This is a genomic window from Candidatus Nanopelagicales bacterium (assembly GCA_028687755.1).
Taxonomy (GTDB): Bacteria; Actinomycetota; Actinomycetes; order S36-B12; family S36-B12; genus UBA11398.
The window spans coordinates 1-57671 of record JAQTZL010000006.1 but is presented as its reverse complement, the minus strand read 5'-3'; the positions used below and the strand labels follow the sequence as shown (position 1 = coordinate 57671).

Here is a 57671-nt window from a genome sequence, read left to right as displayed (position 1 = left end):
CCTCATGGATTCGTACCGCTGCAACTCAACACTCCCGAAGTGAAACGGTATGTCGCCGGCATGGTTTCTGCGGGAGCAAATCCGTATGCATCATTTGCGCCCCTGGGCTATATCGCCGCGGATGTGATGATTGCGGGGCTCAGCGCTGCAGGGCAGTGCCCAACTCGAGAAGACTTCATTCGGATTGAACGAGGAGTCACTGACTACACCGCCGGCAATATGTTGCCCGGAAAGATTTCATTTGCTCCGGGAGTCACACCTGACGGCGACCCTGCCAAGTGCAGCTGGTTTATCACCGTGCGTGGTGATTCTTTATTACCTGACACCGGTCCAACCTGTGGTCAACTCCTGAAAACCTAAGTGAACATTTGTTCAATTTTAGGTATGTCCATCTAAAACACATTCCGTGAACAAATAGATGTAACCAATTCGGCTGTTTCCCTTGACGGACCCTTGCTCCCTCCATAGGCTCGCGACCTCACCATCTGTAATGAATTAGGACAAAAAGCGCCCGCACCCAGGCGCTTAGCGAACTAATGTCTAGGGGGACAAGGCGTTATCCGCCGAAAACCTCGAAAACGGCTTCGATCAGCCCACCATCGCTGAATGCCACCTCGTACGTTCCGAATCTGGCCCTCGCCAGAAGCGGATTCGATCGGCCCTGACCAGGAGGACCCCAGGTGCTCAGTTTTGTTATTGCTGGCCTTGCCGTTGGCGCGCTTTATGCGATGTCAGCTATGGCATTGGTCATCACCTATAACGCTTCACGCGTCTTCAACTTCGCTCAAGGTGGCATGGCCTTCTTCTTGGCCTATTGCTTCTTCTTCTTGAGCAACCCAGATACCGGACTCGGCTGGAACTCATGGCTTGCTGCGGCAGTTGTCGTGTTGATCGCCGGTCCATTGCTGGGCCTATTCCTTTGGTGGATCTTGTTGGGCAAGCTGGGCAACCTCGCTCCGCTCACCAAGGTTGCTGTGATGATCGGCCTTCAGGTCGCACTCGTCGCTGTAACCACCTTGATCTTCGGCCACGATCCGGTGTACCTCGTGTACGGCCCAGTCGGCGAACCGTCGGTCATCTTCTCAATTTTTGATGTGAACGTTTCTAACGAACAGTTCATCATCATCGTCACCGCTGCGATTGTCGCTCTTGGTGGCTACTGGGTTCTCAATAAGACAATGGCGGGTCTGGTCACCCGTGGTTCTGTGGACTCAGAACTCATGACAGTGCTTACAGGCACGAACCCAAAGTTCGTTGTTGCTTCAACATGGGCAATCGGAACCGCAGTCGCTGGCCTTGCTGGTCTGATGGTTCTCCCAAAGGTGGGCCTGAGCCCAGGCGGCTTCGCCAACCTCATCGCAGCTTCGATGGCTGGTGCAGTTATCGGCAAGTTCACCAACCTGTGGCGCGCATTCTTTGGAGCTTTGTTCCTTGGTCTCGTTCAGGAAGTTCTCGTTCTGTACTTGCCATCTGATGGTCTTCTTGGCACCGCACTTCGCCCCAGCCTTCCGTTCCTGTTCATGGTGGGCGCAGTCCTCATTTACAGCCGAAACAAGGACGTTCGCGCTGACACGCAAAAGGTCGAAGTTGCTTCGGTCAACAATGCGTACGAAGTTTCGCTTTCGCATTACTTGTCGATCATGCGTAATCCAAAGGGCCACTGGGATAAGTGGGTTGGCTACGCAGTTCTCATCGTCGTGATGGTCGGCATTCCGCTGGTCTTTAACGATTATTGGACCGGCCTGTTCGCCGTTGGCTTTGCATACACCGTGGTGTTCTTGTCATACCGACTTGTCACAGGTGAAGCAGGCATCATCAGCCTTTCCCAAATCAGCTTCGCCGGTTTGGGTGTGATTGCCGCGGCATACGTGGTGAACAACGACACGCCATTTGGCGCAAAGGGCACAGTGCCGATTCTGTTGGCGATGCTGATTGGCGGCGTAGTCGCAGGCATCATCGGTGCCATCGTGGGCATGGTGTGTTTGCCACTTGGCCCTCTCTACGCAGCAATCGTGACCTTCGGTTTCGCACTGCTCGTTGACCAAGCGGTCTACACCCGCGATGAGTTCTCAAACTACGGATCTGGTTTGCCATTTGGTCGACCAACCTTGTTCGGCATGGATTTTGATACGCCGAAGAAGTACTACTGGTTTGCTGCAGTCATCATGTTCATCATCATGTTCATCCTGTGGTCACTTCGCCGTTCGACTACTGGTTTGGTCTTTGCAACGATTCGCGCCAGCCGCGTTCGCGCAGCAACCCTTGGCTTTGACATCTTCATCGCTCGTCTGGGTGTATTCGCACTTGGCGCAGCAGTTGCAGGTATCGGTGGCACGATGGTTGCGAGCTTCCAGCTCGTCGCGTTCCCTAATGGTTACGTCATGGTGATCGGTCTGGTCTGGTTCGCACTTGCGGTTGCCCAGGGCACGAGCTCTATGGGTGGCCTTGCTGCCGGTGGCATGGGGATGTTGTTGATGCCAGCAATCTTCGCGGAATTCTTGCCAGAGCGTTTGGTCGATCTTCCAGTGCTGTTGTTCGGTCTGGTCGCCATCAACATGGTGAAGGATCCAATTGGTATCCAGCCAGGTGTGCGTGCTCAATTCCGTCGTCTTGCCATCAAGATAAGTGGTGGATCACTTCATGATCCAGCACCTATTGACGATGACCAAGTTAAGTCCAACGTTCCAGCAGGAGTGTGAACTAATGTCAAACGTAACTAGCACCACACTTCGCGCAGAAGGTGTCAGCATCCGCTTCGGCGGTGTGCAGGCATTGAACAAGGTCAGTCTTGACGCGCAACCAGGTCAAATCACCGGATTGATCGGCCCTAACGGTGCCGGCAAGTCCACGATGCTTGGTTGCATTTCAGGAACCTTGGAACAAAACGAAGGCACGATCTTCGTTGGTGAAACAAGTGTCGGAAAGACCTCGCCTCAAAAGCGTGCGTCGATGGGCATGGCTCGCACCTTCCAGGGTCCACAGTTGGTTACCGAACTGACGGTTCGCGAGCATGTCGTGCTCGCGTCTCGTGCCGGCAAGCAGGTTCGTGCCGGCAAGTTCATCACCAGCTTGAACTTCATCATTGCGTTGATTCCGTTTTTCTCCCGCGGCATTTCCAAGGCTGAAATTGAAAGTGCAGATGCACTTATCAATGAACTTGGTCTTGGCAAAGACAAGGACAAGGGTCCATCAGACCTCACCCTTGGTCAGCGCCGTCTTCTTGAGGTTGCAATTTGTCTGGCAACCAATGCGAAGATCATGTTGCTCGATGAGCCATCAGCTGGTCTTGACCGTTCAGAAACCGAGAACCTCGGTGAAATGATCAAGAAGCTCGCACGTGAGCGCAACATCACCATCATCTTGGTTGAGCATGACCTCGAATTGGTGTTTGGCATTTGCGATCGAGTCTTCGTTCTCGACTTCGGTCAATTGATCGACAGTGGAACCCCAGCAGAAATGCGCGCCAGCAAGGCTGTACAGGCCGCTTACCTTGGAACAGTGGAGGACTAAATGTCGAACGCGAAACTTGAGGTTCAAAACCTCACGCTCAAGTACGGCGATGCACTTGCCGTTGACAACGTGTCGTTCTCACTTGCGCATGGTGAATGCCTCACCATCCTTGGTGCTAACGGTGCAGGTAAGAGTTCAATCGGTAAGTCACTTGCCGGCTTGCTTCCACCTGCATCAGGCAACATCATTCTTGATGGCGACGATGTCACCAATCTTGAGCCATATTTGATCGCACAGCGCAAGCTGTCGTACCTTCCAGAAGGTCGCGCAATCTTCCCGACACTCACCATTGAAGAAAACCTGATGCTGGGTGCTCGTAAGTTGGCGGCTGATCCAAAGGCAGCTGTTCAAAGCGCATACGACCTTTTCGGAAAGCTCGGCGATCGTCGTAAGCAGCAGGCCCGCACACTTTCAGGTGGCGAGCAGCAGATGTTGGCTGTAGCAAAGGCATTGATCACAAACCCAGAAGTCATCGTTGTTGACGAACTTTCACTGGGCTTGGCTCCATTGATCATTGACGACATCTACACCGCCCTCGGTAAGGCGCGTGAAGCTAACAATGTGACGATCGTGCTCATTGAGCAGTACATCGACCGCGCATTGAGCTTCGCAGATCGTGCTCTGCTCATGGTGCATGGTCATGAAGTATGGAGCGGACCTGCTGACAGTAATGCTGACAGCATTGTGCGCGGCTTCCTCAGTGGTGAGGGCGCAGCCTAAGTTCGAAATGTTTTCAAGTACGGCCCGGGTGTTCATCACCTGGGCCGTACTTTTTTGCGAAATTCCTGATTGATTTTCTAAATCGGTTGCAGAGCCAGCGGTGAGTCCGTAGGTTGCAAAAACATGAGCTAGAGACAAGTGAGGTCAGCAATGAAAATGCTCGACGGTATTCGTGTTCTTGATCTAACAATGTGGGCCTTTTGCCCGTCAGCTGGAGCAGTGCTCGCTGAATGGGGTGCAGACGTCATTCACATTGAAAACCCTCGAAATCCAGATCCAATGCGCCTATTCGGCGGTGGCAGCCTCGAACCAAATGGTGCACACTGGTTCTTTAAGCACTACAACCGAGGCAAGCGCGCGATCACGTTGGATCTCGCAACTCCAGAAGGTAAAGAAGCGCTATATGCATTAGTGAAGGAATCAGATGTATTCCTGACGAGCTTCCTTCCCAACACACGCCAAAAGCTTGGCTTTGATGTTGATCAACTTCGTGCCATCAATCCGAACATCATTTACGCAAAGGGCACCGGTGGTGGACCACTTGGCCCAGAGAATCATCGTGGCGGATACGACGGAGCCACCTGGTGGCATCGCGGGTCGCTGGCTCAGTCAGTCATGAACGTGACACGCACTGAAGTCCCATCAGGCATGGTGGGCCATGGCGACGGCATGTCTGGTTTGGTTCTTGCCGGCGGCATTTCTGCTGCGTTGTTCCATCGATTGAAGACCGGCGAAGCAACAGTTGTTGACTCATCGCTGCTGGGCACCGCAACTTGGTTCAACGCACCAGCGATTATTGGCTCTGTCGTTGATGGCGCGAATGCTCAGATGGGTAAGTACATCCCTCGCGAAATGGGTCAGTGGTCAGGCGCTACTTATAAGACCAAGGATGGCCGCTTCATCGGACTTCTTCACTTAGGCGATCATCAAAACGAATTCGAAGATCTTTGCCGCCACATGAATCGAGAAGATCTGATTGCAGATCCCCGTTTTGGATCACCAGCTGATCGCATGGCTAATTCCGGCGACCTCATGTCGATCATGGATGACGTTTTCGCAACGAAGGATTTTGCCGAGTGGAAAACCATTCTTGTCACCAGCAAGGGCGTGTGGGCACCAATTCAATCTGTTGAAGAAATGCCCGATGATGTTCAGGTCCAGGCCAATCGCATGATCCGCACGGTTCAGTACGGCGATACTTCGCAGCCAGTTGTCATGCCCCCTGTGATGTTCAATGAAGATTCCGGGCCATGCGACCGTGCGCCTGACTTCAATGAGCACACAGATGAAGTACTTCGTGATGTCGGTGGATTCGATGATGCAGCTATTGCACGATTCCGAGCAGCAGGAGCGGTGGCGTAGTTCTTCCATGCCAACTGAAATAAAGGAGCGGATCCTCACCGGCCGCTACCTGATTGTTTTTGCCGGTTCCTTTGGAGTGTTCTTCGCTAACGGTGTGATTACACCGGTGTTGCCTTTGTTCGTGAAAGGGCCGCTCGGTGGTGGCGACGTTGCTGTTGGTTTGACCTTTGCCATTACTGCGGTTTCTGCAATTGCCATTCGACCGTGGGTTACCCCCAAGTTCAATACTTGGGGGTACAAACCCATCCTGATGGGCGCCTTTGCAGCTGCGGGGTTTTCGATTGGCCTTTCAGGGTTCATGCCAAATGTGGTCTCGTTGATCATTCTTCGATTGCTGTTCGGTGCGGCAATGGCGTGCATCTTCATTGGATCGCTCACTGCCATCACCTCGTGGGTTCCGCCGTCACGAGCAGGTGAAGCAGTCAGTCTTTTCTCTGCTGCGCCGTACATCAGCATGGGACTAGGGCCATTTTTAGGCCAGTGGATCTTTCACAATTTTGATTACATGGCCACGTTTATCGTGGCCGGTGTTATTGCAGGAATCGGCATTATTCCGATGGTCTTCCTGCATGCACCAAAACCTGCACCACCAACGGATGGCCTTCCAGCCAAACGCTTCTACCCAGGCGCAGTAATGCCCGGAGTTGTCATTGCATTCGGAATTGTTGGCATGATCGCCTTCGGTGCGTTTATTCCACTCTTTGCTCCAACGATTCCTGGCATGCAAGTGCAGTTTGCCTTTCTCACACTCTCTGTTGTTGTGTTGGCTTTTCGCATCCTTGGCGCCAAACTGCCAGACAGATGGGGTCCAAAACGAACAGGCATCGTGGCAACTACAGGGCTTATCGTTGGGTTGGCGGCATTGTCAGTTACTCCGTGGGCTTGGTGGGCCTACATGTCGATCGTTCCCTTTGCGATGGGTATGGCATTGCAATACCCAGGTCTGTTGACGTTAACCCTTGAACATGTGGAAGATCGTGATCGTCCGGTTGCAATTTCTACCTTCACGATGTTGTTTGATATTTCTAATGGTTTAAGTGGCCTATTTGTGGGAGTTGTGGCAGCAGCCGCTGGATATCGTGCCGTATTTGGTGCGTCTGCGTTCATGGCTTTTGTAGGACTTCTCATATTGCTGATCGTTGTTATTCCTCGCTATGAAGCAATGAAACGATCTGTCAGTACTCGAGTGCTGTGATGACCAAAGAAAGCGTGAATTGTGTCGACTGAAAACACCACTGGATCAGCTGCGCAAGCTGATCGACTTGTCACTCGACCGTTCTTCTTGATTTTGCTCTTTGCCTTTATGTTCTTTGTTGGCGTCGGAATGACGTTACCATTGCTTCCTGTGTTTGTTCGCGATGAACTGCACGGATCAGATTTGGCCATCGGCATCGTTGTGGCGATTCAAGCAGTTGCTGCAATTTTGGTGCGGCCGTGGATAAATCCGCGCATGGCTCGTTACGGCGCAGTGAAGGTCATTATGTGGGGCGCGCTCCTTGGCGCTTTAAGCATGGGATTGATGTCATTCTCGCCAAACGTCATCACGCTCGTGTTTCTGCGCTTGGTGCTTGGCGGAGCACAGGCAGCCATGTTCATTGCCATGTTGTCCACAATCATGTCGTGGGTCAGTGAATGGCGCCGAGCCGAAGCTGCGAGTGTGTTTTCCGTTGCTCCATACATCGGTTTGGCAATCGGACCAGTGATTGGTCAGCTGACCTACAAGTCATTCGGCTTCACGTCCGCCTTTGTTTTGTCGGGAGTGATTGCCTTTGTAGGTGCTTTACCAATTTTGACTCTGCGCAATATGAAGATTGATTTGGGCACGGCAACATCTGACGATCCAACTGCTGTGCCGCCACCAAAGTTTTATCTTCCGGCGTTGCTGCCTGGCACCGTCTTGGCACTTGGCATCGTCGGGATGGTTGGCATGAATGCCTTCCTTCCGCTTTACGCTCCTGAGCTTGGCACTTCACAGGTCCAGTGGATGTTCTTCTTTTATGCCGCAGTGGTGCTGTCGATTCGACTCTTTGGGCGACGCATTCCCGATCGGGTTGGTCCACGTAAAACAGGGATTTGGTCTACCAGCTTCATCGTCATCGGTCTGGTGATCATGGCGCTCACCCCAAGTTGGCCCGGGATCTACCTGGCACTCATCCCACTCGCAACAGGCATCGCGCTTCAATACCCAGGATTAATGGCCTTGGTGTTGAGCGATGTTGATGACCGGGTCCGCCCTTCCGCGATTTCAACTTTCACTATGTTCTTCGATATTGCACAGGGCCTTGGTGGTCTGGTGGTGGGTATCGCAGCCGCGCTCGGTGGATACCGAGCGGTCTTCGGCTTCGGGGCCTTGTGCTCGGTGATTGGGTTGGTTCTTCTCGTTGTTCTTGTACTTCCCAGGTACGCCAAAAGCGTGATCCCAGTTACCAAATAACCCCTTCAGACCCCTGCATTTCACTGATACCGTGAGGGCATCGATTGCCGACAATTCACGGCAAATCAGACCTGATGGGAGTAGGCAATGTCATCTTCCACGGTCGGCGTTCCGCTTACTCGTGGCATCGATGATCCAATACCGGCATTGTGGCCACTTCGGGCCAATTCGGTGCGTCGCACCGTGACTCTGCACGGCACTCCCGAGCCCGATTGGGCCTCAGGAATCATCTTGAGCGGCATTGCCCGAGATATCGCCATTGGTCCAGACGGCGCCATCACATGGGAACACTCTGCAGGGTTGTCTGCTCGCACCGATGGCATGGGCAATCTGGTGATGATCGATGTCAGTGATGACTCGCACCATCGTTCGTTGACGCAAGAACTGAAGGGCCGAAATATTGGTCCCGGTTTTCGCGGGGCTGTGGCAACACTTGGTGATGCCTATTCCGAAAGTTCATTGATCGGTTGTTTGTTGGATGAACTTTCCGGGATGCGTCACGTCGCTGGCTACGGCCGCATCGTTTCTGCACCACAGACTCCAGGATTTCTTTCCAATTCCCCTCAAGTTGGAACATGCGCAGGATGGCGAGCGGGTGGAGTTGCCGCTACAGCAAGTGGCGAAAGCATCCTCGGTGACTTGCCAACTGCACCAACGATTCACCAACTCATCGATAGCGATGATGCCTGGCATTACGAAGAAGAAGTTTCCTTTGGCACCATGCAGCGTCGGCGCCTCCTTGATATTTACCGAGGCGAAAACGGTGCAATCGAAATAGAAATGTGGTTCAGAGATTCACTGCATCGAGCAATTGATGAAGATGGCGCGCTCCATGAGTATGTCGTAACTGGCGAGCTTGATGCTGATGGCGTATTGGTTGCAGCGCACGCAACTCCACGCACATTGCCGATGGGCGATTGCCCGCTTGCAGCAGAGCATGTAACCCTGCTACTCGGACGCACACCGAACCAACTCGACGAAGGTGTGCGAACTCACCTTCGTGGCGAGCTTGGTTGCACGCACTTAAATGATGCAATGAGATTTATCCGCTCCACCGACGTGATGCTTACCCAGCTGAACTGAAAGAGAGAACAACCATGGATGCACTGCTTGCTGACCTGCGCGAATTTCTCGCGAATGCTCTTCCCGCCTGGCGCGCGAAGTGGCCTGACCAAGACACGTGGGAAGCCAAGTTGGATTGGCAGCGCACGATGGCTGAAGGTCGCTGGACAACGGCAACCTGGCCAGAAGAGTTTGGTGGTCGCGGTCTTGGCACCATGGAAATGCTGGCTATTGAAGATGTGGTTGCTCAATATGGCGCCCCACAGATCCCGGGCATGATCGGCGTAAAGAACGTTGCACCAACCTTGATGCGCTTTGGTAATGATGAACAACGCAAGAGCGTGGCAAAGATCGCTAACACTGATGAGTTCTGGTGCCAAGGTTTCAGCGAGCCAGGCGCAGGGTCAGACCTTGCCTCATTGCGCACGCGTGCGGTCATTGATGGCGATGAGTTCGTGATTAATGGTCAGAAAGTTTGGACTTCTAACGGCATGTACGCAACACACATGCAGTTACTTGCACGTACGGACCCTGATGCACCAAAGCACAAGGGCATTTCAGCGATTATCGTGCCAATTGATACGCCAGGGCTTGAAGTTCGCCCAATCAAGCAGATCAACGGTGGTGCTGAATTCGCCGAGGTCTTCTTCACTGATGTTCGCGTGCCTGTAGCAAATCTCATCGGACCTTTGAACGAAGGCTGGAACGTCACCATGACCACTCTTGGCCATGAGCGTGCTGGTGTTGCTGTGTTTGCAGGACGCCTTGAACAACGCATCCGCAACTTGGTCGAAGATGTCACCAAGAGCGACACCCAAATTTCGCCGATCATTGCTGATGAGCTTGCAGAGTTCTATGTGGAGAGCCGAGTGCTAGGCATGATGGGCCGCCAGATGCTCGCAAAAATTGCCGGTGGCGTTGCGCCAGGTTCCGAATCATCAGTTATCAAGATGGTGTGGAGTGAGTTGAGCCAGCGCGTAGACACGACGGTGATGGAACTTGCAGGCATCGATGGCATCACAGGTGACGCCAATGACGCCAAGGTTGGCTACCTCACTGCTCGCTCGGCAACGATCGCTGCAGGAACCTCAGACATCGTCAAGAACATCATCGGCGACCGTGTACTCGGTCTTCCACGCGACTAAGCATCGAAAAGGGATTTGAAGATTATGAATAGCTCAACGACTTCCGCGTCGGAACGTGCCGATTTCCGAGCCAGCCTGCGTGATTTCTTCACAGATACGTCACCTGAAACCCGTGTCCGTGAAGTCATCGCAAGTGATTCGGGTATTGACGAAGCAGCTTGGCGAGGCTTGGCAACGGACCTTGGTGTTGCTGGACTCTTGATTCCAGAAGAGTTCGGCGGCCAAGGCATGGGTATGGGAGAAATGGCTGTTGCACTTGAAGAGGCTTCACGCGCTTTGGCGGTCGTACCGCTCCTTGCTTCAGGTGTCTTGGCCCCAATCGCAATTCAGCTCGCAGGCGATGCCGCAGTGAATGTTGAAGTGTTACCAGCTATTGCAGACGGTAGCGAAATCATCACCGTTGCATTGATTGACGGCGCGGGTGTTAACACGGTTGCGCGGGATGAAAATGGCTGGAGTGTCTACGGCTCAAAGACAGCAGTGCTCAATGCGCGGATTGCAAACCGAATCTTGGTAGTCGCAACGACACCATCGGGAACTGGTTTGTTCCTTGTTGATGCGAAGGCATCGGGCCTTGTGATTACACCTCAACAATCACTCGATCTCACTCGACCAACAGCACTCGTTACCTTTGAAGGTGTTGCGGCAACTCGTATTGGTGGCGAATACAGCGACGCGTTAAAGGCATTGAATGCGTACGGACGCATTGCAGTGAGCGCGGAACTTCTCGGCATGTCAGAGAAGCTGATGGAGGTTTCTGTTGAGTATGCAAAGACCCGTGTTCAGTTCGGCAAGCCAATTGGTGCTTTTCAGGCCATTAAGCATCGTTGCTCTGAAATGTTTGCGCATGTTGAATCAATGCGCGCTGCGGTTGAGACCTCGTCACTTGTTGATCCAGCCGACGGCGCTTCCCTTCACGAACAGTCATTGGTAGTGAAGGCCTATTGCGCACGCTTTGCGCCTTGGGTTGCCGAAGCAACGATTCAGGTTCATGGTGGCATCGGCTTCACATGGGAACACTGCGCACATCTCTACCTTCGTCGAGTCAAGACGGATGAAATTCTCTTCGGTGACGCACTCTCGTGCCGCAACCAACTCCAACAACTGTTAGGACTCACCGCATGACCGACGCATACATTGTCGACATCGTTCGTACACCAACTGCGCGCGTGAAGCGTGATGGCAGTTCCTACTCACCTTTGCATTCAGCTGACTTAATGGCCGTGCCTTTGCGCGCACTTGTTGAGCGCAATGGCTTCGATCCCGTTTTGGTTGACGATGTCATCGGCGGTTGTGTTACTCAGATTGGCCGTCAGAGCAACAACATCACGCGCAGTGCTGTGCTTGCCGCAGGATTTCCGGAATCAGTACCGGCAACCACTGTTGATCGTCAATGCGGATCTTCAATGCAAGCAGTTGCCTTCGGTGCGCAAGGCGTGATGGCAGGCGCTTACGATCTCGTCATTGCTGCTGGCGTTGAATCAATGAGCACCACCCCAATGTTCAGTAACAAAAACGGTGAAGACCCATTCGGTCCAACAGTTGCCGCGCGCTATGCAGGTGGCGGTCTGGTTGAGCAGGGCATTTCCGCAGAACTCATTGCTTCACGTTGGGAATTGAGTCGTGAAGACATGGATACCTATTCATTGTCATCACATCAACGCGCAGCAGCAGCTCAGGCGGCCGGCACCTTGGCCAAGCAAATCGTTCCGGTGACCTTGCCTGATGGCACAGTCATCTCAGCTGACGACGGCATTCGCGCTGACAGCTCATTGGAAGCCCTCGGTGGGCTCAAGCCAGCATTTGTGAATGACGGCGCCAAGGAACGCTTCCCAGAAATCGACTGGTCCATCACTGCAGGCAACGCCTCTCAGATCAGCGATGGCGCTTCGGCAGTACTCATTGCCAGCGAAGCCATGGTTAAGAAATTAGGCCTGAAGCCTCGCGCCCGGATCGTGGCCTCGTCGGTTATTGGAGATGACCCAGTGGAAATGCTGTCTGCTGTGATCCCCGTGACCAAGAAAACCCTCGAAAAGGCGGGTCTGACCCTGGCCGATATCGATGCTTTTGAGGTCAATGAAGCTTTCGCAGCGCCCGTGCTGGCTTGGCTGAAGGACACCGGCGTGGATGTTGCCAAGGTCAACCAAAACGGTGGCGCAATAGCTCTAGGCCACCCACTTGGTGCTTCTGGTGGGCGCCTGTTGGTCTCCTTGCTGACCACCTTGGAAGAGACGGGTGGCCGCTACGGATTCCAGACCATGTGTGAGGCCGGCGGCCTGGCAAATGGCCTCATTATTGAGCGTCTCTAAAGGGGAAATCCCCCTATGTGAGGTCGCGCTCACTTTGGGGGATTACCTAGCAACGTCGTAAGCCGTTGCCGTAGGGTTGCGACTTACCGAATGGCTTGCGATTACCCCTTGCGACCATCCTTCACATGTTGCGATCCGGAAACCCCGATCCTCGCGACAAGTGCCAATTTTTGTGTTTCTCTTCTAGGAGTCTTTCGTGAATCTGCTTACTTTGTTGGAAATGGTCTCAGGCGGTTACGACGATCGCGTCGCGGTCGGCAGCCTGGCCGATGGCATGACCTACGCCCAACTGCGTGCTGCTGCTGCCCGCGGCGGCAAGTTGATTCAGGACTCCGGTGCTAAGAGCGTCATCTTCTGTGGCGAGAACGGGCCGTCATTCCCCATCGCACTCTTTGGCGCAGGTTTCGCCAAGATGCAGTTCCTTCCACTGAACTACCGCTTGGCTGAGGAATACATTGCCAAGGCAATCATGGGCATGCCGGCACCGTTCATCGTGACCGACAACCCAAGCATCGTGCCTGAAGGTTCAGCACAGGTAGTGATGACGTTTGACGAGTGGATTGAAAAGACCGGCAGCGGCGACGTTCCTGTCTTCGACTCAGAGCCAGACCCAGAAGACATTGCATTGTTGCTTCAGACATCCGGCACAACATCCGCTCCTAAGAGTGCAGTGCTTCGTCACAAGCACCTTGTCGCATACGTCCTTGGATCAGTTGACTTTGCAAGCGCAGAACCAACAGATGCCATGGTTGTTTCGGTTCCGCCGTATCACATTGCAGCAGTTGCGAACCTGTTGTCGAACTTGTACGCCGGCCGTCGAGTGGTGTACTTGGATCGCTTCACACCACAGATTTGGCTTGACACGGTTGAGCGAGAAGGCGTCACCAACGCAATGCTCGTACCAACAATGTTGTCGCGCATCGTTGAACACATGGAAGAAACTGGCCGTCAGGCTCCACCAACCTTGCGCAGCTTGAGCTACGGCGGTGCTCGCATTGCTCAGGCAACGCTTGAGCGTGCACTTGGTTTGTTCCCCAATGTTGGCTTCGTCAATGCTTACGGGCTCACGGAAACTTCATCTTCTGTTGCAGTGTTTGGACCAGAAGATCACCGCGATTCATTCAACAGCACGGATCCAGAAGTTCGTGTTCGCCTTGGTTCAGTTGGCAAGGTTCTGCCGAACGTCAATCTTCAGATTCGCGATAGCGAAGGCAATGAACTGCCACTTGGAGAACCAGGTGCAATTTGGGTAAGCGGCGAACAGGTTTCAGGCGAATACCTCGAAAGCGGCAAGGTTGTTGACGACGATGGCTGGTTCAATACACGCGACCGCGGTTGGTTGGATGCAGGAAGCTTCCTGTTCATCGAAGGTCGCACCGACGACACCATCATTCGCGGCGGCGAGAACATCGCTCCTGCAGAAATTGAAGAAGTCATTCACCGTCACCCAGCAGTGCTCGAATGCGCAGTTGCCGGCGTGCCTGACGAAGAGTGGGGCCAGCGCATCGCTGCGTTCGTTGTGCTTCGTGAAGGCATGACCTGCACAGAAGAAGACATTAAAGACTTCTGCCGCGAGAAGCTTCGCTCATCAAAGACTCCTGACTACGTACGTTTGCGTCACGAGTTGCTGCCACAAACAGCAACGGGCAAGTTGCTTCGCCGTAATTTAGTCACTGAGTTCGCTTTGCACGAAGAACAAAACTAAGTACTTCGCAACTACAACGCTAGGAGTTTGCCTTGGCTATTGATCTCGACATCTTGACGATGCGAATCCCGCCACAAGACAACCCAGAATGTGAATTTTTCTGGCAAAGCGGAGCCGATGGCCAGCTTCGATTTAAGCGTTGCGGTGACTGTGGGTACTTCTCGCATCCACCAACACCACGCTGCCCAAAGTGCCTAAGCGCAAAAATGGAACCAGAAGTGGTGTCCGGCAAGGGCACTGTGCTGAGTTTCACCGTGAACGTTCAGCAGTGGGTTCCTGGCCAAGAGCCGTACATCATTGTCATCGTCACGATGGATGAACAGCCTGATCTGCGCCTCACCGCATTGCTTGCTGGTGTGCCACTGGACATCGCACCGGCCGATCTCATTGGCAGCCGTGTGGAAACCCGGTTCCTTGCACGCGATGACATCTTTTACCCAACCTTCGTTCCAGAAGGAGCGCCAGCATGAGCAAGAACCCAGAACGCCTTTCATTCATCAGTGGTGTAGGTCGCTCAGCTTCTGGTCGTCGACTAGGCCGCACGGCTATGGACCTCACTCTCGAAGCTGCGCTTGAAGCAATTGAAGATGCAGGGCTCAAGCGTGAAGATATTGATGGTGTTGCTACCTACCCAGGTGGAGATGCCATTGCTTCTCGAGGTTTTGGTGGACCGTCAGCACCACAGGTGCAAGATGCCCTCCGACTAGATCTCAATTACATGTACGGCGCTGCTGAAGGTTCAGCACAGCTCGGCGCAATCATTGAAGCAACGATGGCTGTAGCCGCAGGTTTGGCTAAGCATGTGCTCGTATTCCGCACAGTCACTGAATCAACCATGCAAGGCGCCAAAGGCCGAAACCCCGGCCAAGGCATGCAGGCAGCTTCCGGCTTCATGGAATTCCTCGCACCATTTGGCGCAATCTCTGCAACCAACTGGTTTGCACAGGTTGCTCAACTTCATATGCATAAGTACGGCACCACGCGTGAGCAGCTTGCTCAGATTGCGTTGACCTGCCGCACGAATGCTGGGGTTAACCCACGCGCGGTATATCGGGATCCATTGACCATGGACGATTACTTAAATGCTCGCATGATTTCAACGCCATTGTGCTTGTTGGACTGCGATGTTCCGGTAGACGGATCAACCGCAATCATCATTTCCCATGTTGATTACGCCAATGATGCACCAAAGATTCCAGTGCACATCAACGCTGTTGGTACCGCGCAGTACGGCCGCCCATCATGGGATCAATACGAAGACATGACCTCAATGATGGCTCAAGGTGTGGCGAAGCAGTTGTGGTCACGCACTGACCTCAAGCCTGCCGATGTTGACGTAGCTGAGTTGTATGACGGCTTCAGCATCATCACCTTGGCGTGGCTTGAGGCACTTGGCTTCTGCGCACAAGGCGAAGGCGGTGCCTTTATCGAAGGTGGCCAACGCATCGCTCGCACCGGTGAGCTTCCGATTAACACCCACGGTGGTCAGCTATCTGAAGGTCGCCTGCATGGTTTTGGCCACGTCTACGAAGCCGCTGTGCAGTTGCGCGGCGAGGCTGGCGAACGTCAGATTCCTAACACTGAAGTTGCTGTTGCAGCAAACGGTGGCGGTCCAATCGCAGGTGCCATGTTGTTGACACGAGGTATTTCCAACTAGTTCAAGGAGTTCCGATGGTTCAATCAGCACGTATTGGATTCATCGGATTGGGCAGCATTGGGAAACCAATGGCGATTCACCTATCACGAAGTGGACTACCGCTGACGGTATGGGCTCGTCGACCAGAAGTGCTTGAAGAATTTCCTTCTTCGGTCCAACGTGCCCAAACACCAGCTGAACTTGGTGCACAATCGGATCTCGTCAGCATTGTGGTCTTTGATGATGCTGCCGTCGAAGAAGTGATGTTTGGTGCACAAGGTTTGGTCGAAGGCTTGGCACCTGGCTGCGTTGTTTTGGTGCACAGCACAGTCCCGCCGACGTTCATCGTTGATTTTGCTGCTCGGGCTAAGGCGCACGGCATCAAAGTGATTGATGCTCCTGTGAGTGGTGGGCCAAATGGTGCAGAATTGGGGGAACTCACGATCATGGCCGGCGGCAGTTCCGAGGATCTCGAGCAAGCCAAGCCACTCACCGATGTTCTTGCTACTTGCGTCATTCATCTCGGTGATATTGGCGCCGGTCAAAAAACCAAGCTGATGAATAACGCGGTGTTTACTGCCCAGTTAGCAATTGTTGAATCAGTTGTTCAGCTTGCATCAGAGTTGTCGATTGATCCGCAAGCATTGATGCAGGCAATTTCTTCCAGCTCGGGCAAGAGTTTTGCGGTTGACATGTTCCGGGGGGCCGGATCCGTCGAGGTCATCGCATCTGGTGCGGCAAAACCAGCTCTGACAAAAGACGTGAGCATTTTGCGCTCGCTAGTCGCATCAGATCCATTGGTCTTGCAGGCAGCTGAGCAATTTGTGAAATCGATGGAAACTGCTACGAAATAGCGAGACGATGGGGTCTTCGTCGAGAGGAACTCCATGAGCTTGAACGGCAAGGTTGCCTTTATTACCGGTGGCGCAATGGGCTTTGGCTACGCATTCGCGGAAACGCTTGGGCGCGAAGGCGCTTCAGTTGTGATTGCTGAAATCAATGTGCAAGGCGCAAATGATGCCGTAGCAAAACTTCAGGCCCAAGGAATCAAGGCAATAGCAGTTGATTGCGATGTTGCAAATGAAGATGCAGTCAACTCAGCGGTAGCAAAAGCGGTAGCAGAATTTGGCGGGATTGATATTTTGATCAACAACGCCGGCCTGCACTTAACGAAATACAACCTGCCCTTCACTACGTTGACTCGCGATGACGTACGAGCACTCTTTGACGTGAACGTTATGGGAATTGTGAACTGCTCGTGCGCAGCGATTGACTCGATGAAGAGTCGCGGTGGCGGCAACATCATCAATATTTCTTCTATGGCAGGCAACATGGCGACCTCGCCATATGGTGTGTCAAAGATGGCAGTTCGTGGACTCACGATGGCCTTCGCCAAAGAATTCGCTGATGCAGGTGTGCGAGTCAACGCCATCTCACCCGGATTGATGGCAACTGACAGCGCGATGGCAGATCTTCCTGCTGACATGGTGTCGATGATCATCAATCAAATGCAGTACATCCATCGTCAAGGTGAAGTAGCAGACATCGTCAACATGATGATGTTTTTGATTTCCGATAAGGCAAGTTTCATCACCGGGGAAACCTTCCGGGTGAGCGGTGGAGCATCGCTCTCCAGCTAACTGAAAGTTTTTACATGGCTGATTTACAAGCAGCGGCAACTGTTGTCCTCCTTCGGGAAAGCAATGATGGCGCTGAACTTCTGTTGTTGAAGCGCCCACAACACGGTGCTTTTGCAAACGCCTGGGTATTTCCAGGCGGGCGCGTTGAAGTGGATGACGTGCTCAGCGATGACGACGAGGAAGTCGATGTCGCTCGCCGCACTGCAGCGCGGGAAGCGATGGAGGAAACGGGACTCCACATTGAGCCGTCAGAACTCCACCACTTCGCCGTATGGCTTCCCCCCATTCAGGCACCGGTGCGCTTTCACACTTGGTTCTTTGTGGGCGTCGTTCCAGCGAATTCACTCGTTGAACTTCCAGAGACCGAACTTGTTGAGCATGTGTGGGTATCCCCACAAGAAGCTATTGCATTGCATCAGCGAGGTGAAATTGATTTGATGCCACCGACCTTCGTGACCATTCAAGGTCTGGCTGCAGCCACGAGCGTGGATGACATCCTTGCGATAGCCGCGGCGGTTGAAGAACCTCCTGTGTACACCAGTCATGGTGTGAAAACTGATGAAGGCATGATGCTTGTGTGGGCTGGCGACAGTGAATATCCGGACTCCGAAAACACCCAAGGCCGGCACCGCCTCTATATGGGGGACCGGCCTTGGGTGTTTGAGCGGATTCTTTAGAGGCTGCTCTTTTCCAAGATGTGAACAGTGCAGGAGGATCCCAAGCCGATCACGTGTGCCATACCAACTTTTGCGCCTTCGATCTGGCGTGCGCCAGCTTCATTGCGTAAGTGGGTAGCAACTTCCCAGATATTGGCAATACCGGTTGCTGCAATTGGGTGCCCCTTTGATTGCAGACCACCAGAAACATTCACGGGCGTCTTGCCATCACGCCAGGTTGCCCCTGAATTGAAGAAATCAATAGCGCCACCCGGTTCACACAACTGCAAGTTGTCGTAGTGGACTAATTCAGCAGCTGCAAAGCAGTCATGCAATTCCACAAGGTTCATATCCTGGGGGCCAACACCGGCCAGCTCATACGCCTTGATCGCGGCATTGCGAGTCACGGTGCTGACATCAGGAAATTCCTGAGCAGATTCGGTCCAAGGATCTGATGCCAACACCGAAGCGCTGATCTTCACTGCGCGGCGTTGCTGTTCAAGGGACAACGTACGCAACTTCGACTCACTGACGAGTACAGCTGCTGCAGCGCCATCGCAGTTCGCCGAACACATAGAACGCGTGTGTGGGTAGGCAATCATTGGATCGTTCATGATCTGCTCAAGTGACATCTTGTTTTGGTAGGCCGCATTCGGATTCAGTGTTGAATGTGAATGACTCTTTTCAGCAATGCGTGCGAAGAGTTCGAAATCTGCGCGTGGATCACTGTTGTTATAGGCCATACCAATTTGAGCAAACAAACCAGCCATGCCACTTGTACCGATGTAGCCATCGAGATTCTTGATGGCGCCATTACGACCCTTAGGTGTCCATGTTTCTGGACCGCTACCGACATCATTGCCGGTGAGTAGGCCTGCTCCGTAAAGCTTTTCAACACCCACAGCAATACCCATGTCTGATTCGCCAGACTTGATGGACATCATCACTGCGCGCATGGCGGTTGATCCTGTTGCACATGCGTTTGAGACGTTGTACGAAGGAATACCGGTTTGGCCGATCTGCTTTTGCAGGCTTTGTCCACTGGTTTGTCCGCGCAGGTTCCCGTAGCCCATGACTTGCATGTCGCGCATGGTCACGCCAGCATCCTTCAATGCAGCCAGCGCTGCTTCGGCAGCAAGATCGAGTACATCTTTGTCGGCACGCTTGCCGAACGGTGTCATGTGGATTCCGAGAATCCAAACGTTTTCAGTCATTGAATGTTCCTCGTCTTCTTAAACCGGCTCGAAGCCGAAGCCAATGGCCTCGACGCCTTCAGCGTCTTGACCGAGTGAATATGTCTTGAGCTGCACTTCCATGCCTCGTGTGATGATTTCTGGATCTGGATCGACACCGATGATGTTGCCCATCACTGTCATGCCGCCGCAGTCGATCACACCCGCGCAGTACGGAACAGGAACACCCTTGGCATCGTGATGCACGATGGTGAAGGTCTTCAAGATCCCAGTAGTCGGAATGTCGACCTCGGTGAAGTCAAGGGCGAAGCAATTTGGGCACGCGTTATGGCGACCAAATACCTTTGCCTTGCAGGCCATGCACTGTTGCGCAACCAAATGTGGCTGCGGCTCGAGTGCCAAGTAATTAACGATCGGAATCGGCAAAGCTCCTCCTTGGGAAACGTGTTCGTATAGGAAGAACTTAGGCAGAAAATGCCCTTCGCGTAGGGCACTTTGCCCAATTGCTACATCAAAGAACGAAGTTGCTCGACTGTTGCAACTGGATCCACACCCGCTGGAATCGTAATGTCCAAGCTGGTGACACCAGATTCCTTGTAAGCAGCCAGGCGTTCAGCAACAAAGGAGGCTGGACCCACCAAGGTTGCCTGATCAAGCCAAGCCTGTGGAACAGCTGCAGCTGCCTCTTCACGCTTACCAGTGAGGAAGAACTCCTGAATGGCCAGCGCCTCATCCACCCAACCCATGCGTTGGGCCAGATCGTTGTAGAAGTTGGCATTGCGAGCACCCATGCCACCGACATACAGGGCAATGTGATTGCGCATACCCGCGAGCAGGGCGTCACGATCAAGATTGTCGCCAATAGCCACGGTGGTATTTGCAACGATGTCTAAGGAACCGAGTTCTGGTGAGCGCTTGGCTAGGCCTGGTGCCAAAGCGGCTCCAAATACCTGTTGTGCTTTTTCTGGGACCCAGAAGAAGGGCAGCCAACCTTCAGCAATTTCGGCTGCGGTTTCTACTGACTTATCCCCAAGAGCGGCGAGGTAGATCGGCACAATTGAGCGGTCTGGCTTGTTGATGAGCTTGAGCGGCTTACCTAAACCTGTGCCGCCGGCTTCCTTAGTCAGCGGAACACTCACGGTGTCACCGGAGTACTCAACAACCTCGCGCCCAACAACCTTGCGAACAATGTCGACTACTTCTTTGGTTCGAGTTAGTGGCTTGGAGTACGCCATGCCGTGGAAGCCTTCAACGACCTGTGGGCCTGATGCACCAAGGCCAAGATGGAAACGACCGCCACTGAGATGGTCACAGCCTGCTGCGGTCATGCCCAACACACCTGGCGTACGGCTGTACACATTCAAGATCGCGGTGCCAAGGCCGATCGTGCTGGTCTTCGCAGCGAGATAGCCAATCGCTGAAACTGCATCGAAGCTGTAGGCCTCTTGTAACCAAAGGAGATCTAGACCCGCTTGTTCAAGATCCAAAATTGTCGGCGTGAGCGCAACAACATCTTTGGTGTAATCAAGGGTGTACGACAAACGCATGGCAGGTCCTCTCATAACCGAGTGCTTCTAAGACAAGACTAGCTAGTACTCGCCAGTCCAAGTTGGGTGCTTTCTTTTTCAAGTTGGCGCATCTTGGTAGGGCGCAATCGCCAAGTAACCCAAATAGCGACAACGCAGCCATACCCGATCACCACAGTGATTGAGGTGCGTTGAGCTACAGCACCGGCAAGCAACATGCCGATAGGCACGGTGCCACCCAGGGCAGTCATCCACAAACCCATCAGGTGGCCACGTCGTTCAAGTGGTACGTGGCTTTGTGCCGAAGCGTTGAGGCCAATCACTACAAGTTGGTATGAGATTCCAAGAACGAAAATCAATGGGTAAGCCAATGGCGCCTGTCGTACGAAAAGCAGGATCGCCAGAATGACGCACACTCCAATGAGCCCAGAGCCAATGACTTTGAATGGATTGCGACGCACGAGGAACGTGCTGAGTCCGATTGCGCCAAGCACCGCACCACCACCGAGACACGCATACAACCAACCGTAAGCCGACGACTCAACGTCGATGCCAAAGTTTTGACCAGCGATCGTGGGAAGTTGATACAAGAAGGTCAAGGTGAATAGAGCAAGGGCAAACACACTCACGATAATGCGTCGCACGAATGGGTCTTCGCGCATCATTTCAAGACCGCCGCCGAGTCCTGACGTGGCATTGGTGCCAGGTTTGCGTGCGGGAAAGCGCACGAGGTACACCGCGGTCATGACGAATACAAAGCTCGCCGCGTTAAGCAGCATCACACCTGAAGCCCCAATAATGGGAAAGAGGATGCCGCCAAGTGCTGGGCCGATAACCCGTGCCGCATTCATTTGCGTTGAGTTCAAGGACACTGCTGCACGGAGGTTTTCGGGGCCCACGAGGCTTGGAACAGAAGATCCCCACGCCGGACCAATCATTGCGTTACCAATGCCCACGCCAAGGACGCAAAGAAAGACACCAGTGAAGTACAGCTCTGGGCGGGCTAAGACATATGCCAATGTCAATACACATAGCACTTGCCAGGTCTGCATGATCAAAATGAACTTGCGTACATCAAAGCGGTCAGTCATCCAACCGCCAACAGTGGGCAGGAACAACATCGGCCCAAGTTGGGCGAACGTAATGATGCCTACTGCAAGTGGCGATTTTGTGCGGTCATAAATAAATGCACCGAGCACAATGGTTTGCATCCATGTGCCAATCTGCGACATGAATGAACCGAGTAAAACATAGCGAAAAGCCCGCACCTGCAATGCAGATCGAGCGGTGCCGATCTGCTGCGGGTGCGGGCTAGTCGTAGAACCCGTTGTGTCTGAACTCAACGAATCAGTGGATCTCGTGGCATTCCAAGGATTCGTTCAGCGATTACGTTGCGGCTAATTTCTGAAGTGCCGCCTGCAATGGTGAGGCAACGATTGAAGACGTACTGGTAGGTGATCTCTGCGTTTTCACCATCGACGCCACCATCTTCAAGCAGCTTCATTGCAACTTCAGTCGTGGACTGAGCAAGTTCAGAAACAAGAACCTTGGTGATGTTGCCTTCAGCTCCTGGACCTGAACCAATAACTGCACGCGTTGCAGCGCGAAGGTTCATCAAGCGAATGACCTGCTCGAGTGCTACCTGCTTGCCAACTTCGCGATCATGACCAAGATCAGCCTTGACGCCGCCTGGCAAGAGATCGATGAGGTCGTATGCATCAATACCGTTACGAGCCTGACCACCGATGGTCACTCGCTCGTTTCCAAGGGTTGCGCGAGCGACAGCCCAGCCGTTATTGATGTCACCAACGACATCTTCATCTGCAACAAACACGCCATCGAAAAAGACTTCGTTGAACATTTCATCGCCACTGTTTTCGCGAAGTGGGCGGATGGTTACACCTGGTGCATCCATCTTGATCACCATTGCGGTGACACCCTTGTGCTTTGGTGCCTCTGGATCTGTGCGCACTGTTGCTAGACCGAACTGGCAGTACTGAGCGCCGGAAGTCCAGACCTTTTGGCCATCAACCTTCCAGCCACCATCGACCTTGACGGCCTTAGTTGAAACAGCGGCTGCGTCTGATCCGGCACCTGGTTCCGAGAACAGCTGGCACCACACCGTTTCACCGAGCATTGCTGGGCGCAACCAACGCTGAACCTGATCTTCGGTAGCCAGTTGCGACAAGGTCAAACCAACCCAGCCGGTGATGCCGAGGTTAGGAACATCAATTCCGGTGAACTCTTCTTCGATCACAATCTGCTCAACAGCCGATGCCTGACGACCCCAAGGCTTGCCCCAGTGAGGAACCAAGTAACCGGATTCAAAGAGCACGCGACGCTTATCAGCATCTGCAGCTGCGTGATAGGCAGCAACTGCAGCCTTTGCTTCTGCACGGAAGCTTTCAGCTTCTTCAGGTAGATCGAAGGCATACACACGATGGTTGCCGTTTGCGCTTAACGCAGTGAGGTCAGCTGCAGCATCATCGGAGGTTCCGAAAATTACTGCAGTTGCAGCAGCACGCTTGAAGTACAGATGTGCATCGTGCTCCCAAGTGAAGCCGATACCGCCGTGGATCTGAATGTTCTTGCGAGCATTGAATTCAAAGGCTGGCAATGCGAGAGCTGCTGCTGCAGCTGCTGCGATTGGGCCAGCCTTTGGATCAAGAACGGTACGAGCGGCATCCCAAGCAGCAGCTGTTGCCATCTCTGTCTGAATCAACATATTGGCGCAGTGATGCTTGATGGCCTGGAAGGTTGAGATTGTGCGACCGAACTGTTCGCGAATCTTCGCGTATTCGGTTGCAAGTTCTGTGGTTATACGTGCACCACCTGCAGCTTCTGCTGCAGCAAGCACGCGACCGATGCGAAGAGCGAGTTCGCCACCACCAACGATGACTTCTGCAGGTGCATCCTTGAGTTCAACCTTGGCATTGCGACGGGAATCATCAATTGACTTATTAGGCGTGATGGTTGCATTTGATGCAGGAACGATGACGAGGTCATTACCAACAACAAATGCAAGGTGCGTTGAAAGTTCAGCAGAAGTTACTGACTTTGCGGTTCCGCTCGCCTTGCCGCCTGCAACGCTGACGTTGTTGCGCAGCGAGAAACCTGAACTAGATGTGCCCTCTGCAAAACCTGGAAGCAATGCTTGTTTCTGTGCGTCGGTGCCTGCAGCAGCGATGGTTGCTGAAACAACAACCGTTGGAAGGAAGGCACCTGGTGCAACAACGCGACCAAGTTCTTCAACAACGATGGCGGTCTCTTCGAGGCCAAAGCCTTGGCCGCCGAATTCTTCAGGCAAGTGAAGACCAAACATGCCGTTGTCAATGAAAGGTGCCCAGAATGCTGGGAGCACTTCTGTTGGCGCGTCAAGCGTTGCGCGAGCCTGCGCGATGCCTCCGTTGTCGGCGAGCAATGAGCGAGCAACGTCCGCGAGTGAGCGGTGTTCTTCGGTGAGAGCCAGGGACATGGCAGTTCCTTTCGAAAGTTCAACGACCAAACGAGAAAAAGAATAGCGGAATTATCGAACTCTTTATCCCAAATGGCCTAGAAAAGCCGAGAGGCCCAGTTCCGAAGAACTGAGCCTCTCGAAGTCACGTTGGCGAATTAGGTGATTGCGCCAGCGATCTTGAGCTCAATGAGCTTCTCGTCGTTGATGCCAAGCTCACGCATGACCTCATCAGTGTGCTCAGCGAACTGTGGTGCACGGGTAAGGGTTGGGTTCACTTCGTCGAAGAGCACTGGGCTGGCAACGAGCTCGCGGTCCTTGCCATCAGCGTCGACGACCTTGGCGATCAAGCCGTTGTCGCGAAGACCCTTGTCTTGGCTGATTTCCCAGAAGTCTTGAACAACTGCCCATTGACCAGTCTGGGTTCCTAGGACGGCCTTGAGCTCTTCAAGGTTCATTGACGCAAAAAGTTCAGCAACCAAGGCGCGGCCTTCGTAACCGTTTTGCACGATTAAGCCGGCATCTGCAAAGCGAGGATCTGCCTTCCAATCAGGCTTGTTGAACGCATCGCAGAACATTGGCCAGTACTGACCTGGCTGCAACATGGTCAACATGATGAAGCGGCCATCCTTGGTGCGGTACGAACCAGTGAGCGGGTTGCCTGGTGTGCCAGCAGGTGGAACGCGCTTTGGAGCGGGGGTTGGTCCGCCAATAAGCATGGCAAGGTTTGAGCCAAACTGGGTTGACCATGCGCCAACGCCAAGCAGCGAAACGTCAACCACTGATGCTTCGCCAGTGACTGCACGCTTGTATAGCGCTGCTGCGACGCCACCTGCAATGGTCATGCCACCGGTGTTGTCACCGAAAGCGCCGGTTGGCATCTGAGTGAGGTCAGTTGCGTCATCCCAGGTGGTTGCCCAGCCTGCGCCACTGCGAGCCCAGAAACCCGTTGAGTCGTAACCACCCTTGTCGCGCTCGTCACCTTTGTTACCAAAGGCAGTACCGCGCACGTAAATGATATTTGGGTTGATTGCCTTGATTTGATCAACGTCAATACCCATCTTGCGGCGTGGGCCTGGCAAGAAGTTAGTGAGGAGAACGTCGCTGTTGAGCACGAGTTCACGAAGAATTTCCTGAGCCTCAGGCTTGGTCAGGTCCATACCGATGCTGCGCTTGCCGCGGTTTGGGCCTTCCATGATTGGGAAGAAACTTGATCCTGGAGCCAGAGCATCAAGGCCCATCACTCGAACGAGACCACGCTGGGCATCGCCAGTGACGGCATGCTCAATCTTGATGACGTCGGCGCCCCAGTCGCAAAGCACTGCTCCTGCTGCAGGGACGAAAGTGAACTGCGCGATCTCAAGAACGCGCACTCCCTTCATTGGACCACTCATGAACGCTCCTTAGTAATGCGGATCTGACGAAGGCCCACCGTAATGGTTTCGATAGGGGTTACGCCAGCCTTTTCTTAGGGACAAAATATTCTTCAAAATCTTTCCGAAAACCCCTTGCGTGGAGTTATCGTAAGTATTACCGTAACGCCATCGGTCCTGGTGACCGAGAAGTTCTGCCCCATAAAAGAACACCTTCGGCCAAGGAGGCCCCCGTGCTTGAAAAAGACGTACAGATCATCAGTGTTGATGACCACGTAATTGAACACCCAACTGTGTGGACCGATCGCCTTCCAGCCAAGTTCAAGGAAGCCGGCCCGAATCTGGTTCGTGACGCAGTCAATGGCGATCACTGGACATACGAAGGTGCACAAGCAGGCAACTTTGCGTTGAACGCAGTCGCAGGCCGTGCAAAAGAAGACATCGCAATGGACCCTCGTTCATATGATGACATGCGCGATGGCTGCCATGACATTCATGAGCGGATTAAAGACATGGACATCGAAGGTGTTCATGCACAGTTGAACTTCCCGAACATGGCTGGCTTCGCTGGCACAACCTTTGCGACCTCCAAGGACAAAGAACTCGGCCTTGCATCAATCCAGGCATACAACGACTGGATCATCGACGAATGGTGTGCTGCTTACCCAGACCGTCAGATTCCGCTTGTGATCGTGCCATGGTGGGATGTTGACCTCACGGTCAAGGAAATTCACCGCACAGCCGACAAGGGTGCAAAGAGTTTCACCTTCGTTGAGCTCCCACATCGTCTGGGCCTTCCTTCATGGCACACCGATCACTGGAACCCAATGCTGCAAGCAGCAACCGATCGCAACATGCCAATCTCGATCCACTTCGGTTCAGGTGGTTTCCCACCAGGCGTGTCAACAGAAGGCGTCACCACCAACTTCACCGTCGGTATTTCACTCTTCGCGTTGAACTCAGCTAACGCAACCGCAGAATTGTTGCTGTCACCTGTGTTCCACAACTACCCAGATGTGAAGTTCGTGTTGAGTGAAGGCGGCATTGGCTGGGTTCCTTACATGCTCGAGCGTATTGACTACGTCTGGGATCGCCACCGTTGGTACAACGATGTGAACCGCGAAATCAAGCCTTCAGAGCTGTGGTTCAAGAACATGTATGCACCGTTCATCTACGACGATGCAGGCATCTTCTCCCGCCACCTCATTGGCATCGACAACATCATGTTTGAGTCGGATTACCCACACTCAGACAGCAACTGGCCACACACCCGCAAGATGCTCGAAGAGTCACTTGCAAACGTGCCAAATGATGAAGCCGCAAAGATAGCAGAACTCAATGCTCGTCGCGTGTACAACTTCCCACGCAAGGGCTAATTGCTCGATACGTAAAAGAAGCGGCGTCCGGAATTCCGGACGCCGCTTCTTTGTATTACTTTCCAACACATCGCACAAACAACCGATGAAGATGAAATAGTGGCTCCAACGATCTTCATGCAAGAAGTCTTAGCGGAACACTCACAAAGGAATGACGATTCATGGAACATTACACAAGACCAGATATCGCAGCATGGAAAGAAGCCGGCCTTGATTTCTACGTAAAGAATCAAGTTGCCTTTCTTGTTTTGAATCGTCCGCATATTAAGAATGCAGTGACGCACCCTTTGCGCAACGCGATTCTCAAGGCTCTTGATGAAGTCAACATCAATGCAGACATTCGTGCTGCAGTGATTCATGGTGCCGACGGCGCTTTTTGTTCGGGTGCCGACTTGACTGAAGCGGATCACATTGAAATTCCTGCGGACTATCGCCGTGGATTCCAGCAACACATTGCTCGCGAAGATGGCTTGCTGCATGGTTGGTACCGCGTTATCGAAAAAATGTGGCACAACCTCAAGCCAATCGTTGCTGCTGTTGATGGTGCGGCGTATGGCTTTGGTGCGAACTTCGCTCTAGCCGCCGATTACATCGTTGCTGGTGAAACTGCTCGCTTCTGCGAAGTCTTTGTTCAGCGTGGTCTGCCGCTAGAAGCAAGTGCTGCATACATTCTTTCTCGCAGCGTGAGCCCAGTGCGCGCTAAGGAGATCGCGCTTTTCGGAGATCCACTCCCAGCGCCAAAGGCACTTGAATGGGGCCTAGTAAACGTTGTGGTTCCGCCTGCTGAAGTTCTCGCGAAAGCTACCGAAGTTGCTGAGCGTTTGGCCAATGGACCAACAATCATGATCGGACAGATAAAGGCCCAGCTCAACGATGCTCTGGATCAGAACATGCGTCAGTCGTGGAAGGATGAGGTTACGTACCTCGGTATGGGTCCTGGCCCAGACGGCCAGGAGGCCATGCTTGCCTTCAAGGAAAAGCGCGCACCGAAGTTCACCGGACGTTAAGGAGCACCGCTGTGGCTAGCGAACTCATCAAAGTCAGTGCGACCGCAGAGTCGACTGCATCGGCCGAGGCTGTGTTTGCACTGCTTGCCCATGGTGAGACCTGGCCACAGTGGAGTCCTATTAAGACCTACGCGCTGCATACGCCAGGCGTGGATGGCGGCGAGAGTGTTGGCGCAATCCGTCAATGGAACAGCGGTTTGATGATGAATCTCGAGCAGATCGTTGAAATCAACGCGCCAACAAAGTTCGCGTACACGCTGAACGAAAGCAAACTGGTTGCGGTGAAGGATTACCGAGCCGACGTTGACGTCACTCCAACTGCTACCGGGTGCACGATTACATGGAGTTCGCAGTTTCGTCCAAAGCTTGTAGGCACCGGCTGGTTCTGGAAGTTGGCTCTAGGCAAACTCGGTATGCAACTTGCTACTGGTGTTGCCACGCATGCAGCGACACCAGTAGTTCAGTAGCTACTCTGCAGTCAGTAGCGCACAAGCAGCAAAGCCACCAACTGCGTTGCTCACAACACCAACCTCAGGCTTATTTGGCAGCGCGCGGTCGCCTGCAGTGCCACGAAGTTGACGGGTGACTTCAATAAAGAAGTTCGCACCATGGCGACGACCAACGTTGCATGCTCCACCGTCAGTGTTCGTTGGCAATGAACCAGTAGCACTTGTTGCTCCTGAGCGAACAAAAGCACCGCTTCCCCCTTCGTCACAGAATCCAAGTGCTTCCAACCACTGCATGGCGATGAAACTGAAACCGTCATAAAGGCCAGCAGTGTTCACATCGCTTGGCTTGAGATCCGTGCGTGACCACATGCGCTTTGCTGCCATCCACGGTGATGAATGGGTCATGTCGCGAACCAAACTGAAGTCAGCTTCCGCGGTGGTGCCATTTGCCCATGAATCAAAGAAGACTGGCTTTTGCTTCATGTCACGTGCACGTTCTTCAGTCGTAAAGATCAATGCGCTGGATGAATCAACCGGGTAGTCGCAGTCGAGCAGATGCAGTGGCTTTGCGATGTAACGCGAGTTCATGTAGTCATCCATGGTGAGTTCTTCATGGAAGAAGGATTCAGTTGGGTTGGCAACGGCAAACTTGCGCTGAGCGATTGCGAATGCACCGAAGTCTTCTTCAGTTGATCCGTACATCGCCATGTGGCGCTGCATGTACATGCCGGCCCAGTGCGATCCGGTAAATGATCCGTAGGGCATACCGAATTGCATGTTGCCTGGAATGCCGCGCTGTGGCCCAAGCATCGCTGCACCGCCGGCAGCACCTGCCTTATGGACCGTGCGAAGGGTCAACACAGTTTCAGCCGAACCAGAAGCAATCGCAGCAATTGCGTGCATGGCAGCGACACTGTATGCAGCACCGTCAACGTTGCCTGAATAGAAAGCAACATCAGGAATTCCGAGCATTGCAGCGGTATGGGTTGATGAAACAAACTGATGCGGGAAGCTGTGCACCACAACGCCATCAATATCTGTTGGCTTAATGCCAGCGTCATTCATTGCAGCAACGCTTGATTGCGCAGTCAGCTTGTCGAGAGTTAGACCGCTGCCGCGGCTTACATCTGAGTAACCAACACCGACGATTGCAACACGATTCTTTTTAGCCATGAGTAACTCCTGAAGTAGATAAGCCAGTAGTTACTGGGCAGCTGGGCGGAAGACGGGCAAGGTGAAGCCTTCACCGAGGGGAGCAAAGGTGACTTCAACGCGATCGCCAACCTTGACACTTTCGGGATCGATTTCCACGATGTTTGTGATCATCTTCAATCCTGGTTGTTCATCAAGTTCAACAACGGCGAGAACAAATGGCAGTTTGTCTTCAAACCAAGGATGGAACGCCTGGGTTGGAATGCAGAAGGTGTAGACCGAACCCTTGCCGGACACCGCTGCATGACCGAGGTCAAAACTTAAGCAGTGTGCACAGATTGGTTCCGGTGCATGCTGGAAATATCCGCAAGCGTTGCAACGTTGAATGACCAATTGACCATTGTTTGCGCCATCCCAAAAGGGTGCAGTTAATTCATTTGGCAGCGGAAGGGGTGGAAGAACCTCAGTTGTCATGTCGTTTCCTTTTCTATTCGCTGTCTTCTGGCCATAGGGCGTCATCAGTGAGTCCGCCCATCCCATGCGGGCCACCATCAATGGAAAGTGTTTGGCCTGTGATCCAGCTGCTCATCTCACTGCAGAAGAACAACGCACCATTGGCAATATCGATTGGGTACCCAACTCGACGCAGGGGCACATTCGCTCCCATGCTTTCCGCATCCATGCCAAACCGCTCCCATGAACGCAGCGCACCTTCGGAGGCAACACCACCAACGGCAATCGCATTAGCGCGTACGCCCTTTGGACCCCATTCGGCAGCGATCACGCGGGTGAACATCTGCAAGCCAGCCTTGCCCGCTGAGTAGGCAGAGCCGCCTTTGACGCCTTGCACGCCCGCTGCCGATGACATCGAAACGATTGAGGCATGCTTGGACTTCAAGAGATGTGGAAGCGCGGCATGTGCACACAGGTACGCAGATGTCAGGTTGAGTTCGATGGCATTACGGAAACGATCCGGCGGGGTGTCTTTGGTAGGAAACATGTAGGCCCCACCGGCATTGTTGATCAGAATGTCGAGTTGGCCGAACTCATTGATCGTACGATCGATCATGTTCTGCACTTGATCGTCTTCGCGAACGTCGGTCTGTACAGCAATTGCTCGGCGCCCAGTTGTGGCCATGATCTCTTCTGCGGTGGTCTGCAAGCGTTCAACCTTGCGGCCAGAAAGCACGACGTCAGCGCCGTGCTCGGCGAAGAGGTGTGCTGTTGTGGCTCCGATACCTGTTCCACCACCGGTAATGATTGCAACGCGGCCCGTGAGATCCAGCATGTTCATGTACGACTCTTTTCCGATTGGCAGTGGGCTCACGGTAAATCTTTCGATACGACTTGTCCGGGTTTCACCGAAATTGCTTGAACCAAAACACTCCCGACAAATCGGGCATCGGCTACTCTCGAAGTGATTGAAGTGACCGTGCGCTCTTGAGGATGAAACGTGCCGTATGAACTCCCCGTTGTTGGGCGTGTGCTCACCAATGCAGTTAGTGGGCCGAGCAATCCAAGTCCACCTCGCCCGCCGCATTCAATTCGGCGAACGTCCACACTCGACATCGACTTTCCCAATGGACTCCAAGAAAGTCGACGGGTTCGCGGACGTGCGCGTGACTTCCTCACCAACGGTGATGAGACCAAAGTTCTTGCAGATGATGTGTTGGTAGCGACGGTCAACCAAGACCGCTCCTATGAATTTCTCTTCAGTTTTCCTGATCGCCCTGCTTTGCAAGCCATGGTCGGGCCCGAAGGAACACCCAACTCGCGCCGCGTGATGAATAGCCTCGTTCCGGAAGAACGAGAAGCGGGAAGCCCCTTGTATTTATTGCTGGATGACATGCCAGGCGCGTTATTCATTTCAGGCCATGTGCTTGTTGAATGGATTGCGCCTGAGCAGCGAAGTTCTCACATGAGTGGCGACTTCATGGCTCCCATCGACGTATGTATGGGTTATGCAGCTGGATCAAACGCAATTGGCGAAGATGGAAAGTGTCTACTCATCCATCAGGTGCAACCTGCGGGCCCTCTGACAACTGATACGGATCCACTTGCTTGGCACAAACTTCAAGATGAAACTGATCAACCTGCCTTGCGTCGTGCGCGACGCATCGACGCGTGGATTGATGATGACATTCATTTTGATGCGTACTTCCAAGACAGCTGCACGACACCAAGCCACGGCAGAGTTGCAGTCCACGAATACTGCTTGAACGGGACGGCAGATCTGCACACTGGCGAATTGCTAACTTTGAATGTAGATCCAAGAGTGCTTCCCTTTGATGCTTGCCCTCAGGCAGCGAAGAACGTGCACCGCATGATCGGAATTCCAGTACAAGACTTCCGCCAAGCAGTGGTAGATCAATTACCTGGAACCTTGGGTTGCACGCATTTGAATGATGCACTTCGTGCGCTAGCTGAAGTTCCAATCCTGGTTGCTTCACTTCAGTAGTTTTGTCACACAAGCCGGTACTCACTGCAGACCGGCCGAGGAAAGGGAAAGCATGGCTGTCGATGTGCCTGCTGGCATTCAACCCATTGGCCCAGCCGTACCAACCCCTGCTCGCAGGAACAATTCAATCCGACGTACTTCAACCATTGACGCGACATGGGATGGGGATATTCGCGATGCAGATATGCACCTCATTGGTAGATGTCGTGACCTCTTCACACCCGCCGACAACTCTTCGCCGGCTGTGATTGCAGAAGATGTTCTGAACGTCACGGTTCGCCCGAATCGAGTAATCAGTGAGATTTCCACCATTCCAGCACTCGAGGGAATCGATGTCCTGATCGATATGAAGGGTGGGTTGCGCACCAAAATTGTTGAGTCATTTCCAGATCAAGTTCAAAGGGGAACACCTCTGTATCTTTTACTTGACGATATTTCTGGGGCGACCTTGGTTTCGGGATTCGCATTTACTCATTGGATGGCCCCAGGTGAATTACCGAAAATGGACTCGTTGGATCCAGATATCAAATCGCGCAAACTTAAAATGGTGGGGATTTGCGCTGGGTTCCAACAAGGTGCATCTGCGTTAGGTGAAGATGGCCCACCAGCAAAACACGCAACTCGAGTTGTGCCGAATCTTCCTGTGGAATTTGACCCTTACGCATGGCATGAACTATTCGAGACCACCGAAGTTTCTGCTCGCAGATCACGTCGAATCGATGTCTGGCGCGAGGAAGACGAGTGGGTCATTGATTCGTTCTTCCAAGATTCGGGAACCGCACCATCTGGCAATCGAATCGCAGTGCATGAATACACGATTCAGGCGCGAGTGAATGTCGTGAGTGGCCTTGTAACAGCTATTGAAGCGATACCTCAAGTGCTTCCATTCTTGGAATGCCCAATGGCAACATTGTCGGTGCATCGTTTGGTGGGTCAACCTATTCGCGATTTCCGCTCAAACGTGAATGTGCTGTTGCCTGGTATTGATGGATGTACACACATGAATGATGCGTTGCGTGCACTTGCGGAAGTACCAGTCCTGGCCGCTCATCTCGCATAACTCTCAGCGCATTACGAAGCTTGGGAATCCTTTGGCGGATGCATCATTGTGACTTCATCCGTTGTGGTGTCAAGAATTACGTACGAGAGCATTCCGTAAGCACCAGGTTCTCGAGAAAACACAAGTGATCCAGGATTAATCACGAGTGTGCGACCAAATCGTTCGACCATCGGCACATGGGTATGACCAATAATTAAATAATCTGCATCCAATTCATCGCATCGTGAAAACAGTGGGTCGCCTGCATACAGGTAGTGACCGCGTGGTGCCCAAGGGCTTGCGTGAGTCATCAGCAGTGTTTTGCCACTGACCGTAGTACGGATTTCGTCAGGTGTTTCGGCGATGAAGTCAAGATTCGATTTGCGTACGTGTTCTCCTGAGCGAGCGCGTTCGCCATTTGGACCCATCAAGACCCATTCATGATTGCCTTGGATATAGCGAATCTGATTGTCTCGAATAATTTCGGTGACTTCATTGCTGAGGCGATATTCATACTGAGCATCGCCGGCACACAGGATTTCATCAACCCCATCGGCGATCATGGATTCCACTGTTCGCTGCAGATGTTCATCCTGACAATGAACATCGGAAACGATGCCGAGCTTCACATGGACTCCAGATGGGTTGCGGCCAACGCGAGTGACTCTAGGCCAAGGCATGAATCCAAATAGGCGAGTTGACCGGATTGGACTGGCGTAATGGCTTACCGCGGTGGTGAAATTAGCCGACTGGGAGGCAGATCACATCCCGCTTGGCATAGCATCAGCACACAAGAACCGCCACAATTTGAACTCCACCGCGTTCCACCCCGAACGACGGTGTGCCTCGAAAGGAATACTCAATGCCAGTTGCACCAGGTGCCCGTCTTCGTAACAACACTTCAGGTTGCGAAGTTGTCGTCGTGAAGGCTCCAACCCAAGCCGGTGAACTCTCTTGCGCTGGTGTGGTCATGACCACCGATGCTCGTGAAGGTTCGCCTACTGTGGGCGCAGGCGAAGTTATCGCCCTCGGCAAGCGCTACAGCAACGATGAAGTGGGAATTGAAGTGTTGGTTGTTGCACCAGGCGAAGGTCCACTCACCTTCGAGGGCGCAGAACTTTCACAGAAGCAGGCTTCAGCTCTTCCAGCTTCCGACTAATTCAACGAATAAACGTAAAGAAGTCCCGGTGGCGCTAGCCACCGGGACTTCTTTTTAGTTCTGCCCAAAGAACTAAGCCCGTGCAGCCTCGTAACGCTGGCGGTATTCAGCCTTTGAGGTTTCCTTTGTGTCCACATCTGTTGCAAGTGCACGAAGGCCACCAACGGTTGCTTGATCACGTGGCGTGTGCTTGAACGGATCCCAGTTGAAGAAGTTCGCGACATTCTCGTGCGTGATCATGTCGATTTCCTTGTCACTGCAGTTTGCAGCTTCGAGTTCCTTCAGCAACAACTCAGGTGAGTATGGCCAGGTGCAATCTGAGTGTGGGTAATCACATTCCCAAGCAATGGTGTGAGTGCCATAGCGCTCGCGGGTAAGGAGCGCAGTTGGCTCAGTGATGAAGCAGGCAAGGAAGTTGTCCTTCCAAACCTCGGTTGGAGTCTTGCCCTTTGGCAGGGAATCAAGGTGTGTCCATGAATGGTTCACCATGTGACGATCCATGCGATCAAGAAGGAATGGAATCCAACCCAATCCGCCTTCGCTCATTGCAAACTTGATATCAGGGATGCGCTTGAGCACACCGCTGGTGAGCAAGTCTGATGCAGCAATCGTTGATACGAGTGCCGCCAAGATGACGATGTCATCTGGAAGTGTCACTGGTGGGCGCTGGATCAAACCAAAGCCACCACCAATGTGCATGGATGCAACCATGTCGGTGTCAACAAGTGCCTTGAAAATTGGATCCCAGTATCCGGTTGAGAAGTCCGGCATACCAACGCCGTAAGGGGTTTCTGGCATCGTGATGGAACGACAGCCAACACCCTTTGCAGCAAGACGGTTGATTTCCTTGACTGATTCATCAACGTCGAAGAAAGGAATAATGCCCATAGGAATGAAGCGGCCTGGGTATGCGCCGCAGAGTTCATCAAGCAGATAATCGTTGTATGCCTTGATCGCTGTGAGCGACAGTTTCTTATCTGGCAGCGATGCAAGGTGAGTGCCTGCGAAGCCTGGAAAGGTTGGGAAGTTCATGCCGGCAAGCACGCCGTTGACGTTCATGTCGCGTACGCGCTGATGAATGTCGTAGGTACCTGGGCGCATCTCCGAAATGTCAGTTGGATCAAAGCCCCACTCTTCCTTTGGCCACGACACCACAGCGCTGAGGCCTGGGCTACCAACAGAAACACCTTGGAACATCCAGGCATCAACGTTTGGATTATCGGGATGCTTCACGAGCTTTGGAGCTTGGTCTTTCATTGACTCTGGGAAGTGCTTTGCAAAGGTATCTGGGCCTTCGATGATGTGATCATCGATGCTCAGCAGCACCATGTCATTGATATTCATCTACTTCTCACTCTCCAATTCCGATGGTTTACGGAAATACTTTCGATAGGGAGAATCTGCCTCACTTTGTTGAACTGTGCTTAGGGACTTTGGTCCCATCGGGTTCGTCCTAAGTCACCACTTTTACAACTGTGTGTTCACTACAAAGAAGTCCCGCCGAGCCAGGCTCGACGGGACTTCTTTAGTGCTGAGTTGGTTATGCGTGTGTTTCTGCCCAACGACGCTTGTATTCAAGCTTTGATGTTTCGCTCACATCAACATCAGTTGCAAGTGCGCGAAGTGCACCAACAGTTGCTTGGTCGCGTGGTGTGTGCTTGAACGGATCCCAGTCGAAGAAGCGTGCGACGTTTTCATGCGTGATCATGTTGATCTCTGCGTCACTGCACTTCGCAGCTTCAAGTTCCTGAATCAACACTTCTGGTGAGTAAGGCCATGTTGAATCTGAATGTGGGTAATCGCATTCCCATGAAATGGTTTCAACACCGTAACGATCGCGAGTAGTCAGACCCGTTGGATCAGTGATGAAGCAGGCCATGAAGTTCTTCTTCCACACTTCAGTTGGAGTCATGCCCTTTGGCATGGTGTCCAAATGAGTCCATGACTGGTTGATCATGTGGCGATCCATGCGGTCAAGGAAGAATGGAACCCAACCGATGCCGCCTTCACTCATGGCAAATTTCATGTCAGGGAAACGCTTAATCACGCCACTGGTCATGATGTCGCTACATGCAACAGTTGAAATGAGTGACGCCAGAATGACGATGTCATCGATGAGGAATTCATCTGGGCGCTTCAACAAACCAAAGCCGCCACCGATGTGCAGTGAAGCCACCATGTTGGTGTCGACCATGGCCTTAAACACTGGATCCCAGTGACCACTAGCGAAACTCTTTTGTCCCACACCGTACGGAGTTTCAGGCAAGGTGATTGAGCGGCAGCCCTTTGCGGCAAGGCGATGAATTTCCTTAACGGACTCTTCCATGTCAAAGAACGGAATGATGCCCATCGGAATGAAGCGACCTGGGTAAGCACCGCACAGTTCGTCCATCAACCAGTCGTTGTATGCCTTGATGGCAACGAGTGACAAAGCCTGATCTGGAAGTGATGCAAGGTGAGTGCCTGCGAAGCCTGGGAAGGTTGGGAAGTTCATGCCAGCAAGTACACCGTTTGCATTCATGTCGCGCACACGTTGGTGAATGTCGTAGGTTCCTGGGCGCATTTCCGAAAGATCGGTGGGGTTGAAGTTCCACTCTTCTTTTGGCCAAGACGCAACAGCGCTCAAGCCTGGGCTGCCAACGGATACGCCCTGGAACATCCAGGCATCAACGTCAGGAAGATCAGGGTGCTTCACGAGCTTTGGAGCCTGATCCTTCATGGACTCAGGGAAGTGATTTTTAAAGGTGTCGTGATTTTCGATGATGTGGTCATCGATGCTCACCAGCACCATGTCATTGATATTCATAAAAGACCTCTCAAGAGCGGAACCAGGGTTTACGGTATGGCCGTAGAACAAAGGTAAGGGTTGCCATACCAACTCACAAGGTTTGTCTGAAATGTCGTATTTAGGAAGATTAACGAAAGGCTAGACATGGATCTCCAACTCACCGGCAAGCGCGCGCTCGTCACTGGCAGCAGCAGCGGCATCGGCGCGGGCATCGCAGAAGAACTCGCTGCCGAAGGTGTGCTGGTTGTTGTGCATGGCCGTAATGAGGAACGCGCAAATGCAGTGGCAGCGAAGATCAATGCGGCTGGAGGCCAAGCCAAGGTCGCCATCGGTGATCTCTCCAACAACCAGGGTGCTGCAGCAGCAGCCGAAGCAGCCCTTGCTGCCTTTGGAGGCATCGACATCCTTGTGAATAACGCAGGCGGCAGTTTCGATACGCCAAACCCATCCTTCTTTGCGGTCACCCCAGAAAATCTTGTTGCCACCTACGAAGCCAACACTGTTGCTGCCTTCCGACTCATTCAGGCACTTGCACCTGCAATGAAAGAACGTGGTTGGGGGCGCATCATTAACATCTCGACAGCGGCAGCGATCACCCCAACCTCAGCTCAGCCTGATTACGGTCCGGCAAAGGCCGCAATGGTGAATATGTCTCTTGGTCTTTCCAAGACTCTTCGCATGACTGGTGTCACCGTCAACTGTGTATCGCCAGGCATGATCCGCACAGAAGGCTTGATGGAATTTCTCGGCAACTTCGCGCAGAAGCGTGGTTGGGGCGATGACATTCCAAAGGCCGAGGAGTACTTCGTCAATGGCACTGGTCAAACCGTTGGTCGTGTTGGTGAAGTGTCAGACATTGCTTACGCAGTAACAATGTTGGCAAGCCCACGTTCAGACATCATTAACGGCACCAACCTGCACGTTGACGCTGGTATTTCACCAGCAATCAACTAAACCTTGGATTCGCGTACAACCATTTCTTGACCAATGCTGGCGACGAGCCGGCCTTGTTCGTCATAGATGTGACCGATGTAGTGGCCACGGCCATGCGCCATCGTTTGGGCCTGCCAATCCATGAGATGCCAGTCATTCATGTTGAAGGGTCGGTGAAACCACATCGCGTGATCAAGGCTTGCTAGTCGCGGCTTTTTCGGAAACTCATCGAACTGCACGAGCCCGCTGAAGAAATCAGAAAGATAGGTCAACGCACACGCGTGAATCTGTGGATCATCTGGCAAAGCGACATCAACCTTGGTCCATGTTTGATGCGGAAAAGCATTTCCCGCAGTTGGTGTTGCGTCAATCAATGTGACATCAGTGATCCCAACTGGAACAGGAACCGCAATGGACTCTTGGGCCGAAGGAACTGTTGGCAAGCGCACTGCTTGTACGTCAGGTCCTGTTTCAAGTTGATGGAATGACGCGTTCATAGTGAAAATCACTTCGCCAAGTTGTGACGCTTCGATACGCCGTGATGAATAAGAGCGTCCGTCGCGATCGCGATACACGGCAATTTCTAAGGGAACTGTGTTGCGACCAGCGCGTAAGAAATACGCATGTAAAGAATGCGGCACTTGATCCGGACTCACGGTTTTACATGCAGCCAACAGTGATTGCGCAGCCATCTGTCCACCATATAAACCAGTAAAGTCTGGATTAATGCCGCGCATATCTGGAGCCACAACCCGGGTGATGAAGTGATCCTCATCAATTTGATCAAGCGTCAGAACGTCAAGAAGGCTGCTCATTGATGTGACCTTACGCGATAGAGGTACGAACAAATAAGGAAGGCCAACGCATATTGCGTTGGCCTTCCTTAGCGTTATTGCTTAGAAGCGCTGTGCTCCATCAAGGCGGATGGTGTAGCCATTGAGGAAATCATTTTCGAAAATCTGAATTGCAAGCTTTGCGTATTCATCTGGATGACCCATGCGCTTTGGGTTAGGGATGAGCTTTGCAAAACGATCGTTGAGTGCCTCGATTGGCACATCGCCGTATGCGTAGGTGTGGAAGGTGCCAGGAGCAATCGTCATGAAGCGAATGCCTGCAGGTCCCATATCGCGAGCTGCGGTCAACGTCATACCAATGACGCCACCCTTTGCTGCGGAATATGAAGTCTGACCAACTTGACCTTCAAAGCCTGCGATCGAAGCAGTGCCAAGGCATACGCCGCGCTGGCCGTCATCATCTGGAGCGTTCTGGCTCATGACAGCTGCTGCACGTGACAACACGGTGAAGTTACCAACGAGGTACACCTCAACAGTGCGACGGAAGTGCTCGACTGCAATTGGGTTGCCCTCGCGGTCAACAATGCGCTGTGGTCCGCCGCCGCCGTTTGCGCCGCCGCCATGTACTGCAACTGCGAAAGCAAGCGGAGCCATTTCCTGTGCAGCATTTACTGCTTCGATGACATTTTGTTCGTCAGTGATGTCGGTGCGGACGTAACGCACTGCGGAACCAAGGTCCTTCACCAATGCATTTGCGCGCTCATCGTGAAGATCTGCGATCACAACATTTGCGCCCTTGTCGACAAGGCGACGAACTGTTGCTTCGCCAAAGCCACCAGCACCACCGGTGACGATTGCGGATCTGCCCTTGATTTCCATGCTTCCTCCAGTTGAACGTAATTCGAAGATTTGTTTTGTGAATTATGGCGGGCTCAGGATTGATATGTGGCCCGATCAAAAAAAGTGACCGACGCAACTCATGCGTCGGTCACTTTTCACGTTGTGCTTAGAAGCGCTGCGCTCCATCAAGGCGGATGGTGTAACCGTTGAGGAAGTCGTTCTCACAGATCTGAAGTGCGAGCTGTGCGTATTCATCGGCGCGGCCCATGCGCTTTGGGTTAGGGATGAGCTTTGCGAAACGCTCGTTGAGATCTTCGATTGGCACATCGCCGTATGCGTAGGTGTGGAAGGTGCCTGGTGCGATGGTCATCACACGAATGCCGGCTGGACCAAGATCGCGAGCTGCGGTGAGGGTCATACCAATCACGCCGCCCTTTGCTGCTGAGTAGTCAGCCTGACCAACCTGGCCTTCAAAGCCGGCGATTGATGCGGTGCCGATGCACACGCCGCGCTGACCATCTTCCAAAGGATCGTTGAGGCTCATGACTGAAGCTGCGCGGGAAAGAACAGTGAAGTTACCCACGAGGAAGATTTCCACGGTGCGGCGGAAGGTCTCAACAGGGTAGGTCTCGCCATTACGACCAACGATGCGCTTGCCAGCAGCTGGGCCACCATGAACGGCAACCGCGGTACGTAGGGGAGCCATCTCCTGGGCAGCATTGATAGCTTCAATCACGTTCTGCTCGTCAGTGACGTCAGTACGGACATATTGGACACCTGAACCCAGTTCAGCCACGAGAGCATTTGCGCGCTCATCGTGAAGATCAGCAATAACAACCTTGACGCCCTTGTCGACAAGGCGACGAACTGTTGCTTCGCCGAAGCCGCCGGCGCCGCCGGTAACGATGGCTGATGAACCCTGAAGTTCCATGTTTCCTCCTGAAAAGTGTCCAAATGACCCCGAAAATCGTGGATCTGCTGGTGACTCAGGCCACGATGCCTGCGCCGATGGCCAATATTAGCGAATTATCTACCGTATTTACATAGATGGCCTTATTATTCTAAAGTTCAAGGGTCCGCAGAGAGTCCGCCAACCGGTGGCCAGCTCGCGGAACCCGTCCCTTTGGCGCTACTTCGGCGCCATGTCTGTGTGAGGTAATCGTGACTGAAGCCGTCATCGTTAGTGCTGTTCGTACCCCTATTGCTACTTCTCGTAAGGGCACCTTGAGTGAAACCTCAGGTGAAGTCCTTGCCACCTTCATTCTTGACCAAGCCATCAAGGCTGCAGGGATTGATGCCAATGATGTTGATGACGTGATCTTCGGCGAAGCCATGTACGGCGGCGGCGACCTCGCTCGCTACGCAGCAGTTGCTAATGGTCTTCAGGATGTTTCCGGCCAGGCAGTGAACCGCCACTGTGCATCAAGCCTCACCGCACTTGGCAACGCTGCAGCAACCATCAAGGCCGGAATGGAAGATGTCATCGTTGCTGGCGGCGTTCAGGCTGGCTCAATGTCACCTGCAATGAGCTGGCGCGTAGCGGGAACTGAAGATGAATTCGAATCACGCATCCCACCTACATTCCCAGCGACAGAAGATGCTCGCGACGACGTGTCACTCACCGTGGGCTGGAACGTTGCTCAGGCCCATGACATTTCACGCGAAGATATGGACAAGTGGGCCTGGCGTTCACATATGCGTGCAGCCAAGGCAATCGAAGATGGCAAATTCCTCGACGAAATTCGCCCAATCACGGTAAAGACCAAAGACGGTTCAACCGTTGAGTTCGCAGTTGATGAGCACCCACGTGGCAGCTCAACCTTGGAAAAGCTTGCAACGTTGAAGCCACTTCACCCGGAAATTGAAAACTTCTCAATCACCGCGGGTAACGCATCAGGCGTGAACGACGCTGCATCAGCAGTCGTTGTTACCAGCGACAAGTACGCGGCTGATCACAACCTCGACGTACTTGCAGTGGTGAAGTCATGGGCAGCAGCTGGTGTGAATCCAAAGTTCACCGGAATGGGCGCAATCGCTGCTGCCGAGAAGGCTCTGAAGCGCGCAGGTCTCACTGTGAACGACATTGACCTATGGGAAATCAACGAAGCATTTGCTTCAGTTCCTGTTGCTGCCTGCAAAATCCTGGGTATTGACGAAGAAAAGGTCAACATCTACGGCAGTGGTTGCTCGCTTGGTCACCCTGTTGGCGCATCAGGCACTCGCCAGATCGCAACCTTGGTTCATGAGCTTCGCCGTCGTGGCGGCGGCATCGGCCTTTCCACCATGTGTGCCGGTGGCGGCCAGGGTGGCGCAGTCATCATCGAAGTTCCAAAGAAGTAGCACGTACGCCGAAAGGCCCCGTTCCAGTGGACGGGGCCTTTCGGTTGCACTAGCGTGAAAAATTAGACCTCAGTAAGGCAAGAGACAAGGTGCGGCCGTAGCCCGCACAGTCAAGGAGAAGGTTCGTGGCAGTAAATAAAATGGCAGTCGTTGGTTGCGGCACCATGGGCAGCGGCATCATTCAGGTGGCGGCTCAGACCGGTATCGAAGTAGTCGGTATCGAAACCAGTGAGGCAAATGCAGAGCGCGCATATGAGCGTATCAACGCAGGCCTTGATGGAACATTAAAGCGCGGCAAGATCACGGAAGAGCAAGCCGCAAAGGCACGTGAAGTTTTCAGCATCACCACTGATCTGGGTGCTGTTGCAAATGCAGACATCGTTGTTGAAGCGGTGTACGAAGATGTCGCGTTGAAGAATGACATCCTGGGTCGCATCGACAAGCTTGTAGGACCAAACACGTTCATCGCATCGAACACATCAACAATTCCGTTGGTAATTTTGGCTGGCGCAACCACACGCCCAGAACGCGTTGTTGGTCTTCACTTCTTCAACCCAGTCCCAGCAATGAAGCTGGTTGAAGTCATTAAGACCCCGGTCACTTCAGAAGACGACGTCGCCGCAATGGTTGAGCTCGCTCAGCGCATGGGCAAGAGCCCAGTTGTAGTAAACGACGTTCCAGGCTTCGTAGGTAACTTGCTCATCACGCCGTACCTCAATGATGCGATTCGTGCTTTCGAGCGTGGCGTTGCGCCAATGGAATCCATTGACGAAGTGATGCAACTTGGCTTCAACCATCCAATGGGACCTTTCCGACTCGCTGACCTCATTGGCTTGGACATCGTCCATGACATGGGTGCATCGATCTACGAAGAAACCAAGGATCCAAAGTACTTCCCACCAATCATGCTCAAGCAGTACGTACGTTTGGGTTGGCTTGGACGCAAGACCGGCCGTGGTTTCTACCGCTACGACTCGTAATCACAATCGAACATAGGAAGGATTCACCATGGCTAAGTCACTCCTCATTGCAACTGCAAGTGCAACGTCAGAAGCTGACGTCCCTGCATACAACGAGTGGTACCTCGGTACACATATTCCTGAAGTAAGCGCTGCAATTGGCTGCGTCACCAAGGTGACTCGCTACGCAGTTGTTGACCCAGCAACAGGTGTTGAATCAAAGGTCCGCGTTTCAGCAATTTATGAACTCGACACTGATGATGTTCAAGCTGCGGCAGCTGCCCTTGGTGGAGCAATTCCAACCATGACGATGACCAACTTGATGGATCGTGAAATTGATCCACCAGTGATGCAGTGGGTGCACGTACTGCCTGCTGCATTTCAAGGCTAATTTTTAAGTAGAAGTTCCAACAAGGAGAAAAATGAAACGTCAGTACAAGACCACCGGTGATTTCGGCATCGGCAACATGATTCACGTCATTCACATGTCAGACGATGTGAACAAGCTCAACGAGCTTTACCACCGCGCTTTCGGTGCGTTTGGTTTCATGACCGTCGATGAGCCAAGTTACTTGCCACCAGAAGATCGCTGGGCATCACTGCTCATGGTTGGCGATGTGTGCATCGAGACCATGGCACCAAACTTCCCAGTTGACGTAAACAAGCCGGTAGGCAAGTTCTATTCAAAGTTTGGTGAGCACCTGCACTCAGTTGGCTACAAGGTAGAAGACCTTGCTGGCCTTGCTGCTCGTATGCTCGAAAAGGGCATCTACATCGGCGCCCCAGGCGGCGGAAAGATCGAGAAGCTTGACGAGGAAACGCAATACTTCTACCCAAGCCCACGCGATACCGCCGGCCTCATGGTGGAACTGTGCAAGATCGACATGCCAAATGATCCAAAAGATGCAGACACATACACCGAGTTGATGCGCCTGTTCGAACAGCATCCAATGACCATCGAGCGTTTCTCCTACGTGACCCTCGGCGTGAAGGATCTTGACGCAGCTGTTGCTACTTACGTTGACATCATGCAAGCAATCCCATTGCAAGATGGCATTGATGAAGATCTGCAGTGCAAGTACATGACCGTTCAGCTTGGTGACTGCTTGTTGCAGTTGGCTCAGCCACTTGAAATGGATACCGATTTTGGTCGCCATGTCGAGAAGTACGGCAACTTCATTTACAGCCTTCGCTGGAAGGTTAAGGACATCGCGTCAGCAGAAGCATGGTTAAACAAGCAGGGCATCCGCACCACGCGTCCACGCCCAAGTTTGCTTGTAGCAAACGTTGAAGACACCCTCGGTGCGCCTTGGTTCTTCACAGACGAAGAAATCCCAGGAGATCCGTTCTCAAAGAACGCGTAATCTTTTGGAAACTCTTTTTTAGGTTTTGGCCCCACGGATCCCCGTGGGGCCTTAACTTTGGAACAACCAAACAGCTATCTGAGTGAAGCCTCGTTTAAGGAGCGCAATGCGTCGGCAGTACAAGACCACCGGTGACTATGGCATCGGCAATATGATCCATATCGTTCATATGACCGATGACGTCAACAAGCTCAACGACTTTTACCGTCGCGTGCTGGGTGGCTATTTGTACATGGGTATTGATGAACTCAATTACCTTCCACCTGAAGATCGTTGGGCTTCGCTACTCATGGTTGGCGATGTATGTATTGAAACAATGGCGCCAAACTTCCCAGTCAATGTTGAAAAGCCAGTTGGCAAGTTCTACTCAAAGTTCGGTGAGCACCTGCACTCAGTTGGCTACAAGGTTGATGACCTCGCCGGTTTAGCCGATCGCTTACTCGAAAAGGGTGTGTACATCGGTGCGCCAGGCGGCGGAAAAATCGAAAAGCTTGATCCAGAAACCGTGTACTTCTATCCAAGCCCACGCGACACCGCTGGTCTCATGGTGGAACTATGCAAGACCGATATGCGCAATGACCCAAAGGATCAAGACACTTACACCGAGTTGATGCGTTTATACGAACAGCATCCAATGACTATCGAACGTTTCAATTACGTCACGCTCGGTGTGAAAGATCTTGATTCGGCGGTGAAGACTTACGTTGACATCATGCAGGCAATCCCACTCGAAGAAGGCATTGATGAGGACTTGCAGTGCAAGTACTACACGATGCAACTCGGAGACTGCTTACTTCAGCTGGCTCAACCACTCGAAATGGATTCGGATCTTGGCCGCCACGTGGAAAAATGGGGCAACTGCATCTACTCACTTCGCTGGAAGGTCAAGGATCTAGATTCAGCAGAAGCATGGTTGAACAAGCAGGGTGTGCGCACTACTCGTTTACGCGAAAACCTCATCTACTGCAACGTTGATGACACAATGGGCGCACCAATGTTCTTTACAGACGAAGATATTCCGGGTGATCCTTTTGCTAGCTAAATTTCGACAATACGAAAAGGGCCCCGATAAATATCGGGGCCCTTTTCGTTGAGGAATCTAGTAACTAATCCCACTATTGGTCGTGCGCTTCACCAATTCGCCGCGCTGGTTAGTCCACGTGCTGATGCTTTGTGAGATCAACATTAAGCCGTTGCGACCTTGACGCTCGGTGTATTGACCACAGGACTTCACATCAGTAATCACATCACCTACGTGCATCCGCACGCCGTACTCAACCTTCATCCCAGCGTTCATACTGACAATGAATTCCCACTCCGGGAAACCCAAGGCTTGTTGGTTGATGCCGTGGCGATGCCAAATACCTGAATCATCATCTGGAAGAAATGACTCGTGTGATTGCGGACCCCACGCAAAAGGATCGAAATCCTCTGGCGCGTACTCGGCATCGATGAAGTACTGCGGTGGCTGTTCTGGGTAATAGACAGCTAACGCCCACTTGCGAATGTCAGATGCACTGACTGGGTAACTCGTAGCAGTGGACACTTCGCGCCCAGCTGCTGCGAGTACCTCAGGAACGAGGTAGGTCTCAGGCATTGCCGTGACCTACGCAGGAATGCGAACAGTTGCAGTGCCCGGCGCCAACTTTGTGCCTTCTTGCTGCTCGGTCCACACATCCAGAGTCACCACATCGCCATCAACAGCGGTAACGACACCCTTTGCCGACACGATCTGGTTCTTGTGGTTGATGCTGCGGAACTGAACTTCCATGCTCAGGATCGTGCCGTTTGGGCCCATCCAGTCGCGAAGCATGTTGTGCAGGTATGCCCACTGAAGGTTACCCATGCCGAATGCACCACCGTTACCAGCTGCAGCACCTGCTTCGTCATCCATATGGATAGGAACAAATTCATCGTTCACTGCCGCATAGCGGTTCCAGTTCGCGAACTCGGTTTGGCGAACAAATGCTGGGACTACGTCACCGACGTTAACGTTCATATTCATCTCTCCTAGTACCGAATCAAGGTGCCGGTGGTCCGCTTGACCAGTTCACCGTTTTGGTTTGTCCATGTTGAAATTCCGCGACTAAAGAGCATGAGGCCCAGGCGGCCTTCGCGCTCTGAATATTCGCCGATTGAGCTTTCGCTCGTGATGACATCACCGGGGCGGATACGCACGCCGTACTCACACACCATGCCGCCGTTCATCTGGAACTTCAGGCCGGGGCCTTCAATGCCGAGAGCGATTTCAGTGTTATCTGGGTTGTTGTTTTCAACCTTGCCAGCGTTCTTAATGAACTTTTCATGGCTCGCGACGATCCAAGCGAAGGGGTTGAACTCTTCTGGAGCAACGATGCCACCGTGGATGGTCTTCGCCGCTGCTGCTGGATCAATGAACTCTGCTGGTGGTTGACCTGGGTAGTACACAGCGAGTGCCCACTTGCGAATATCTGATTCGCTCACTGGGTAACTCACGGTACGTCCGGTGACGGTACCTACAGCAGCCTTCATGGCTTCTGAGATGTTGCTCATGTTTTCCCTTCCTTGGATTGCCTTGCAAATCTATCGTTAGTCGAGTTCGTCAATGAATTCCTTGAGTTGACGGACATTTCGGCATTCAAAAACCTTGCTGCAGTGCTTCGCATATTTCGGGATGACGGAGTCACCTTCGCCCCAACTGACTTCGCGTTCAGGGTTGAGCCAGAACACTCGGTGAGCTCGCTTGGCCATGAACTCCACCATGTCTTCAGAAGGCTGGCGGTAGTTGGAACGCCCATCACCAAGAATCAGCACGATGCTGCGGCTATTGATCTGCATGCCCCAGCGCTTCACAAACGAACGGAAAGCCGATCCATAATCAGAGCGACCATCAAGGGAGAAGCCTTTCTTTTCATCATCAATGCGCGCGGCAGCCTCGGCGATGTTGTCGGCGCTTTGCATGATGTCAGTGACTTCATCAATGCCGTCAATGAATACGAAGCTGCGCACACTGCGAAATTGCGAGCGAATCGCGAAGGTCAATTGCAAAGTGAAAGTCGCAAAGGATGAAACAGAACCCGAGATATCCGCAAGCACAATGAGTTCAGGCTTTGGTGGATGTGGTTTCTTATATGCGATATCGACAGGAACGCCGCCGGTCGACATGGAGTGACGCACTGTTCCGCGAAAGTCAATGGCGCCGTGGCGACCGTGCGAGCGCTTTGCAGCAAGTTTTTGGGCAAGCTGCACTGGAAGTGGAGCCAAAGTCCATTGCAGTGCCTCGATTTCAGCAGTTGATCCGGTGAGGAAATCAATATCTTCAGGCAACTTTGATCGCAGCGATCGCGCAACGGCACCGGCACCACGATCGGCTACAAGTTGCATACGAACAGCAGCTTCGACCTTTTGTTGAAGCAACTCAACCTTGTGGTCGGCATCGCTTTCGGCAATGCGTTGTTGCAGGTCAGCACCTGGTGATTCTGGATCGATTTCTTGGCGTTCAATGAGTTGTTCACGCACATCAGGCAGATCAAGGGAGCGAAGAACACGGAACACGTACAAGTTTCCGGCAACTTGTGCGCCCTTTTGAATATTCGCTTTGCGATTCACGAATGCCTCAACGAGAGCATTCATCATCAGTTCATCGTTATATTCCGTGGCATTGATGAGCATTTCGCGCAGTTCATCATCTTCAAGAGCGTTCAACATTGCTGCGATGCTGTTAGGGCTGCCCTCTTCACCCGTTTCTTCAAGGGTTCCTTCAAGCTGAGCAAGGCCTGAGAAGAAAAGATCAAATACCGTATTGAACGCCGGCAGATGCTCGATGCGTTTCACCAAGGTTGCAGCGAGCGCTGCTTTGACCTGTGATCGATCACCGATATCGATGACCTTCAGTGCACGCGCGGCATCAATATGTTCCGTAGTAGAAACCGGAATGCCGATGGTGCGAAGTTCGCGAACTAACCCCTCAACTGTTGAAAGCATGCTGCGCACCCCCATGGGTTCGCTTTATGCTCCACGCATGTCCGTTCCCGTAGTGCTTGTTCATGGTCTTGGTTCGTCCTTCGCTCACAACTGGGGTGTCAGCGGATGGGATGACATCTTGCAGTCCGAAGGCTATGAGGTCGTGGGCTATGAATTGCCCGGACATGGTGCTGCCTCCGAAGCTCCCGGCGGAGAAAGTGAAGCCGTTCAGCGACTTTTGGCTTTGGTGAGCACCCGTGAACCCGTTGATGCCATTGGCTTTAGCGCAGGTGCACGCCTGGTGCTTCGTGCGGCGTTGGCTAAGCCCAGTGCATTTCGCAAAATTGTGCTGCTTGGTATTGGAGATGGCATGTGGACGCACACACCTACCGCCGACGACCTTGTGCTCGCTGATCTCGTTGTTCAACTCTTGGAAACGGCTGGCAACGATCGGGGCTCCGTTGAGCGCTATATCAAGGGCTTCAGCGAAATGCCGGCCCTGAGCGAACTGAGCAAAGTCACCGTTCCTGCTCTTGTGGTGATCGGTGATCGCGACATGGTTGGTCCGGCTGATGCGATGACTGCTGCATTGCCGGACGCAAAACTTGTCGTGCTCAAGGGTGTGGACCATTACGCCACCACATCGAACTTCAAGTGCCAAGACGAAGTGCTCCGATTCCTGTCGGAGTGATGAACGTCGAGCATTGAATCGAATCATGAATTGGTGAGTTCCTCAGTTGCCTTTTCGATATCTGTTTGATGCTTGAGCAGCACTGATAGATGTTCAAGCACAACATCGGTAGTGACTTCAGTTTTTCCTTGAAGCACCAAAGCCCTTGCCCAGTCAAGGGTTTCGGAGACCGATGGGCTCTTCTTTAGGTTGAGATCGCGAAGGGTGCGCACAATACGCGCAACCTGCGCAGCCAAGTTCTCGGTGATTCCTGGAACCGCAGCAAGAATGATTTCGCGTTCACGTTCAACAGTTGGGTAACCCACATGCATGAACAAGCAACGGCGCTTCAATGCTTCAGAAAGATCTCGACTGTTATTGGAAGTCAGCACCACAAGTGGAAGTTGCTTCGCGTGAACGGTGCCAAGTTCTGGAATGGAAACCTGGAAGTCAGAAAGAATTTCCAACAGCAATGCTTCCGTTTCAATATCGAGACGGTCGACTTCGTCAATCAACAACACCACATCGTCTTCAGCTTGGATAGCTTCGAGAAGTGGGCGATGTAGAAGGTATTCCTCGCCGAAAATGTCTTCTTCGATGGCATTCCAGTCGCCTGCTGCCTCTTGGCGCGCAGCTTGGATGCGAAGGAGTTGCTTGCGGTAATCCCATTCGTACAGCGCACGAGACTCGTCGAGACCTTCGTAGCACTGCAGGCGGATCAGGCGGGCATTCAGGGAGCGGGCAATCGCCTTGGCCAGTTCAGTCTTACCGGTACCGGCTGGACCTTCAGCCAGCAGCGGCTTGCCAAGTTGGGCAGCCAGAGAGACCACGCCAGCAATATGGGGATCGGAGACGTACCCGACTTCCGCAAGCCGGGCTTGAGTGTCGCTGATATTGGCGAACGCGGCTACGGCTGAGGCCATCACCAAGGGTGCTGGGTTGTGCGTGGCGGACATGGAGCTCCTTTGGTGGTCCGTCATGCGACGAACATCTCGTGCGGGTTATCCAAGATCGGTTGACAAGGCTTGCGCCGAGTGGTCGTATACCCATCTAGGTCTAATAGGCAGATTTTTATCACTTATTGGCCCGCCCGTGTTCGCATTCAAGATGTTGGTGACCATTACCCTGGTCACAGCAGAGTTGGGGAGTCCATGTCAGACCAGATGGAATCGGTAGAAGATTTCCGCATTCGCGCTCGCGCGTGGCTTGCGGACAACATGCCAAAGCTTGATCCAAATAAGGAGTACAACACCAACCGGGTCGCTGACCGCGAGTGGGTTGAGCACCGTGAACTGCAAAAGAAGCTCTTTGCAGGTGGATTCGCTGGCCTGTGCTTCCCGAAGGAATACGGCGGCCAGGGTCTGACCCTTGCTCACCAGCAGGCATTCACCGAGGAGTCACTTCCTTATGAAATGCCGCTGCGCCTCAACGTGCCTTCCCTTTCCATCTGCTCGGGCATGTTGCTCGATATGGGCAGCGAAGAGCAGAAGCAAAAGTACCTCCGCGGCGCGATTTCCGGCGAAATCATCCTGTGCCAGTTCCTCTCAGAGCCAAGCGGTGGTTCAGACCTTGCTGGCCTGTTGACCCGAGCTCAGCGCGATGGCGACACCTACGTGATCAACGGCCAGAAGTGCTGGAGCACCTACGCCTACGCCGCCGACTACGCGACCTGCCTGGTGCGCACCGACTGGGACGCGCCAAAGCACCGCGGTCTTTCCATGATCATCGTGCCGGTTCATGACGATGCCACCCACCTCCAGCGCGTGCGCATGGTTGACGGCTCAGATGAGTTCTGTGAGGAGTACTTCACTGACCTCGTTGTTCCAGCTGCAAACCTTGTCGGCACCGAAAATGACGGCTGGACAGTTGGCCAGCGCCAGTTGTTCTACGAACGCCAAGCAGTGGGTGGCGGTTCGCCGTACACCAGCGGTCGCGGTCCATCACGCGGTAGCTCAGCCGGTTTGACCTTGGAAAACCTTGCTCGCGAGGTTGGCAAGGACAAGGACGAAGCAACTCGTGAACTCGTGGGCTGGCAGAACGCTCTTGACACCGTTAATCACCAGCTCATCAAGCGCATCACAGTGGGTATGACATCAGGTGAGTACCCAGCAATGGCGAGCTCGATGATGCGTCTTGCTCACGCGGAGATTCCGCAGAGCAAGATGGACGCGATGCTGGAAATCGCAGGAGACGAAGCAGTGACATCAACTGTTGAGGGTGACGGTTACCTTCGCTCAGTTGGCGTTCAGTACTTGATGCGTCAGGGTGCAAGCCTTGGTGGTGGTTCTGCTGAGATGAGCAAGAACATGATTTCTGAGCGCGTTTTGATGATGCCTCGTGAAATGGCTGCTGATCGTGATGTTCCTTTCCGGGAAATCCGCCGCGGACGCTAAGTCCGTACCCCTAATCGTTCATGACCAATTGCTGAAATCAGCAAAGAAAGAATTGAGGAGTCCTCATGGATTTGGAACTCTCGGAAGATCAAAAGCTTTTCCGCAACACCACTGCAAAGTTTCTCGACGACAAGCTTCCTGTTGAGAAGGTTCGCGAACTCAACAAGGCTGGCGGCGGTTTCCCTGCAGAGTTGTGGGAACAAGGCGCAGAGCTTGGCTGGGCAGCGTTGCTCGTACCTGAAGATCTCGGTGGTGGCAGCATCTCCGGAAATGGTTTCCAGGACCTAGCAATCGTTGCTGAAGAGTTTGGTCGCTTGGTTACTCCAGCACCGCTCATTCCCGTCAACACGGTTATTGCGGGCTTGGTTGAAGGTGCTGCATCAGGCTCAGACCACAGCGAAACCATCGAAGGATTGATGAGCGGCGAGCTCGTCGGTGCTTGGGCTGCGTACGAGCCAAAGGGCCACTGGGATCCGTTGAACCCAAGCACCACTGCTGCAAAGAATGGCGGCAACTACGTCATTACCGGTGTGAAGGATCGCGTTGAAGCTGGCGATGTTGCTGGCGTGTTCCTAGTGACTGCAAAGACTGAAAATGGTGTTGCGCTGTTCCTCGTTCCAGCAGATTCCAATGGCGTCACGACAGAACTTGTTGACTCCCTTGACTTCACGCGTCATCACGCACTTGTGCGTTTTGATGGTGTGACTGTTCCGGCAGAAGCAATGGTCGGCAACGAAGCTGCAACGGCAGACATCGTTGAGCGCATGTTCTTGGTTGCCAATGCTCTTCAATGTGCAGAACTCAATGGTGTGGTGAACCGCGTGTTTGAGTTCACCGTGCAGTGGGCATTTGATCGTTACTCATTCGGTCGCCCATTGGCTTCTTACCAAGCACTCAAGCACCGTTTCTCTGACATGCGCACCTGGATTGAAATCTGTAACGCAACTGCTGACGAAGCAGTGAAGGCAGTGAACAATCGTTCAGAGAACGCATCACGCTTGGTCAGTGTTGCTAAGGCCTACATCGGCACGAAGTCAGTGCAGATCATTCAAGATTGCGTGCAGATGCACGGTGGTCTGGGTGTGACTTGGGAACACGATTGCCACTTGTATCTGCGTCGTGCGACCACGGATCGTCAGTTGTTCGGTACACCTGCTGATCACAAGCGTCGTATTGCGGACCTCATCGGTTTGTAAACGCGTCGAAGATCTTTTGAAAATGGCCCCGAATCTTCGGGGCCATTTTCTTTTCCCGGTTGTTACTTCGGAAGATGCGTGCGCAGACCGTCAAGGATGGTGTTAAGCCCAAAATTGAAGTCAGTCCACGTGGAGTAGGTGGAATTCCAAAAGTCATGAGTTTTACCCAATGCTGGGTAACTGTCATTGAGTAAGGCGGCTGTTTCGGTGGAGAGGTCGGCAAACATTTTTCGATTGGGGTCGCTGCCGCCAAGTTCGGCCATACGCACTTTTTGGACGGTGCCGCTGGTGTAGACCGACATGGCCTGGTAGGCCCGGGCCGCAACTTCGGGTTCAAAGCCAGCAGTCAGCAGGATCCCTACTTCTTTATTGAGGCGATCCATGAAGAAGTGGCTTTCCGAGCCAAACATGGAGACATGGGTACGCATGATCAAGAAGTCGCAGATCACATCATGCGTGAGGAAAATCCGGCGCATATCATTGAAATATCGGCGGAAGTGCTCATCCCAGGCAAGATTTTCGTGATCGGGAAGTAGTGACAGGTAGTCATCCGCAACCTGGGAAAGCATCGCCTGAAGGAGTTCTTCCTTGGTGTGGAAATACCAGTAGAGGCTGGTCACGCCTACACCAAGACGCTTCGCCAGTTTTGGCATGCTGAGGGCTTCGACTGATTCTTCTTTGCTGAAGCGGAAGGCTTCGGCAAGAATCACCTCAGGATTCAAGGATCCGCGAGGATTGCGCTTTCGTTGAGCGCCGGCCGCAGGGGCGGACGCTTGTGGGATTGCGCTCATGGAAGCGGATTCTTGCATGTTGCCGTCACCCTTTCGATAGGTTCAGGCACCGCACTTGGCCGAGGGGCCATTTGTGCTAAAGTTATAACTGATTGTATGACTTGAAACGCCCTCTCACGAGCGGACTACAAGGAGAACTGGCATGGATGTGTTGGTCATGATCGTCGCTGCGATCGTCACCGTGATTGCGGTCGGACTATTTGCCCGAACCGTGGTGGGCTTTGTCCGTCAGTTCAAGGTTGGTGCATCAATCAACCGCACTGACAAGCCAGCGGTGCGCACGCTCACCCTGCTCAAAGAAGTCTTCCTTGCCACGCGCTTGAAGCAAAAACCGGTCGGCCCCATCGTCGCGGTGTCGCACCTCATCGTGCTGATCGCATTTGGTGTGTTGTTCTTTACGTTGATAACCGCATACGGCCAACTCATCAATCCTGATTTTGCATTGCCATTGATCGGTCATTGGCCACCATTCTCGTACTTAATCGAAATTTTCTCGTGGCTGATGGTTCTCGCGATCGTGATCTTGATCGCCGTGCGTGTGACCCGACGCCCGAATCCAGAGCAGCCACGTAAGTCACGCTTCTTTGGTTCAACAATGTGGCAGGCCTACTACGTTGAAATCACGATTCTTGCCATCGGCATTTTTGTGCTCGCATTACGTGCCGCTGAGTACGCTCGCGGCTCTGTGCAAGGCGAAGAGTTCGTAAACTCTAACTTCCCACTCACTGGCTGGATTGGCCAGAACTGGACCGGACTTTCACTCGAGGCTCTAGCAACGTTGATCATGCTGCTTGCCTTCGGCAAGATCCTGGTCTCGATGGCGTGGTTCGTCACAGTTGCAGTTACGCCAACCATGGGTGTTGCTTGGCACCGATTCCTCGCGTTCTTCAACGTGTGGTTCCAGCGCAATGCAAACGGCAAGCCAGCACTTGGCCAGCTTGAGCCAATCCGGTACGACGGTGTTGCCCTTGATTTCGAAAAGCTTGACGACTTCCCTGATGACATCGCGCTTGGCGTCACAGCGATGACCGACTTTTCCTGGAAAGCGCTGCTTGATTTCTCAACCTGTACTGAGTGTGGTCGTTGCCAGTCACAGTGCCCAGCATGGAACACCGAAAAGCCTTTGTCACCAAAGCTTTTCACCATTGCAATGCGTAACCATGCTCACGCAATCTCACCATGGATGACAGCAACTGAAGAAGAGCGCGCAAACCTTGATCCAGCGCTCATCGAACTTGCTGAGAAGCCACTTGTTGGTGATGACGGCGTCATTGCTGATGACATTCTTTGGTCATGCACCACTTGCGGCGCATGTGTGAACCAATGCCCTGTTGATATCGCGCATATCGACCACATTGTTGATATTCGCCGTAGCCAGGTGTTAGTGCAGTCAGAGTTCCCAACTGAACTCAATGGTCTTTTCAAGAACGTTGAGAACAAGGGCAATCCATGGGGCATGAATGCTTCAGGTCGTAACGACTGGATCAGCGAAGTTGACTTTGATGTGAAGGTCTTCGGCATGAATGGCGAAGACACCATTCCTGAAGATATTGATTACCTGTTCTGGGTTGGTTGTGCAGGCGCCTACGAAGACCGTGCTAAGCGCACCACGAAGAACGTGGCAGAACTCATGAACATTGCAGGTGTCAGTTTCATGGTGCTTGGTGAAGGTGAAACCTGTACCGGCGACCCAGCTCGTCGCGCAGGTAACGAGTTCTTGTTCCAGATGCAGGCGGCACAGAACATTGAAGTGCTGAATGAAATCAAGGCAACAAAGATTGTTGTGACCTGCCCTCACTGCTTGAACACCCTCAAGCGTGAATACCCACAACTTGGCGGCAACTACGAGGTTGTGCACCACACCGAGTTGTTGAACGAACTGGTGAAGGCTGGCCGCTTAACTCCAGTGAACAAGATCGATCAGACCGTCACCTACCACGATCCTTGCTACTTGGGCCGCCACAACGAGGTGTACAACCCTCCTCGCGAACTCATTGGTGCAACTGCAGATTCATTTGTTGAAATGGATCGCAACCGTGACAAGAGCTTCTGCTGTGGCGCCGGTGGCGCTCGCATGTGGATGGAAGAAAAGCTCGGTACTCGTATCAACCAGACTCGTGGCGACGAAGCCATCGCCACAGGTGCCAAGCGCATCGCTGTGGGCTGCCCGTTCTGTTCGGTCATGCTGAACGATGCTGTGAATACCCGTCAGCAAGAAGAAGGCCGAGCCGTAGGCGTAGAGGTCGTAGACGTCTCCACCCTCCTGCTCAATGCTGCCAAGTCGTAACATTTACCCACCCCACAAGAACGACCCGCCTGACCTAGGCGGCCACGAAAGGACAGTCGCGTGAAGATCGCTGTGTGTGTGAAGCAAGTCCCCGATTCATGGGCAGAAAAGAAGCTCCGTGATGGTGACTCACTCCTTGATCGCGATTCAGTAGAAGCTGTGCTGAACGAGCTTGATGAGTACGCCATTGAAGAGGCTCTGCAAATCACTGAAGCTCAAGGCGGCGGCGAAGTTGTCATCGTGACCATGGGTCCTGAGCGCGCAGGCGAAGCAGTGCGCAAGGCATTGAGCATGGGTGCAGATTCAGGCATCCACCTCGTTGATGCCAGCCTTGCTGGTTCCGATGCAGCAGCCACGAGTTATGCGTTGGCAAAGTTGCTCGAAGGCCGCGGCTTCGATCTCATCATGTTTGGTTCAGAGTCAACTGACGCACGCATGAGCGTCGTTCCATCGATGGTTGCAGAGCGCCTTGGCTTGCCTCAGCTCACATTCGCAAACAAGGTTGAAGTGAGTGGCGCAACCGTCACGATTGAACGTGTTGGCGACAACGGAATCGAAACCATCAGCGCTGCAACTCCAGCAGTACTCGGAATGATCGAGCGCAGCAACGAACCTCGCTACCCATCGTTCAAGGGCATCATGGCCGCAAAGAAGAAGCCAGTTGAAACAGTCTCGGCTGCTGATGCAGGCATTGACATCAGCGCTGTTGGCTCAGCTGGCTCATGGTCACAGGTCAACAGCTTTGCTGCTCGACCACCAAAGGCTGCAGGCGTAGTGGTTCAAGATGAAGGCGCCGGCGGCGTTGCAATTGCTGAGTTCCTTGATGCTCAGAAGGTCCTCTAAGAGCTACGGCTCATCAATCACACTAGATTTTTGAAACTGAAGGAGTCGTAATGGGAGAGGTTCTCGTCCTCGTAGATGCAGCCGATGGCAGCGTCAAGAAGGTCACTACCGAATTGCTTACCCTCGCACGTGCACTTGGTGAGCCAAGTGCAGTGTGGATTGGTCCGGGTTACACCGACGCAGCAGGCGCAACGCTTGGTGAATTTGGTGCCCAGAAGGTGTACGTCGCCGATGGCGCCGATTACATCAACCACCCAGTAGCACCAAAGGCTGAAGTGCTTTCCAAGCTCGTTGCTGATCAGGCACCAATCGCAGTGCTGATCGGATCTTCACCTGAAGGTAAAGAAGTTGCTGCACGTCTGGCAGTTCGCACTAACTCAGGCATCATCACCGACGCAATTGGCATTGCGCCAGATCTCACTGCTACCCAGAGTGTCTTCGGTGGAGCTACTGTTGTGCAGTCAAAGGTTTCAGTTGGAACACCAATCATCACCGTGCGCCCAAACTCAACCGCACCTGTTGCTGAAGCTGGTGCAGCGGCTCGCGTCGACGTATCAGTTGAACTCAGTGCAGCAGCAAAGAGCGCAACCATCACCAACCGTTCGGCAGCAGTTAAGGGCGGACGCCCAGAACTCACAGAAGCAGCAATCGTTGTTTCAGGTGGTCGCGGTGTTGGTGCAGCCGAAGGCTTTGGTGTGATCGAAGCACTTGCTGACTCACTTGGTGCAGCTGTTGGTGCTTCACGCGCAGCAACCGACGCTGGCTACTACCCACACGCATTCCAGGTCGGACAGACTGGAAAGACTGTTTCACCTCAGCTCTACATTGCTAATGGCATCTCGGGTGCGATTCAGCACCGCGCTGGCATGCAGACCTCGAAGTTGATCGTTGCAGTGAACAAGGATGCAGAAGCTCCAATGTTCGAACTTGCTGACTTCGGTGTTGTGGGCGACCTCTTCACAGTTGTTCCTCAGCTGACTGAAGAAATCAATAAGCGCAAGGGTTAAACCTTTAAGAGTGTTAAAAGTTAAGGCCCAGGCGCATTGGCGGTTTCAACGGATCGTCGCAACACGGCTAGGACTTGAGTAAAGCACCAAGGCGCTCGGCTGGGGTATCCCAGTCGAGCGTTTTGCGTGGACGACCATTGAGTTCGATAGCAACGGCAG

At 53.1% G+C, this 57671-nt stretch carries 56 protein-coding genes (1 of these 56 running past the window's edge); 35 read left to right on the top strand and 21 right to left on the bottom strand.

Annotated features, from left to right (window positions below):
• From PHN51_08740 to PHN51_08660, 17 genes are all read left to right on the top strand, one after another.
• Window positions 1-360, top strand: partial view of an ABC transporter substrate-binding protein gene (locus tag PHN51_08740; protein ID MDD2818864.1) — the 3' portion only. It extends 876 nt beyond the left edge of the window; the window shows 360 of its 1236 coding nt (coding positions 877-1236); its start codon lies off the left edge, out of view; its stop codon occupies window positions 358-360.
• Window positions 361-680: 320 nt separating this feature from the next.
• Window positions 681-2699 carry an ABC transporter permease gene (locus PHN51_08735; GenBank protein MDD2818863.1) on the top strand — a complete coding sequence of 673 codons (2019 nt, stop codon included), beginning with the start codon at window positions 681-683 and terminating at the stop codon, window positions 2697-2699.
• 4 nt (window positions 2700-2703) lie between these two features.
• Window positions 2704-3510 carry an ABC transporter ATP-binding protein gene (locus PHN51_08730; GenBank protein MDD2818862.1) on the top strand — a complete coding sequence of 269 codons (807 nt, stop codon included), beginning with the start codon at window positions 2704-2706 and terminating at the stop codon, window positions 3508-3510.
• The gene (locus tag PHN51_08725) at window positions 3511-4230 is read left to right on the top strand and encodes an ABC transporter ATP-binding protein (protein ID MDD2818861.1); all 720 of its coding nucleotides are present in this window, start codon (window positions 3511-3513) and stop codon (window positions 4228-4230) included.
• A gap of 150 nt (window positions 4231-4380) precedes the next feature.
• The gene (locus PHN51_08720) at window positions 4381-5592 is read left to right on the top strand and encodes a CoA transferase (protein MDD2818860.1); all 1212 of its coding nucleotides are present in this window, start codon (window positions 4381-4383) and stop codon (window positions 5590-5592) included.
• Complete coding sequence (locus PHN51_08715; protein ID MDD2818859.1) at window positions 5516-6787, top strand: MFS transporter; 1272 nt, start codon at window positions 5516-5518, stop codon at window positions 6785-6787. The genes PHN51_08720 and PHN51_08715 overlap by 77 nt, the downstream gene beginning before the upstream one ends.
• A gap of 21 nt (window positions 6788-6808) precedes the next feature.
• The gene (locus PHN51_08710) at window positions 6809-8026 is read left to right on the top strand and encodes an MFS transporter (GenBank protein MDD2818858.1); all 1218 of its coding nucleotides are present in this window, start codon (window positions 6809-6811) and stop codon (window positions 8024-8026) included.
• An 87-nt stretch (window positions 8027-8113) separates the two neighbouring features.
• Window positions 8114-9109, top strand: a complete 996-nt coding sequence (locus tag PHN51_08705; GenBank protein MDD2818857.1) for a DUF2889 domain-containing protein — start codon at window positions 8114-8116, stop codon at window positions 9107-9109.
• 14 nt (window positions 9110-9123) lie between these two features.
• Entirely contained in the window at window positions 9124-10233 is a 1110-nt protein-coding gene (locus PHN51_08700; protein ID MDD2818856.1) for an acyl-CoA dehydrogenase family protein, read from the top strand.
• A gap of 24 nt (window positions 10234-10257) precedes the next feature.
• Complete coding sequence (locus tag PHN51_08695; GenBank protein MDD2818855.1) at window positions 10258-11358, top strand: acyl-CoA/acyl-ACP dehydrogenase; 1101 nt, start codon at window positions 10258-10260, stop codon at window positions 11356-11358.
• Window positions 11355-12542: a thiolase family protein gene (locus PHN51_08690; protein ID MDD2818854.1), complete on the top strand. Its 1188-nt coding sequence runs from the start codon at window positions 11355-11357 to the stop codon at window positions 12540-12542. Before PHN51_08695 ends, PHN51_08690 begins: the two co-directional genes overlap by 4 nt.
• Window positions 12543-12738: 196 nt before the next feature.
• Window positions 12739-14247, top strand: a complete 1509-nt coding sequence (locus tag PHN51_08685; GenBank protein MDD2818853.1) for a class I adenylate-forming enzyme family protein — start codon at window positions 12739-12741, stop codon at window positions 14245-14247.
• 32 nt (window positions 14248-14279) lie between these two features.
• Window positions 14280-14717: a zinc ribbon domain-containing protein gene (locus PHN51_08680; GenBank protein ID MDD2818852.1), complete on the top strand. Its 438-nt coding sequence runs from the start codon at window positions 14280-14282 to the stop codon at window positions 14715-14717.
• On the top strand, window positions 14714-15904 hold the full coding sequence (locus PHN51_08675; GenBank protein ID MDD2818851.1) for a thiolase family protein: 1191 nt from the start codon (window positions 14714-14716) through the stop codon (window positions 15902-15904). The genes PHN51_08680 and PHN51_08675 overlap by 4 nt, the downstream gene beginning before the upstream one ends.
• A gap of 14 nt (window positions 15905-15918) precedes the next feature.
• Entirely contained in the window at window positions 15919-16737 is an 819-nt protein-coding gene (locus PHN51_08670; GenBank protein MDD2818850.1) for an NAD(P)-dependent oxidoreductase, read from the top strand.
• 33 nt (window positions 16738-16770) lie between these two features.
• Complete coding sequence (locus PHN51_08665; GenBank protein ID MDD2818849.1) at window positions 16771-17523, top strand: SDR family oxidoreductase; 753 nt, start codon at window positions 16771-16773, stop codon at window positions 17521-17523.
• Between the two features lie 14 nt (window positions 17524-17537).
• Window positions 17538-18200: an NUDIX hydrolase gene (locus PHN51_08660; protein ID MDD2818848.1), complete on the top strand. Its 663-nt coding sequence runs from the start codon at window positions 17538-17540 to the stop codon at window positions 18198-18200.
• On the opposite strand, the gene PHN51_08655 is transcribed toward PHN51_08660, so the two are convergent.
• The 6 genes from PHN51_08655 to PHN51_08630 form a co-directional block, all read right to left on the bottom strand.
• Window positions 18197-19393, bottom strand: coding sequence for a thiolase family protein (locus PHN51_08655; GenBank protein MDD2818847.1), 1197 nt, complete (start codon window positions 19391-19393; stop codon window positions 18197-18199). The genes PHN51_08660 and PHN51_08655 overlap by 4 nt on opposite strands.
• 18 nt (window positions 19394-19411) lie before the next feature.
• Window positions 19412-19798: an OB-fold domain-containing protein gene (locus PHN51_08650; GenBank protein MDD2818846.1), complete on the bottom strand. Its 387-nt coding sequence runs from the start codon at window positions 19796-19798 to the stop codon at window positions 19412-19414.
• Window positions 19799-19878: 80 nt separating this feature from the next.
• Window positions 19879-20919, bottom strand: a complete 1041-nt coding sequence (locus PHN51_08645) for an LLM class F420-dependent oxidoreductase (protein ID MDD2818845.1) — start codon at window positions 20917-20919, stop codon at window positions 19879-19881.
• A gap of 38 nt (window positions 20920-20957) precedes the next feature.
• The gene (locus tag PHN51_08640; GenBank protein ID MDD2818844.1) at window positions 20958-22241 is read right to left on the bottom strand and encodes an MFS transporter; all 1284 of its coding nucleotides are present in this window, start codon (window positions 22239-22241) and stop codon (window positions 20958-20960) included.
• The gene (locus tag PHN51_08635) at window positions 22238-24373 is read right to left on the bottom strand and encodes an acyl-CoA dehydrogenase (protein ID MDD2818843.1); all 2136 of its coding nucleotides are present in this window, start codon (window positions 24371-24373) and stop codon (window positions 22238-22240) included. The genes PHN51_08640 and PHN51_08635 overlap by 4 nt, the downstream gene beginning before the upstream one ends.
• A gap of 137 nt (window positions 24374-24510) precedes the next feature.
• Window positions 24511-25746, bottom strand: coding sequence for a CaiB/BaiF CoA-transferase family protein (locus tag PHN51_08630; GenBank protein MDD2818842.1), 1236 nt, complete (start codon window positions 25744-25746; stop codon window positions 24511-24513).
• A gap of 212 nt (window positions 25747-25958) precedes the next feature.
• On the opposite strand from PHN51_08630, the gene PHN51_08625 reads away from it, so the two are divergent.
• From PHN51_08625 to PHN51_08615, 3 genes are all read left to right on the top strand, one after another.
• Window positions 25959-27101, top strand: a complete 1143-nt coding sequence (locus PHN51_08625) for an amidohydrolase family protein (protein MDD2818841.1) — start codon at window positions 25959-25961, stop codon at window positions 27099-27101.
• 161 nt (window positions 27102-27262) lie between these two features.
• Window positions 27263-28108, top strand: a complete 846-nt coding sequence (locus PHN51_08620) for an enoyl-CoA hydratase-related protein (protein ID MDD2818840.1) — start codon at window positions 27263-27265, stop codon at window positions 28106-28108.
• Window positions 28109-28119: 11 nt separating this feature from the next.
• A complete protein-coding gene (locus PHN51_08615; protein ID MDD2818839.1) occupies window positions 28120-28575 on the top strand; it encodes an SRPBCC family protein in 456 nt (151 codons plus the stop codon).
• Here PHN51_08615 and PHN51_08610 read toward each other — a convergent pair whose 3' ends face one another.
• The 3 genes from PHN51_08610 to PHN51_08600 are packed head-to-tail and all read right to left on the bottom strand — an operon-like array spanning window position 28576 to window position 31036.
• Complete coding sequence (locus PHN51_08610; GenBank protein ID MDD2818838.1) at window positions 28576-29730, bottom strand: hypothetical protein; 1155 nt, start codon at window positions 29728-29730, stop codon at window positions 28576-28578. It abuts the gene before it with no gap.
• Between the two features lie 30 nt (window positions 29731-29760).
• Complete coding sequence (locus tag PHN51_08605) at window positions 29761-30183, bottom strand: OB-fold domain-containing protein (GenBank protein MDD2818837.1); 423 nt, start codon at window positions 30181-30183, stop codon at window positions 29761-29763.
• Window positions 30184-30196: 13 nt separating this feature from the next.
• On the bottom strand, window positions 30197-31036 hold the full coding sequence (locus PHN51_08600; protein ID MDD2818836.1) for an SDR family NAD(P)-dependent oxidoreductase: 840 nt from the start codon (window positions 31034-31036) through the stop codon (window positions 30197-30199).
• Between the two features lie 126 nt (window positions 31037-31162).
• Between PHN51_08600 and PHN51_08595 the strand changes: the two genes are divergently transcribed.
• The gene (locus tag PHN51_08595) at window positions 31163-32167 is read left to right on the top strand and encodes a DUF2889 domain-containing protein (GenBank protein MDD2818835.1); all 1005 of its coding nucleotides are present in this window, start codon (window positions 31163-31165) and stop codon (window positions 32165-32167) included.
• 52 nt (window positions 32168-32219) lie between these two features.
• On the top strand, window positions 32220-33227 hold the full coding sequence (locus PHN51_08590) for a DUF2889 domain-containing protein (protein MDD2818834.1): 1008 nt from the start codon (window positions 32220-32222) through the stop codon (window positions 33225-33227).
• Between the two features lie 11 nt (window positions 33228-33238).
• Here PHN51_08590 and PHN51_08585 read toward each other — a convergent pair whose 3' ends face one another.
• Window positions 33239-33886, bottom strand: coding sequence for a YfcE family phosphodiesterase (locus PHN51_08585; protein ID MDD2818833.1), 648 nt, complete (start codon window positions 33884-33886; stop codon window positions 33239-33241).
• A gap of 182 nt (window positions 33887-34068) precedes the next feature.
• Between PHN51_08585 and PHN51_08580 the strand changes: the two genes are divergently transcribed.
• Window positions 34069-34365, top strand: a complete 297-nt coding sequence (locus PHN51_08580) for a hypothetical protein (GenBank protein MDD2818832.1) — start codon at window positions 34069-34071, stop codon at window positions 34363-34365.
• A gap of 72 nt (window positions 34366-34437) precedes the next feature.
• Here PHN51_08580 and PHN51_08575 read toward each other — a convergent pair whose 3' ends face one another.
• On the bottom strand, window positions 34438-35709 hold the full coding sequence (locus tag PHN51_08575) for an amidohydrolase family protein (GenBank protein MDD2818831.1): 1272 nt from the start codon (window positions 35707-35709) through the stop codon (window positions 34438-34440).
• A gap of 196 nt (window positions 35710-35905) precedes the next feature.
• Entirely contained in the window at window positions 35906-37171 is a 1266-nt protein-coding gene (locus PHN51_08570; protein MDD2818830.1) for an amidohydrolase family protein, read from the bottom strand.
• Window positions 37172-37297: 126 nt separating this feature from the next.
• Here PHN51_08570 and PHN51_08565 point away from each other — a divergent pair, with 126 nt between their 5' ends.
• A complete protein-coding gene (locus tag PHN51_08565; GenBank protein MDD2818829.1) occupies window positions 37298-38107 on the top strand; it encodes an SDR family NAD(P)-dependent oxidoreductase in 810 nt (269 codons plus the stop codon).
• Here the strand turns inward: PHN51_08565 and PHN51_08560 are convergent.
• The 3 genes from PHN51_08560 to PHN51_08550 form a co-directional block, all read right to left on the bottom strand.
• Window positions 38104-38901, bottom strand: a complete 798-nt coding sequence (locus PHN51_08560) for a thioesterase family protein (protein MDD2818828.1) — start codon at window positions 38899-38901, stop codon at window positions 38104-38106. The two genes, PHN51_08565 and PHN51_08560, sit on opposite strands and share 4 nt — an antisense overlap.
• Before the next feature lie 81 nt (window positions 38902-38982).
• Window positions 38983-39759, bottom strand: a complete 777-nt coding sequence (locus tag PHN51_08555; protein MDD2818827.1) for an SDR family NAD(P)-dependent oxidoreductase — start codon at window positions 39757-39759, stop codon at window positions 38983-38985.
• A gap of 127 nt (window positions 39760-39886) precedes the next feature.
• Window positions 39887-40651 (bottom strand): SDR family NAD(P)-dependent oxidoreductase, encoded by a 765-nt coding sequence (locus tag PHN51_08550; protein MDD2818826.1) that lies wholly within the window; start codon window positions 40649-40651, stop codon window positions 39887-39889.
• Window positions 40652-40881: 230 nt separating this feature from the next.
• On the opposite strand from PHN51_08550, the gene PHN51_08545 reads away from it, so the two are divergent.
• The 5 genes from PHN51_08545 (at window position 40882) to PHN51_08525 (ending at window position 45425) form a co-directional block, all read left to right on the top strand.
• Window positions 40882-42060: a thiolase family protein gene (locus PHN51_08545; GenBank protein MDD2818825.1), complete on the top strand. Its 1179-nt coding sequence runs from the start codon at window positions 40882-40884 to the stop codon at window positions 42058-42060.
• 125 nt (window positions 42061-42185) lie between these two features.
• Window positions 42186-43040: a 3-hydroxyacyl-CoA dehydrogenase family protein gene (locus tag PHN51_08540; GenBank protein MDD2818824.1), complete on the top strand. Its 855-nt coding sequence runs from the start codon at window positions 42186-42188 to the stop codon at window positions 43038-43040.
• Between the two features lie 28 nt (window positions 43041-43068).
• A complete protein-coding gene (locus tag PHN51_08535; protein ID MDD2818823.1) occupies window positions 43069-43410 on the top strand; it encodes a hypothetical protein in 342 nt (113 codons plus the stop codon).
• Window positions 43411-43441: 31 nt separating this feature from the next.
• A complete protein-coding gene (locus tag PHN51_08530; GenBank protein MDD2818822.1) occupies window positions 43442-44383 on the top strand; it encodes a hypothetical protein in 942 nt (313 codons plus the stop codon).
• Between the two features lie 106 nt (window positions 44384-44489).
• Window positions 44490-45425: a VOC family protein gene (locus PHN51_08525; GenBank protein MDD2818821.1), complete on the top strand. Its 936-nt coding sequence runs from the start codon at window positions 44490-44492 to the stop codon at window positions 45423-45425.
• Window positions 45426-45482: 57 nt separating this feature from the next.
• Here the strand turns inward: PHN51_08525 and PHN51_08520 are convergent, their stop codons facing one another.
• From PHN51_08520 to PHN51_08505, 4 genes are read right to left on the bottom strand one after another with little or no spacing between them, the layout of a single operon-like run.
• Complete coding sequence (locus PHN51_08520) at window positions 45483-45980, bottom strand: MaoC family dehydratase N-terminal domain-containing protein (protein ID MDD2818820.1); 498 nt, start codon at window positions 45978-45980, stop codon at window positions 45483-45485.
• A 9-nt stretch (window positions 45981-45989) separates the two neighbouring features.
• Entirely contained in the window at window positions 45990-46382 is a 393-nt protein-coding gene (locus PHN51_08515) for a MaoC/PaaZ C-terminal domain-containing protein (GenBank protein ID MDD2818819.1), read from the bottom strand.
• A gap of 11 nt (window positions 46383-46393) precedes the next feature.
• Complete coding sequence (locus PHN51_08510; GenBank protein MDD2818818.1) at window positions 46394-46915, bottom strand: MaoC family dehydratase N-terminal domain-containing protein; 522 nt, start codon at window positions 46913-46915, stop codon at window positions 46394-46396.
• Window positions 46916-46951: 36 nt separating this feature from the next.
• On the bottom strand, window positions 46952-48346 hold the full coding sequence (locus PHN51_08505; protein ID MDD2818817.1) for a VWA domain-containing protein: 1395 nt from the start codon (window positions 48344-48346) through the stop codon (window positions 46952-46954).
• Window positions 48347-48383: 37 nt separating this feature from the next.
• Here PHN51_08505 and PHN51_08500 point away from each other — a divergent pair, with 37 nt between their 5' ends.
• Window positions 48384-49016, top strand: coding sequence for an alpha/beta fold hydrolase (locus tag PHN51_08500; GenBank protein MDD2818816.1), 633 nt, complete (start codon window positions 48384-48386; stop codon window positions 49014-49016).
• 23 nt (window positions 49017-49039) lie between these two features.
• Here PHN51_08500 and PHN51_08495 read toward each other — a convergent pair whose 3' ends face one another.
• Complete coding sequence (locus PHN51_08495) at window positions 49040-49951, bottom strand: MoxR family ATPase (protein ID MDD2818815.1); 912 nt, start codon at window positions 49949-49951, stop codon at window positions 49040-49042.
• Window positions 49952-50146: 195 nt separating this feature from the next.
• Here PHN51_08495 and PHN51_08490 point away from each other — a divergent pair, with 195 nt between their 5' ends.
• Together PHN51_08490 and PHN51_08485 are read left to right on the top strand one after the other, a co-directional pair.
• Complete coding sequence (locus tag PHN51_08490; GenBank protein ID MDD2818814.1) at window positions 50147-51388, top strand: acyl-CoA dehydrogenase family protein; 1242 nt, start codon at window positions 50147-50149, stop codon at window positions 51386-51388.
• A gap of 65 nt (window positions 51389-51453) precedes the next feature.
• Entirely contained in the window at window positions 51454-52584 is a 1131-nt protein-coding gene (locus PHN51_08485; protein ID MDD2818813.1) for an acyl-CoA/acyl-ACP dehydrogenase, read from the top strand.
• 62 nt (window positions 52585-52646) lie between these two features.
• Here the strand turns inward: PHN51_08485 and PHN51_08480 are convergent, their stop codons facing one another.
• A complete protein-coding gene (locus PHN51_08480; protein ID MDD2818812.1) occupies window positions 52647-53375 on the bottom strand; it encodes a TetR/AcrR family transcriptional regulator in 729 nt (242 codons plus the stop codon).
• A gap of 142 nt (window positions 53376-53517) precedes the next feature.
• Here PHN51_08480 and PHN51_08475 point away from each other — a divergent pair, with 142 nt between their 5' ends.
• Genes PHN51_08475 through PHN51_08465 form a run of 3 tightly spaced genes read left to right on the top strand, consistent with a single transcriptional unit; the run spans window position 53518 to window position 57512 of the window.
• Window positions 53518-55662: a (Fe-S)-binding protein gene (locus tag PHN51_08475; protein ID MDD2818811.1), complete on the top strand. Its 2145-nt coding sequence runs from the start codon at window positions 53518-53520 to the stop codon at window positions 55660-55662.
• Between the two features lie 60 nt (window positions 55663-55722).
• The gene (locus tag PHN51_08470) at window positions 55723-56505 is read left to right on the top strand and encodes an electron transfer flavoprotein subunit beta/FixA family protein (protein ID MDD2818810.1); all 783 of its coding nucleotides are present in this window, start codon (window positions 55723-55725) and stop codon (window positions 56503-56505) included.
• 50 nt (window positions 56506-56555) lie between these two features.
• Window positions 56556-57512 (top strand): electron transfer flavoprotein subunit alpha/FixB family protein, encoded by a 957-nt coding sequence (locus PHN51_08465; GenBank protein ID MDD2818809.1) that lies wholly within the window; start codon window positions 56556-56558, stop codon window positions 57510-57512.
• Window positions 57513-57671: the final 159 nt, after the last annotated feature.

Excerpts from the sequence above, each read along its gene's own strand:
- PHN51_08730 (MDD2818862.1), top strand. The coding sequence starts at position 2,704 with ATGTCAAACGTAACTAGCACCACACTTCGCGCAGAAGGTGTCAGCATC.
- PHN51_08725 (MDD2818861.1), top strand. The coding sequence starts at position 3,511 with ATGTCGAACGCGAAACTTGAGGTTCAAAACCTCACGCTCAAGTACGGC.
- PHN51_08720 (MDD2818860.1), top strand. The coding sequence starts at position 4,381 with ATGAAAATGCTCGACGGTATTCGTGTTCTTGATCTAACAATGTGGGCC.
- PHN51_08715 (MDD2818859.1), top strand. The coding sequence starts at position 5,516 with ATGAAGTACTTCGTGATGTCGGTGGATTCGATGATGCAGCTATTGCAC.
- PHN51_08705 (MDD2818857.1), top strand. The coding sequence starts at position 8,114 with ATGTCATCTTCCACGGTCGGCGTTCCGCTTACTCGTGGCATCGATGAT.
- PHN51_08700 (MDD2818856.1), top strand. The coding sequence starts at position 9,124 with ATGGATGCACTGCTTGCTGACCTGCGCGAATTTCTCGCGAATGCTCTT.
- PHN51_08695 (MDD2818855.1), top strand. The coding sequence starts at position 10,258 with ATGAATAGCTCAACGACTTCCGCGTCGGAACGTGCCGATTTCCGAGCC.
- PHN51_08690 (MDD2818854.1), top strand. The coding sequence starts at position 11,355 with ATGACCGACGCATACATTGTCGACATCGTTCGTACACCAACTGCGCGC.
- PHN51_08675 (MDD2818851.1), top strand. The coding sequence starts at position 14,714 with ATGAGCAAGAACCCAGAACGCCTTTCATTCATCAGTGGTGTAGGTCGC.
- PHN51_08670 (MDD2818850.1), top strand. The coding sequence starts at position 15,919 with ATGGTTCAATCAGCACGTATTGGATTCATCGGATTGGGCAGCATTGGG.
- PHN51_08665 (MDD2818849.1), top strand. The coding sequence starts at position 16,771 with ATGAGCTTGAACGGCAAGGTTGCCTTTATTACCGGTGGCGCAATGGGC.
- PHN51_08660 (MDD2818848.1), top strand. The coding sequence starts at position 17,538 with ATGGCTGATTTACAAGCAGCGGCAACTGTTGTCCTCCTTCGGGAAAGC.
- PHN51_08655 (MDD2818847.1), bottom strand. The coding sequence starts at position 19,393 with ATGACTGAAAACGTTTGGATTCTCGGAATCCACATGACACCGTTCGGC.
- PHN51_08645 (MDD2818845.1), bottom strand. The coding sequence starts at position 20,919 with ATGCGTTTGTCGTACACCCTTGATTACACCAAAGATGTTGTTGCGCTC.
- PHN51_08635 (MDD2818843.1), bottom strand. The coding sequence starts at position 24,373 with ATGTCCCTGGCTCTCACCGAAGAACACCGCTCACTCGCGGACGTTGCT.
- PHN51_08630 (MDD2818842.1), bottom strand. The coding sequence starts at position 25,746 with ATGAGTGGTCCAATGAAGGGAGTGCGCGTTCTTGAGATCGCGCAGTTC.
- PHN51_08620 (MDD2818840.1), top strand. The coding sequence starts at position 27,263 with ATGGAACATTACACAAGACCAGATATCGCAGCATGGAAAGAAGCCGGC.
- PHN51_08610 (MDD2818838.1), bottom strand. The coding sequence starts at position 29,730 with ATGGCTAAAAAGAATCGTGTTGCAATCGTCGGTGTTGGTTACTCAGAT.
- PHN51_08605 (MDD2818837.1), bottom strand. The coding sequence starts at position 30,183 with ATGACAACTGAGGTTCTTCCACCCCTTCCGCTGCCAAATGAATTAACT.
- PHN51_08590 (MDD2818834.1), top strand. The coding sequence starts at position 32,220 with ATGGCTGTCGATGTGCCTGCTGGCATTCAACCCATTGGCCCAGCCGTA.
- PHN51_08585 (MDD2818833.1), bottom strand. The coding sequence starts at position 33,886 with ATGCCTTGGCCTAGAGTCACTCGCGTTGGCCGCAACCCATCTGGAGTC.
- PHN51_08580 (MDD2818832.1), top strand. The coding sequence starts at position 34,069 with ATGCCAGTTGCACCAGGTGCCCGTCTTCGTAACAACACTTCAGGTTGC.
- PHN51_08575 (MDD2818831.1), bottom strand. The coding sequence starts at position 35,709 with ATGAATATCAATGACATGGTGCTGCTGAGCATCGATGATCACATCATC.
- PHN51_08570 (MDD2818830.1), bottom strand. The coding sequence starts at position 37,171 with ATGAATATCAATGACATGGTGCTGGTGAGCATCGATGACCACATCATC.
- PHN51_08565 (MDD2818829.1), top strand. The coding sequence starts at position 37,298 with ATGGATCTCCAACTCACCGGCAAGCGCGCGCTCGTCACTGGCAGCAGC.
- PHN51_08560 (MDD2818828.1), bottom strand. The coding sequence starts at position 38,901 with ATGAGCAGCCTTCTTGACGTTCTGACGCTTGATCAAATTGATGAGGAT.
- PHN51_08555 (MDD2818827.1), bottom strand. The coding sequence starts at position 39,759 with ATGGAAATCAAGGGCAGATCCGCAATCGTCACCGGTGGTGCTGGTGGC.
- PHN51_08550 (MDD2818826.1), bottom strand. The coding sequence starts at position 40,651 with ATGGAACTTCAGGGTTCATCAGCCATCGTTACCGGCGGCGCCGGCGGC.
- PHN51_08535 (MDD2818823.1), top strand. The coding sequence starts at position 43,069 with ATGGCTAAGTCACTCCTCATTGCAACTGCAAGTGCAACGTCAGAAGCT.
- PHN51_08530 (MDD2818822.1), top strand. The coding sequence starts at position 43,442 with ATGAAACGTCAGTACAAGACCACCGGTGATTTCGGCATCGGCAACATG.
- PHN51_08525 (MDD2818821.1), top strand. The coding sequence starts at position 44,490 with ATGCGTCGGCAGTACAAGACCACCGGTGACTATGGCATCGGCAATATG.
- PHN51_08520 (MDD2818820.1), bottom strand. The coding sequence starts at position 45,980 with ATGCCTGAGACCTACCTCGTTCCTGAGGTACTCGCAGCAGCTGGGCGC.
- PHN51_08515 (MDD2818819.1), bottom strand. The coding sequence starts at position 46,382 with ATGAACGTTAACGTCGGTGACGTAGTCCCAGCATTTGTTCGCCAAACC.
- PHN51_08510 (MDD2818818.1), bottom strand. The coding sequence starts at position 46,915 with ATGAGCAACATCTCAGAAGCCATGAAGGCTGCTGTAGGTACCGTCACC.
- PHN51_08505 (MDD2818817.1), bottom strand. The coding sequence starts at position 48,346 with ATGCTTTCAACAGTTGAGGGGTTAGTTCGCGAACTTCGCACCATCGGC.
- PHN51_08500 (MDD2818816.1), top strand. The coding sequence starts at position 48,384 with ATGTCCGTTCCCGTAGTGCTTGTTCATGGTCTTGGTTCGTCCTTCGCT.
- PHN51_08495 (MDD2818815.1), bottom strand. The coding sequence starts at position 49,951 with ATGTCCGCCACGCACAACCCAGCACCCTTGGTGATGGCCTCAGCCGTA.
- PHN51_08490 (MDD2818814.1), top strand. The coding sequence starts at position 50,147 with ATGTCAGACCAGATGGAATCGGTAGAAGATTTCCGCATTCGCGCTCGC.
- PHN51_08485 (MDD2818813.1), top strand. The coding sequence starts at position 51,454 with ATGGATTTGGAACTCTCGGAAGATCAAAAGCTTTTCCGCAACACCACT.
- PHN51_08480 (MDD2818812.1), bottom strand. The coding sequence starts at position 53,375 with ATGAGCGCAATCCCACAAGCGTCCGCCCCTGCGGCCGGCGCTCAACGA.
- PHN51_08475 (MDD2818811.1), top strand. The coding sequence starts at position 53,518 with ATGGATGTGTTGGTCATGATCGTCGCTGCGATCGTCACCGTGATTGCG.
- PHN51_08465 (MDD2818809.1), top strand. The coding sequence starts at position 56,556 with ATGGGAGAGGTTCTCGTCCTCGTAGATGCAGCCGATGGCAGCGTCAAG.